Source organism: Blautia sp. HCN-1074, assembly GCF_037890165.1.
Lineage (GTDB): Bacteria > Bacillota > Clostridia > Lachnospirales > Lachnospiraceae > Blautia_A.
This window is the reverse complement of the sequence record NZ_JBBKBP010000031.1, coordinates 1-50,843: the sequence shown is the minus strand read 5'-3', so window position 1 is coordinate 50,843 and position 50,843 is coordinate 1. Positions and strand designations below refer to the sequence as shown.

General features: G+C 41.0%; 49 protein-coding genes. 36 read left to right on the top strand and 13 right to left on the bottom strand.

The features are described 5' to 3' along the window. Window positions 1-164: 164 nt before the first annotated feature. The 10 genes from WKT11_RS18140 to WKT11_RS18095 all read left to right on the top strand — a co-directional run bounded on the left by WKT11_RS18140 (window position 165) and on the right by WKT11_RS18095 (window position 9,916). Window positions 165-791, top strand: coding sequence for an alpha/beta fold hydrolase (locus WKT11_RS18140; protein ID WP_021422741.1), 627 nt, complete (start codon window positions 165-167; stop codon window positions 789-791). 349 nt (window positions 792-1,140) lie between these two features. Then, window positions 1,141-1,503 (top strand): helix-turn-helix domain-containing protein, encoded by a 363-nt coding sequence (locus WKT11_RS18135; RefSeq protein ID WP_021422740.1) that lies wholly within the window; start codon window positions 1,141-1,143, stop codon window positions 1,501-1,503. Between the two features lie 87 nt (window positions 1,504-1,590). Continuing rightward, the gene (locus WKT11_RS18130) at window positions 1,591-1,887 is read left to right on the top strand and encodes a conjugal transfer protein (protein ID WP_074073962.1); all 297 of its coding nucleotides are present in this window, start codon (window positions 1,591-1,593) and stop codon (window positions 1,885-1,887) included. Continuing rightward, a complete protein-coding gene (locus WKT11_RS18125; protein WP_118473990.1) occupies window positions 1,806-2,309 on the top strand; it encodes an antirestriction protein ArdA in 504 nt (167 codons plus the stop codon). Before WKT11_RS18130 ends, WKT11_RS18125 begins: the two co-directional genes overlap by 82 nt. A 17-nt stretch (window positions 2,310-2,326) precedes the next feature. Further along, on the top strand, window positions 2,327-2,830 hold the full coding sequence (locus WKT11_RS18120; RefSeq protein WP_002323345.1) for an antirestriction protein ArdA: 504 nt from the start codon (window positions 2,327-2,329) through the stop codon (window positions 2,828-2,830). Window positions 2,831-2,938: 108 nt separating this feature from the next. Then, window positions 2,939-3,337, top strand: a complete 399-nt coding sequence (locus WKT11_RS18115; RefSeq protein WP_004843362.1) for a conjugal transfer protein — start codon at window positions 2,939-2,941, stop codon at window positions 3,335-3,337. After that, window positions 3,315-5,765: a conjugal transfer ATPase TcpF gene (gene tcpF / locus WKT11_RS18110; RefSeq protein WP_049143644.1), complete on the top strand. Its 2,451-nt coding sequence runs from the start codon at window positions 3,315-3,317 to the stop codon at window positions 5,763-5,765. The genes WKT11_RS18115 and tcpF overlap by 23 nt, the downstream gene beginning before the upstream one ends. Further along, complete coding sequence (locus WKT11_RS18105; RefSeq protein WP_340285419.1) at window positions 5,765-7,984, top strand: CD3337/EF1877 family mobilome membrane protein; 2,220 nt, start codon at window positions 5,765-5,767, stop codon at window positions 7,982-7,984. Before tcpF ends, WKT11_RS18105 begins: the two co-directional genes overlap by 1 nt. Next, window positions 7,981-8,988, top strand: coding sequence for a bifunctional lytic transglycosylase/C40 family peptidase (locus tag WKT11_RS18100; RefSeq protein ID WP_340285416.1), 1,008 nt, complete (start codon window positions 7,981-7,983; stop codon window positions 8,986-8,988). The genes WKT11_RS18105 and WKT11_RS18100 overlap by 4 nt, the downstream gene beginning before the upstream one ends. Window positions 8,989-9,004: 16 nt before the next feature. Beyond that, window positions 9,005-9,916, top strand: a complete 912-nt coding sequence (locus WKT11_RS18095; protein WP_095890687.1) for a conjugal transfer protein — start codon at window positions 9,005-9,007, stop codon at window positions 9,914-9,916. A 55-nt stretch (window positions 9,917-9,971) separates the two neighbouring features. Here WKT11_RS18095 and WKT11_RS18090 read toward each other — a convergent pair whose 3' ends face one another. Further along, on the bottom strand, window positions 9,972-10,334 hold the full coding sequence (locus WKT11_RS18090; protein ID WP_021414781.1) for a helix-turn-helix domain-containing protein: 363 nt from the start codon (window positions 10,332-10,334) through the stop codon (window positions 9,972-9,974). Between the two features lie 149 nt (window positions 10,335-10,483). On the opposite strand from WKT11_RS18090, the gene WKT11_RS18085 reads away from it, so the two are divergent. Both WKT11_RS18085 and WKT11_RS18080 read left to right on the top strand, forming a co-directional pair. Then, on the top strand, window positions 10,484-10,708 hold the full coding sequence (locus WKT11_RS18085) for a sporulation initiation factor Spo0A C-terminal domain-containing protein (RefSeq protein ID WP_009319960.1): 225 nt from the start codon (window positions 10,484-10,486) through the stop codon (window positions 10,706-10,708). Window positions 10,709-10,727: 19 nt separating this feature from the next. Next, entirely contained in the window at window positions 10,728-11,081 is a 354-nt protein-coding gene (locus tag WKT11_RS18080) for a hypothetical protein (RefSeq protein ID WP_021414777.1), read from the top strand. A 37-nt stretch (window positions 11,082-11,118) separates the two neighbouring features. Here the strand turns inward: WKT11_RS18080 and WKT11_RS18075 are convergent, their stop codons facing one another. The 4 genes from WKT11_RS18075 to WKT11_RS18060 are packed head-to-tail and all read right to left on the bottom strand — an operon-like array spanning window position 11,119 to window position 14,476. Next, a complete protein-coding gene (locus tag WKT11_RS18075) occupies window positions 11,119-11,997 on the bottom strand; it encodes a sensor histidine kinase (RefSeq protein WP_021414776.1) in 879 nt (292 codons plus the stop codon). Between the two features lie 26 nt (window positions 11,998-12,023). Continuing rightward, window positions 12,024-12,845, bottom strand: coding sequence for an ABC transporter permease (locus WKT11_RS18070; RefSeq protein ID WP_004611593.1), 822 nt, complete (start codon window positions 12,843-12,845; stop codon window positions 12,024-12,026). Further along, window positions 12,838-13,755: an ABC transporter ATP-binding protein gene (locus WKT11_RS18065; protein WP_021414783.1), complete on the bottom strand. Its 918-nt coding sequence runs from the start codon at window positions 13,753-13,755 to the stop codon at window positions 12,838-12,840. The genes WKT11_RS18070 and WKT11_RS18065 overlap by 8 nt, the downstream gene beginning before the upstream one ends. 55 nt (window positions 13,756-13,810) lie before the next feature. Further along, a complete protein-coding gene (locus WKT11_RS18060; protein WP_004611595.1) occupies window positions 13,811-14,476 on the bottom strand; it encodes a response regulator transcription factor in 666 nt (221 codons plus the stop codon). Between the two features lie 395 nt (window positions 14,477-14,871). Between WKT11_RS18060 and WKT11_RS18055 the strand changes: the two genes are divergently transcribed. The 7 genes from WKT11_RS18055 (at window position 14,872) to WKT11_RS18025 (ending at window position 20,204) form a co-directional block, all read left to right on the top strand. Next, a complete protein-coding gene (locus WKT11_RS18055) occupies window positions 14,872-15,291 on the top strand; it encodes an RNA polymerase sigma factor (protein WP_021414782.1) in 420 nt (139 codons plus the stop codon). A gap of 1 nt (window position 15,292) precedes the next feature. Further along, entirely contained in the window at window positions 15,293-15,541 is a 249-nt protein-coding gene (locus tag WKT11_RS18050) for a helix-turn-helix domain-containing protein (RefSeq protein WP_004613734.1), read from the top strand. Between the two features lie 439 nt (window positions 15,542-15,980). Beyond that, window positions 15,981-16,175 (top strand): hypothetical protein, encoded by a 195-nt coding sequence (locus WKT11_RS18045; RefSeq protein WP_004614488.1) that lies wholly within the window; start codon window positions 15,981-15,983, stop codon window positions 16,173-16,175. 104 nt (window positions 16,176-16,279) lie between these two features. Beyond that, the gene (locus WKT11_RS18040; protein WP_021414780.1) at window positions 16,280-17,500 is read left to right on the top strand and encodes a tyrosine-type recombinase/integrase; all 1,221 of its coding nucleotides are present in this window, start codon (window positions 16,280-16,282) and stop codon (window positions 17,498-17,500) included. A gap of 316 nt (window positions 17,501-17,816) precedes the next feature. After that, on the top strand, window positions 17,817-18,284 hold the full coding sequence (locus WKT11_RS18035; RefSeq protein ID WP_008705428.1) for an Hsp20/alpha crystallin family protein: 468 nt from the start codon (window positions 17,817-17,819) through the stop codon (window positions 18,282-18,284). A 187-nt stretch (window positions 18,285-18,471) separates the two neighbouring features. Next, window positions 18,472-18,939 (top strand): Hsp20/alpha crystallin family protein, encoded by a 468-nt coding sequence (locus WKT11_RS18030; RefSeq protein ID WP_117845887.1) that lies wholly within the window; start codon window positions 18,472-18,474, stop codon window positions 18,937-18,939. Between the two features lie 125 nt (window positions 18,940-19,064). Continuing rightward, entirely contained in the window at window positions 19,065-20,204 is a 1,140-nt protein-coding gene (locus WKT11_RS18025; RefSeq protein WP_243009945.1) for a DnaJ C-terminal domain-containing protein, read from the top strand. 128 nt (window positions 20,205-20,332) lie between these two features. Here the strand turns inward: WKT11_RS18025 and nudC are convergent, their stop codons facing one another. Next, a complete protein-coding gene (gene nudC / locus WKT11_RS18020) occupies window positions 20,333-21,181 on the bottom strand; it encodes an NAD(+) diphosphatase (protein WP_118247774.1) in 849 nt (282 codons plus the stop codon). 289 nt (window positions 21,182-21,470) lie between these two features. Between nudC and WKT11_RS18015 the strand changes: the two genes are divergently transcribed. Beyond that, on the top strand, window positions 21,471-22,601 hold the full coding sequence (locus tag WKT11_RS18015; RefSeq protein ID WP_118137237.1) for an Ldh family oxidoreductase: 1,131 nt from the start codon (window positions 21,471-21,473) through the stop codon (window positions 22,599-22,601). Between the two features lie 377 nt (window positions 22,602-22,978). Here WKT11_RS18015 and WKT11_RS18010 read toward each other — a convergent pair whose 3' ends face one another. The 3 genes from WKT11_RS18010 to WKT11_RS18000 all read right to left on the bottom strand — a co-directional run bounded on the left by WKT11_RS18010 (window position 22,979) and on the right by WKT11_RS18000 (window position 25,719). Next, a complete protein-coding gene (locus tag WKT11_RS18010) occupies window positions 22,979-23,422 on the bottom strand; it encodes a phosphate-starvation-inducible PsiE family protein (protein ID WP_118591185.1) in 444 nt (147 codons plus the stop codon). A gap of 184 nt (window positions 23,423-23,606) precedes the next feature. Continuing rightward, window positions 23,607-24,587 (bottom strand): hypothetical protein, encoded by a 981-nt coding sequence (locus tag WKT11_RS18005; protein WP_242986768.1) that lies wholly within the window; start codon window positions 24,585-24,587, stop codon window positions 23,607-23,609. 220 nt (window positions 24,588-24,807) lie between these two features. Then, a complete protein-coding gene (locus WKT11_RS18000) occupies window positions 24,808-25,719 on the bottom strand; it encodes a serine hydrolase (protein ID WP_178761337.1) in 912 nt (303 codons plus the stop codon). Between the two features lie 463 nt (window positions 25,720-26,182). On the opposite strand from WKT11_RS18000, the gene WKT11_RS17995 reads away from it, so the two are divergent. The 7 genes from WKT11_RS17995 (at window position 26,183) to WKT11_RS17965 (ending at window position 34,381) form a co-directional block, all read left to right on the top strand. Continuing rightward, on the top strand, window positions 26,183-27,217 hold the full coding sequence (locus WKT11_RS17995) for a uroporphyrinogen decarboxylase family protein (protein WP_117675997.1): 1,035 nt from the start codon (window positions 26,183-26,185) through the stop codon (window positions 27,215-27,217). Window positions 27,218-27,343: 126 nt separating this feature from the next. After that, complete coding sequence (locus tag WKT11_RS17990) at window positions 27,344-28,159, top strand: methyltetrahydrofolate cobalamin methyltransferase (RefSeq protein WP_118137233.1); 816 nt, start codon at window positions 27,344-27,346, stop codon at window positions 28,157-28,159. Window positions 28,160-28,226: 67 nt separating this feature from the next. Next, window positions 28,227-28,865 (top strand): corrinoid protein, encoded by a 639-nt coding sequence (locus WKT11_RS17985; protein WP_117676001.1) that lies wholly within the window; start codon window positions 28,227-28,229, stop codon window positions 28,863-28,865. A gap of 373 nt (window positions 28,866-29,238) precedes the next feature. Further along, window positions 29,239-31,005: an ASKHA domain-containing protein gene (locus WKT11_RS17980; RefSeq protein ID WP_243098879.1), complete on the top strand. Its 1,767-nt coding sequence runs from the start codon at window positions 29,239-29,241 to the stop codon at window positions 31,003-31,005. After that, entirely contained in the window at window positions 30,999-31,538 is a 540-nt protein-coding gene (locus WKT11_RS17975; RefSeq protein ID WP_118137229.1) for a DUF2284 domain-containing protein, read from the top strand. Before WKT11_RS17980 ends, WKT11_RS17975 begins: the two co-directional genes overlap by 7 nt. 374 nt (window positions 31,539-31,912) lie before the next feature. Then, window positions 31,913-32,548, top strand: coding sequence for a cobalamin B12-binding domain-containing protein (locus tag WKT11_RS17970; RefSeq protein ID WP_117677594.1), 636 nt, complete (start codon window positions 31,913-31,915; stop codon window positions 32,546-32,548). 129 nt (window positions 32,549-32,677) lie between these two features. Beyond that, window positions 32,678-34,381: a PucR family transcriptional regulator gene (locus WKT11_RS17965; RefSeq protein ID WP_243098880.1), complete on the top strand. Its 1,704-nt coding sequence runs from the start codon at window positions 32,678-32,680 to the stop codon at window positions 34,379-34,381. Here the strand turns inward: WKT11_RS17965 and WKT11_RS17960 are convergent. Next, the gene (locus tag WKT11_RS17960) at window positions 34,330-34,542 is read right to left on the bottom strand and encodes a hypothetical protein (protein WP_117846140.1); all 213 of its coding nucleotides are present in this window, start codon (window positions 34,540-34,542) and stop codon (window positions 34,330-34,332) included. The genes WKT11_RS17965 and WKT11_RS17960 overlap by 52 nt on opposite strands. A gap of 1 nt (window position 34,543) precedes the next feature. Between WKT11_RS17960 and WKT11_RS17955 the strand changes: the two genes are divergently transcribed. Then, complete coding sequence (locus WKT11_RS17955) at window positions 34,544-34,888, top strand: hypothetical protein (RefSeq protein WP_117887204.1); 345 nt, start codon at window positions 34,544-34,546, stop codon at window positions 34,886-34,888. A gap of 85 nt (window positions 34,889-34,973) precedes the next feature. Here the strand turns inward: WKT11_RS17955 and WKT11_RS17950 are convergent, their stop codons facing one another. The 3 genes from WKT11_RS17950 to WKT11_RS17940 all read right to left on the bottom strand — a co-directional run bounded on the left by WKT11_RS17950 (window position 34,974) and on the right by WKT11_RS17940 (window position 38,599). After that, the gene (locus WKT11_RS17950) at window positions 34,974-35,567 is read right to left on the bottom strand and encodes a 50S ribosomal protein L25 (protein WP_117846139.1); all 594 of its coding nucleotides are present in this window, start codon (window positions 35,565-35,567) and stop codon (window positions 34,974-34,976) included. Window positions 35,568-36,342: 775 nt separating this feature from the next. Then, the gene (gene glgD, locus WKT11_RS17945) at window positions 36,343-37,458 is read right to left on the bottom strand and encodes a glucose-1-phosphate adenylyltransferase subunit GlgD (protein WP_117677590.1); all 1,116 of its coding nucleotides are present in this window, start codon (window positions 37,456-37,458) and stop codon (window positions 36,343-36,345) included. 1 nt (window position 37,459) lies between these two features. Then, the gene (locus tag WKT11_RS17940) at window positions 37,460-38,599 is read right to left on the bottom strand and encodes a glucose-1-phosphate adenylyltransferase (RefSeq protein ID WP_117677589.1); all 1,140 of its coding nucleotides are present in this window, start codon (window positions 38,597-38,599) and stop codon (window positions 37,460-37,462) included. 264 nt (window positions 38,600-38,863) lie between these two features. Between WKT11_RS17940 and WKT11_RS17935 the strand changes: the two genes are divergently transcribed. From WKT11_RS17935 to WKT11_RS17900, 8 genes are all read left to right on the top strand, one after another. Continuing rightward, entirely contained in the window at window positions 38,864-40,264 is a 1,401-nt protein-coding gene (locus WKT11_RS17935; RefSeq protein ID WP_178762128.1) for an exopolysaccharide biosynthesis polyprenyl glycosylphosphotransferase, read from the top strand. 2 nt (window positions 40,265-40,266) lie between these two features. Next, on the top strand, window positions 40,267-41,016 hold the full coding sequence (locus WKT11_RS17930) for a glycosyltransferase family 2 protein (protein WP_118411297.1): 750 nt from the start codon (window positions 40,267-40,269) through the stop codon (window positions 41,014-41,016). A gap of 115 nt (window positions 41,017-41,131) precedes the next feature. Further along, window positions 41,132-42,589, top strand: a complete 1,458-nt coding sequence (locus WKT11_RS17925; RefSeq protein ID WP_340285364.1) for an acyltransferase family protein — start codon at window positions 41,132-41,134, stop codon at window positions 42,587-42,589. A gap of 350 nt (window positions 42,590-42,939) precedes the next feature. After that, window positions 42,940-44,241, top strand: a complete 1,302-nt coding sequence (locus tag WKT11_RS17920) for an adenylyltransferase/cytidyltransferase family protein (RefSeq protein ID WP_340285362.1) — start codon at window positions 42,940-42,942, stop codon at window positions 44,239-44,241. A 3-nt stretch (window positions 44,242-44,244) separates the two neighbouring features. Beyond that, window positions 44,245-46,539, top strand: coding sequence for a LicD family protein (locus tag WKT11_RS17915; protein ID WP_340285359.1), 2,295 nt, complete (start codon window positions 44,245-44,247; stop codon window positions 46,537-46,539). Between the two features lie 20 nt (window positions 46,540-46,559). Then, window positions 46,560-47,720 (top strand): LicD family protein, encoded by a 1,161-nt coding sequence (locus tag WKT11_RS17910; RefSeq protein WP_340285356.1) that lies wholly within the window; start codon window positions 46,560-46,562, stop codon window positions 47,718-47,720. A gap of 11 nt (window positions 47,721-47,731) precedes the next feature. Next, window positions 47,732-49,474: a thiamine pyrophosphate-binding protein gene (locus WKT11_RS17905; RefSeq protein ID WP_117846133.1), complete on the top strand. Its 1,743-nt coding sequence runs from the start codon at window positions 47,732-47,734 to the stop codon at window positions 49,472-49,474. Between the two features lie 186 nt (window positions 49,475-49,660). Beyond that, window positions 49,661-50,398: an SDR family NAD(P)-dependent oxidoreductase gene (locus tag WKT11_RS17900; RefSeq protein ID WP_117677593.1), complete on the top strand. Its 738-nt coding sequence runs from the start codon at window positions 49,661-49,663 to the stop codon at window positions 50,396-50,398. Window positions 50,399-50,843: the final 445 nt, after the last annotated feature.

Here is a 50,843-nt window from a genome sequence, read left to right as displayed (position 1 = left end):
TTTAGGATTGACTGCTTTTTTCTTATCAAAATTTCAGATTGGAGTGATGAAATGGTGTCTGTTAGAGCTGTTCAATAAGATTATCGGTGCATAGAATTTTATTGTGGTGCTGATATGAGAATGTTATAATGTGGATATGAAACACAGTATCTAGGAGTGATGAAATGAAATATATAATGCTTCATGGTTTGGGACAATCTTCTGAAAGTTGGAGTGATACCGTAAAAGTATTCAATGATGATTTTGAAGTTTTATGCCCTAATTTATCAGATTGGCTTTCTGGGAAAACACCATGTTATGATACATTGTATCGGACATTGGAAACATACTGTGAACAGTTTGAAGAACCGCTAAATATTTGTGGACTTTCTTTAGGTGGTATTCTTGCTATGCAGTATGCGATAGAACACCCAGAAAAAATGAACTCATTAGTGTTAATAGGCACACAATATGAAATGCCAAAGTATCTGTTAAAAATGCAAAATCTGATATTCCGTATTATGCCTTGTTCAGCATTTGAAAAAATGGGCTTTCAGAAAACAGATTTTATCAATCTATGCAAATCTATGACAGAACTTAATTTTAAACATGAACTGAAAAAAATATCATGTTCGGTACTTGTTGTCTGTGGCGATAAGGATAAGATAAATAAAAAAGCTTCTTTAGAATTGCAACAACAGATAGAAAACGCAGAAATAGCTATTATTGAAAATGCAGGACATGAAGTAAATACAGATAACCCAACACTACTAGGGCAAAAGTTAAATGTATTTTTCAAACAATATGTCTGATAAACAATTTCATATCCATACACACAAAGCAGTTAGTCTTAGGATTGACTGCTTTTTTCTTACCAAAATTTCAGATTGGAGTAATGAAATAGTGTCTGTTGGAGCTGTTCAATAAGATTATCGGTACGTAAAATTTTATTGTGGTGCTGATATGAGAATGCTATAATTGGAGCATGAAAAATGAACTTATATGTGGTTAATATTTCTTTACTTTATGACAAATATTAGTGAATTATACTGATGTAATGAATGGTTGACAAATTGCCAACAAAGGTTGGTTGAAAGAAATCATCATATTTGCAATACTCATTTTGCGGTCGCAAATATAATTTATTTTAGGAGGCTACTTATGAACTTTAATGAAAAACTGATAAATTTAAGAAAGTCCAAAGGTCTTTCACAAGAAGAATTGGGAAATGAACTAAAGGTTTCCAGACAAACAATTTCAAAATGGGAGTCTTGTCAATCATACCCAGATTTTCAACGATTAGTATTATTGAGTGATTTCTTTGGATTGACATTAGATGAACTGGTAAGAGATATTGACGTGCAAGAAGTAAGAGAAAAAAATTTAAATAATGAAAAATTATCTTCCATATACGATGATATAAATGAGGGAAAAAAATTTATTAGACTATGTTATATAATTGGAACTGGAGTGCTAATATTTTTTTCACTTATCGTTCTTTATGGTGTGTTTTTCTCAAAATAAAATATAAGTTCTTATATGTTTTAAAAAGCAGTTAGTCTTAGGATTGACTGCTTTTTTCTTACCAAAATTTCAGATTGGAGTGATGAAATGAGCGATATTTTTAAGGATATGCAGGCAAAAGTCGGCTGTGATTATCTTTCCGACCTGCCCTCTTACAAGCGTAAGGTGTGGCATGAAATGAAACGGCTGAACCTTGCTGACTATGAAGAAAGACAGTTAGAAGATTTTTCAAAGTATGTGTTTGGTATGTCGTACCAGACCATAAAAGATGTGATGAAACAACAGAAAGGACGTGAGGAACAATGCAGGAAACAAGGGTGCTGGTGGAAACGAAAGGAACAACTGGCGAAGAAACAACATCATACTGGTTCGACCTGCCGATAGATGTTGCAGAGTTTGAAGAAAAGCTAGGTATCGGTGCAGAAAGTGGGGATTACCGCATTATCGAAAAGGTGTTGCCTTATGCTGATGAAGTTCACGAACATACAAGCGTGTATCAGCTTAACGAATTAGATTTTATGTACCGCCAGCTTTCAAGTGATATGCAGGAAGAATATGTATCACTACTTACGGTGTTTGAGAATTTAGAAGCACTTTATATTTGCAGGAACGTGATTACCGTTTATCCAGACTGCAAAAGCATGATAGATGTTGCAAGGCAAAAGCTGATGAACGACCCGACATTTAAACATTTGTCCGAGGACTGTCAAGAATATTACTTTGACTTTGAAGCCTACGCTTCTCACTTGCAGGAACACGGGAAATTTTTAGTAACAGAACACGGTATCTTTGAACTGCCAGAGTAAGAAATGAGGTGGTGCTTATGATTGATGATATGGCGGTTTACATTGCTAATCTTGGCAAATACAATGAGGGCTATTTAGTCGGTGCTTGGTTCACATTTCCTATTGACGAGGAAGATGTAAAAGAAAAAATCGGCTTGAATGAACAGTATGAGGAATATGCAATCCATGATACCGACAACTTCCCGATTGCGATTGGCGAGTATGTTTCCATTGAAGAACTCAATGAGATGTATGAAATGATAGAGGAACTTCCCGACTATATCGTAGAGTGTCTGGACGAATTTATCAGCCACTACGGGACGCTGGAAGAAGTCGTGGAACACAAGGACGATATTTATTATTATCCCGACTGTGAAACCATGACAGACGTTGCCTACTACTACATAGACGAATTGCAGGCACTTGGGGACATTCCACCCAGCTTACAGAACTACATTGACTATGAAGCCTACGGGCGAGATTTGGATATGGGCGGTTGCTTTATTGAAACAAGCCGAGGTATGTGCGAGATACCATACTAACGCTGGAAGATCAGCAACAAGCATTGTTGCTACTGACAGCGTATTTCTCTTTTAAGGGACAGTCTGAAAATGGCTGTCCTTTTCTATTTTGAAAGGAGCTGAAAGAACTTGAAAAAGATTAAATCTTATACAGGTATCTGGAACGTGGAAAAAGTCTTGTATGCAATCAATGACTTTAACTTACCCTTTCCCGTTACTTTTACACAGATTACATGGTTTGTGATTACGGAATTTATCATCATTCTGTTTGGGGATATTCCCCCACTTTCCATGATTGAGGGAGCATTTCTCAAATACTTCGGTATTCCCGTTGCTCTCACTTGGTTTATGTCGCAGAAAACCTTTGACGGAAAGAAGCCGTACAGCTTTTTGAAATCACAGATAACCTATGCGTTAAGACCCAAAATCACTTATGCAGGAAAAGCCGTAAAACTGCATAAGCAGACCTTGAATGAAACAATCACGGCAGTAAGGAGTGTGAACTATGTTCCCGATAAAATATATTGACAATAACCTTGTCTGGAACAAGGACAATGAGGTATTCGCCTACTATGAGCTGATACCGTATAACTATTCTTTCTTATCCGCAGAGCAGAAATTTATCGTGCATGACAGCTTTCGACAGCTAATCGCACAGTCCCGTGAGGGTAAAATTCATGCCTTGCAGATTGCCACAGAAAGCTCAATCCGAAGTCAGCAGGAACAGTCAAAGAAGCTGGTAACTGGAAAATTAAAGGAAGTTGCCTATCAGAAGATAGACGAACAGACCGAAGCGTTAGTATCTATGATTGGGGACAATCAAGTGGACTACCGCTTTTTTCTTGGCTTTAAGCTCATGGTTACGGAAGAACAGCTCAATCTGAAGAACATCAAAAAATCGGCGTGGCTGACGTTCACGGAATTTCTCCATGAAGTGAACCACACGCTGATGAATGACTTTGTTTCCATGCCGAATGATGAAATCAACCGTTACATGAAAATGGAAAAGTTACTGGAAAATAAAATCTCCCGTCGTTTTAAGGTGCGTCGCTTGGAAATCAACGATTTTGGGTATCTCATGGAACATCTTTATGGCAGGGACGGTATCGCCTATGAAGATTATGAATACCAGCTACCGAAGAAGAAATTACAGAAAGAAACGCTGATAAAATACTACGACCTTATCCGTCCGACAAGGTGTGTGATTGAGGAAAGCCAGCGGTATTTAAGATTGGAACATGAGGACAAGGAAAGTTATGTGTCCTATTTTACTGTCAATGCGATTGTCGGGGAGCTTGATTTTCCGTCAAGTGAAATCTTCTATTTCCAGCAACAGCAATTCACATTCCCTGTTGATACTTCTATGAATGTAGAAATCGTGGAAAACAGAAAGGCTCTTACCACAGTAAGAAATAAGAAAAAGGAATTGAAAGACCTTGATAATCACGCCTATCAAGCTGGAAGTGAAACCAGCTCAAATGTGGTGGACGCTTTAGACAGCGTGGACGAGCTGGAAACGGACTTAGACCAGACAAAAGAAAGTATGTATAAGCTCTCTTATGTAGTGCGTGTATCGGCTGATGATTTGGACGAATTAAAACGCCGTTGTGATGAAGTCAAAGACTTTTACGACGACCTCAATGTAAAGCTGGTGCGTCCTGTTGGGGATATGCTGGGGCTTCATTCTGAATTTTTACCAGCCAGCAAGCGATATATCAATGACTATGTGCAGTATGTAAAATCAGACTTCTTGGCAGGGCTTGGCTTTGGTGCGACACAGCAGTTAGGGGAAACTACGGGTATCTATATGGGATATTCCGTTGATACGGGAAGAAATGTGTACCTGCAACCGTCTTTAGCTTCGCAAGGCGTAAAAGGCACAGTTACAAATGCCCTTGCTTCTGCTTTTGTCGGTTCGCTTGGCGGTGGAAAGTCGTTCTGCAACAATCTACTTGTATATTATGCGGTGCTGTTTGGCGGTCAAGCACTTCTGTTAGACCCTAAAAGTGAGCGTGGCAACTGGAAAGAAACACTTCCAGAAATCGCCCATGAAATCAATATCGTAAATCTTACCAGCGACAAGGACAATGCAGGACTTCTTGACCCGTTTGTGATTATGAAGAATGTAAAAGACGCTGAAAGTCTGGCAATCGACATCTTAACATTTTTAACGGGTATTTCCTCTAGGGACGGCGAAAAATTCCCCGTGTTACGAAAAGCGGTGCGTTCCGTTACCCAGAGCGACAGTCGGGGCTTGCTCCATGTGATAGACGAGCTACGCCGTGAAGATACACCCATATCAAGAAATATCGCAGACCATATCGACAGTTTCACGGACTACGATTTTGCACACCTGCTGTTTTCAGACGGTACGGTGGAAAATGCTATCAGTCTGGATAACCAGCTCAATATCATTCAAGTAGCAGACCTTGTACTGCCAGATAAGGACACGACCTTTGAGGAATACACGACCATTGAATTATTGTCGGTGTCTATGCTGATTGTGATTAGTACCTTTGCATTAGATTTTATTCACAGCGACCGTTCTATCTTCAAAATCGTAGACCTTGACGAAGCATGGGCGTTCTTAAATGTGGCACAAGGCGAAACCCTATCAAATAAGCTGGTTCGTGCTGGACGAGCTATGCAGGCAGGCGTTTATTTCGTTACACAATCCTCTGGCGACGTGTCAAAGGAAAGTCTGAAAAACAATATCGGTTTGAAGTTTGCCTTTCGTAGTACCGACATCAACGAGATAAAGCAGACCTTAGAGTTTTTCGGTATTGACAAAGACGACGAAAACAACCAGAAACGGCTTCGTGATTTGGAGAACGGACAATGCTTATTGCAGGACTTATACGGGCGTGTCGGTGTGGTGCAGATACACCCAGTCTTTGAAGAACTGCTACACGCCTTTGATACCAGACCGCCCGTACAGAGAAATGAGGTGGAGTGATGAAAGAAAGGATAAAAGGTGCGTTCACAAAAAAGAAGATTTTCCACTTTCTCAAAATGGCTCTGTTCGTGGTGGCACTCTCCCTTATCCTGCTTTCACTTCTGGGGACGGTGGCTCATGCGACGGGGCTTGTGGACGATACCATAAATGCAGAAAATCTTTATTCAAAATATCCGCTATCGAATTACCAGCTTGATTTTTATGTAGATAATAGCTGGTCGTGGCTTCCGTGGAACTGGCTGGACGGTATCGGAAAATCGGTGCAGTACGGGCTTTACTGTATTACCAACTTTGTCTGGACGATAAGCCTTTATTTAAGCAATGCCACGGGCTATGTGGTGCAGGAAGCCTATAAACTTGATTTTATTAACGATATGGCAGACAGTATCGGAAAGAGCATACAGACCCTTGCAGGGGTTACCGAGAATGGCTTCGGGAGTACGGGATTTTATGTAGGTTCTCTATTACTGATAATTTTAATCATTGGTATTTATGTTGCTTATACGGGACTGATAAAAAGAGAAACCAGCAAAGCTGTTCAAGCGGTTATCAATTTTCTTGTGGTGTTCGTACTGTCGGCTTCTTTTATTGCCTATGCTCCCGACTACATCAAGAAGATAAATGAATTTTCATCAGACATCAGTACCGCTTCACTTGACTTGGGAACAAAAATCATGCTCCCCAACTCTGACAGCGAGGGCAAGGACAGCGTAGACTTGATACGGGACAGCTTATTTTCTATTCAAGTGGAACAGCCGTGGTTACTCTTACAATTCGGGAACAGCAACGCAGAAGAAATCGGGGCAGACCGTGTGGAAGCTCTTGTATCAGCAAGCCCAGAGGACGAGGACGGGAAAACCAGAGAAGAAGTCGTGAAAACAGAAATCGAGGACAACGACAACAACAATCTGACGATACCGCAGGTCGTGAACCGTTTAGGCATGGTGTTCTTCCTATTGTTCTTCAATTTAGGGATAACGATATTTGTATTCTTGCTTACGGGCATGATGTTGTTTAGCCAGATACTTTTTATTATCTTTTCAATGTTTTTACCTATCAGTTTTCTTCTTTCTATGATACCCAGTCAAGAAAATCTGGCAAAGCAGGCAATCGTGAGAGTGTTTAATACCATAATGACACGGGCAGGAATAACGCTCATTGTAACGGTGGCGTTCAGCATTTCCAGTATGTTTTATAACATATCCACGGACTATCCGTTCTTTATGGTGGCGTTCTTACAAATAGTGTGTTTCGCTGGTATCTACATGAAGCTGGGCGACTTAATGAGTATGTTCTCTTTGAACGCTAACGACAGTCAAAGCATGGGACGAAGAATTTTCCGCAGACCATATCTGTTTATGCAACATAGGGCTAGAAGAATGGAGCGACGCATGGCTAGAGCTGTTAGTCATGGAAGTATGGTTGGAGCTGGCACAGGTGCGGTTACGGGAGCTATGCTATCGGGTAATGGTTCTTCAAGGAGTAATCCTCAAAAAGATAAACGTACTTTTTCACGAAGCAACACTTCTTCCAGTTTTGGAAATCGTGCTGGTTCTGCTGTCGGTGCTGTCTTAGATACGAAAAATAAAGTGAAAGACAAGGCAAATGCTGTCAAAGAGAATATCAAGGATATGCCGACACAGACCGCTTATGCGGTGTATTCCGCAAAGGAAAAGGCAAAGTCCAGCGTGTCCGACTTCAAGCGTGGCATGGTGCAGGAACAGCAGTCCAGACAGTCGGGACGATTGGAAAGGCAGGAACAACATAGACAAAATATCGCTGACAAGCGTATGGAGCTTCAAAAGGCACAAGAAGCAAGGCAGGCACAGCGAAAGGCTGACGGATCAGCGACAACGGGAGCTACCCGTCCCCATGAGCGACCAGCCACAGCTTCAACTATTCCAAAGCCGAGTGCGGAAAAAATGCAGGAAGTCAAACGCCCTGCCACAGCGACCACTTCAAAAGCAAGTGAACCAGTCAAGACGAATGTTGTAAAAGAGCGTCCGTTATCTTCTGGTGCTTCTGATAGAAAAGCGACCCAGCCTACACAGATAGTACATAGGCAGAATGTAGAAAAAGTGGTATCGCAGGAAACACGCCAGAATTACACAAAAGACCGCAGGACAAAGGTTCAGCAGACCCAGAACGTCCAGAAGAACCAGCAGACCATAGAGAAAACTCGTAACCTTGTAACGAAGAAAGGACAGAAGAAAAAATGAAACTGAAACATATCGCTCTCATTGGCAGTCTGTTTCCTATCCTCTTTTCTCTGGTGCTTTTCTTTGGGGTGTTGATTAGTGCGGACAGCGACGACGAGAACAGCAATTTTTCTTCTGGCATTACGGGTATGAACTTATCCGCAGAAGTCTTGAAACATCAGCCTATGGTAGAAAAATACGCCAGAGAATACGGTATCTCCGAGTATGTCAATGTGCTACTTGCTATCATTCAAGTAGAAAGTGGCGGTACGGCAGAAGATGTTATGCAGAGTTCGGAAAGTCTTGGTTTACCGCCTAATTCCTTAGATACGGAAAATTCAATCAAGCAGGGGTGTAAGTATTTTGCGTCCCTGCTTTCTTCCTGCAAAAATCAAGGTATCGACGATTTGAATGTAGCGATACAGTCCTATAATTATGGCGGTGGCTATGTGGGATATGTGGCAGGAAAAGGAAAGAAACACACCTTTAATCTTGCAGAGAGCTTCGCCCGTGAGAAATCGGGTGGAAAGAAAGTAACCTATACCAACCCGATAGCCGTTGCGAAGAACGGGGGCTGGCGATATGGTTACGGAAATATGTTCTACGTCGAATTAGTCAATCAATATCTGACCGTGGCACACTTTGATAATGCGACGGCACAAGCGATTATGAATGAAGCGTTGAAATATCAAGGCTGGAAGTATGTGTATGGTGGCAGTAACCCGAACACTTCCTTTGATTGTAGCGGACTTGTGCAATGGTGCTATGGAAAAGCTGGTATCTCCTTGCCGAGAACAGCACAAGCACAGTATGACGCTACCCAACATCTTCCACTCTCGCAGGCAAAGGCTGGGGACTTGGTGTTTTTCCATTCTACCTATAACGCTGGTTCGTATGTAACCCACGTCGGCATTTATGTAGGAAATAACCAGATGTACCATGCAGGCGACCCGATAGGATATGCAGACCTAAGTAGTAGTTACTGGCAACAGCACTTAATCGGTGCAGGACGAGTAAAACAATAGAAAGGACTTGAAAAATATGTTTAAGAAGAATAAGAAACAGACAGAAACTATCAAAGAACCAAAAGAAAAAAAGGTGCGTACTGTCAAGGTAGGCACACATAAGAAAACCGTGATTGCGTTGTGGGTGGTGCTTATCGCAAGCGTGAGCTTTGGAGTGTATAAGAATTTTACTGCTATCGACCAGCACACCACCCATGAAAAAGAAATCATTGAACTTCGCTTGCAGGACACCAACGGGATAGAAAATTTCGTGAAGAACTTTGCGAAGTCCTATTACACATGGAATAACAGCAAAGAAACGATTGAAGCAAGGACGCAGGCAATCAGCGGTTATCTGACAAAGGAATTGCAGGACTTGAATATAGATACAATCAGAACCGATATACCGACCAGCTCCACAGTTACAGATGTGATTGTGTGGCATATCGAACAGTCGGGAACAGACACTTTATCTGCTACCTACGAAGTAGATCAGCAGATAAAAGAGGGAGAACAGACAAGCAACGTGAAAGCGACCTATACTGTAAAAGTCCATGTAGACGCTGACGGGGATATGGTAATCGTTCAGAACCCTACCCTTGCACCAGCAGTTGAAAAATCAGACTATGAGCCTAAGACGCCAGAAGCAGACGCAAGTGTAGACGCTGATACCGTCAACGACGCTACCTCTTTTCTGGAAACATTTTTTAAGCTCTATCCAACAGCCACAGAAAAAGAACTTGCCTATTATGTATCTGGAAATGTGCTTGAACCTATCGGCAGGGACTATCTGTATTCTGAATTGGTAAACCCTATCTTTACAAAGGACAGGGACAATGTAAAAGTTAAAGTAGCCGTGAAATTCCTTGATAATCAGACAAAGGCGACGCAGGTATCACAGTATGAGCTTGTACTACATAAGGATAGTAACTGGAAGATTGTAGGATAAATGATATAAAAAGACCGTAGCCTGTAATACACATTTATGTGCTTTACAGCTACGGTTATTTTTGAAATTGATTGCGTATATTCTTGTCTTTACGAAACGCTATTTTAGCAGACTTCATTAAATCTACTAAGAAACGTACTTCGTATTCATCACAGTCTGAAAAAATATCGTTTGCTTCTTTTTCAAAAACGATTTTAGAAGCAATCACATTATCGCATAAAAGAGTATCGACTGATACAGAAAGTGCATTGGCAATCGCAATCAAGGTTGGCAAACTGACTTTTGTTTTTCCTGTTTCTACATTACTCATGTGAGCTGGTGTAATGTCTATAAGGTCGGCAACGGTTTCTTGTGTTACGCCCTTTTTAATTCTTGCAATTTTAATACGCTGTCCGATTGCTTTGTAATCAACTTCCACAGTTTCCTCTCCTTTCCTGCTTTTTTATATTGTAACCATTCGCAGAGTGTAATATAATACTCTGTGTAAATGAATAATTTATACAGTATATATTCGGACTAAAAAGTTTAAAATATGGAAGAATATAAACGCAAAGGGGGTATGTTTATATGTTAAGATTTCGTAAAAAGGATAGCAAAGAGCTTATAAAAAGAATGGCTAAAACAAATGGCTGTTCGGTATCTGAAATTCGCAGAGAAATGCAGTATGCTATTGATGAAGCTAGAAATAGTGATGACCCAAACAAGCAAGCGGAATTTCAACGTTTATTTGGAAATAAGATACCCAGTCCAGAAGAATTTATTTGTGTAGTTAGCAAGAATTTAAAATTTTAGTAAATACGGAGCGTGAACAATGAAAAAAGCAGAAACGCAGGAACAGGAATTTTTGGAAGTTTGTTCTTCTTATGACTATGACCTTTTAACTGGAAAGAGAGAAATGACATTGAAAGACTATGAACGAATTACTTATTTAGTTAGTTCTCTTGGGTATAGTCAATATCTTCAATTCCTTATTGGAAAATATATGGACTTAGCACAAGCTGACGAAGAACGAGAAGAAAGAGAAAATGAAATATATTTGGAATATCCAGAGTATTATGAGGACGAGAGAATTTTGGAAGAAGAAGAAAAATGGCTGGAAGAATTTTTAAATCAACTTCCAGAGAAGAAAAGAGAATATTTTGAAAAACTTATAAAAGAGAGTTAAAGCTACTAAAAAAAGTTACTGTATTCAGATGTTCTGATCACAGTAACTTTTTATCATTATACAAGGGAAAACAAATGCTAACAGACAAAATATTTTTTTCGTAACTTACATTTTCAATTTTACCGTCAATCTTTTTCAGCAATTCCTTTACAATATACAAGCCCAGACCAGAACTTCCTTTGGTGCGTGATTTATCAACAGTATAAAACTTGTTAAATAATAAGTTTACATCAATATCATCAAGGGATTTTGTTGAATTTTTAATTGTGAACACTCCTTTTTGATTGATAGAAACTTCAATGTAATTATCTGAATAACGAAGTGCATTTACAATTAAATTTTCAATAATTCGTTTACAGATAAGGTTATTTCCGTATATCCATACAGGAGTATTTTCTGTTTGAATGGTTGGTTGGATTTCTCCAAATTCATAATACTTTTCAATTAAGCAATCTGTAACAATTCTATTTATGTCAACACGCTCACATTCAACATCAACTTGCTCATTTTCTATCACAGATAAATCATAAAACTCTTGTACTAAATCCGTGAGATAATCTGTTTTTGCCTTAATGATTTTAATGTATTGTCCTTGTTCCTGTTTATCTTCACATTCTTGCAGAAGTGTTAAATAGCCCTGTATAGATGTCAAAGGTGTTCTTAAATCGTGGCTTATATTAGATATAGACTGTTTTAACTGTTCTTCTTCCTGCTTAATTTGAACCTGTAATTTTTTATGTAGATTATCTTTTTGATTGATTGCATAAGCTAATTCTTCAATGTCCCTATTTGATAAAGATACTCGTATTTTCCGTTGTTGCTTTATTTGCTTATTTATGTTGCGAATTGTTCTGATAATAGAGAATAAGGAAAATGCTAATATGAAGATAAAGCAAATCAATAAGAAATATAACATATTCGCATTTCCCCTTTCTGTTATGATTAGCGTATTTCTTGCTTTCTTAGTATCAATGCTGAAACAAGAAATGTAATAATTACAGTTCCCACGAAATAAATCAAAATATTGATTTCTAAATTATTTATCATATTATAAGAACAGGTATTCATCCAGTAATACATAGGATTTATTTTTAAGTATGTTAGAACTCTCCATGATTGAGTTGACATATTATCCCATGTCATCATATAGATAAGCGGTCCGCTAAATGTAAACAATGACATAGCACCTACAACGATTGCCGTATGTTTGAATATTACACATAACATAAGTGTAATTCCGATAAATGCTCCCATAATCATACAATTTAGTCCTGCAATTTTCAGCATAGGAAACAGTTGTATTGGAATATTAAATTTCGCACATTCTATTATAAATGCAATCATAATAAATGAAAAGTATAGAAATATACTGGTAATCGAAATCACAATATATTTCGCAACAAAAAACTTAATTCGGCTTTGTCCGCTTGCGATTGCAATTTTAATTGTTGAATCCGTATATTCTCTTGAAAAGAAAATGACAGAAAATATAAGAACAATCAGCCAGAAAAATACAGTATAAGATGTGGCTGTCCTTATTATTTCTTCAATCAATGGGTGTGCTGTATCGCTATAAGCACGAGCAAGAAATCCAACAGTTTCTCCTATTTTCCATGTTTCGTCTAAACTTGAACTTGATGCCACAAATTGTTGCTGACCGCCTATGGAGAAAATTCCAAAGACTGCTAAAATCAAAGCAAAGGTTAAGTACAATGCCTTTGTATGAAATAACTTATAAAATTCTGCTCTTATTTGATTAAACATTTTTTCGTCCCCCTATTAGATTTTCAAAGTATGTTTCCAAATTTTCTCCTTGCACAGAAATTTCATCAATAATAACTCCGTTACTGGATAGTAATTTAGAAATCATTCTTACATTATCTAAGCACTCGAATATCCGAATAGAATTATCGGGGTAAACGGAGTAATTGTTAATATTTCCCTTTTGCTCTAATAAAAGAGTGGTTTTTTGGATATTATCTGTCCTTAAACAAATATGGCGTTTACATTCTTCGTTCAATTCTTCGGCAGAAATTTGTTTCAAAAGTTCTCCTTTATGAAGAAATCCGTAACAGGTAGCAAGCTGATGTAATTCACTTAATATATGGCTGGATATTAAAATCGTTACCTCTCGTTCTTTTACTAATTTTTTAAGAAGTTCTCTCAATTCAATAATTCCCGTTGGGTCAAGTCCGTTGACGGGTTCGTCCAAAATCAAAAATTCTGGCTCACCTAATAATGCAACACCTAAAGCAAGCCTTTGTTTCATTCCCAAAGAAAAGTTTGCCACTCTTTTTTTACCAGCATTGGATAAACCTATCAACTCTAAAGTATCGGCAATACACTCTTTGTTTGGAATACCACGCTGTATCCTTTGCACCTCTAAATTTTGTGAAGCGGTCATATCCTTGTATAATGCAGGCATTTCAATCGTGCAACCGATTTTTGTCCTTTCATATTGCAGATTATCTGTATGTCCAAACAGGATTATTTCTCCCTCACTCTTAAAATTAAGTCCCGTTAATAATCGGATTAGAGTTGTTTTTCCTGCCCCATTTTCGCCTACAAGACCGTAGATTTCTCCTTTTGGAATAGTTAAGTTCACATTCTTTAAAGCATAGAAATCTTTATATTTTTTGCTTAGATTTTTTGTTTCGCATATAAATTTTGTCATTCTAAACACTCCTTTCTATGCCACTATATCTGATAAGTCTAAAGAAAATCTAAAGTTATTTAATTTTATAACCGATTCCCCAAATGGTTTGTATATAATCTTCATTTGTAATTGCCTTGATTTTTTTACGAATATGACTGATATGGGTATTTATCGTATCATCATCATAAGCATAAGTTTCATTCCAAATGGATTCATATAAATTTTGCTTTGAAAAAATTTTTTGCGGATATTGCAATAATAGTCTTAAAATCTTTAACTCGGTTGATGTAAAAGATACTAATACCTCTTTGATATAAACTAGAGAGTTATTGATTTCAATATCTCTATATGTCAAAGTATCATTTTGGCAGGACGTATTTGAAGTCCTTTTCAAATTTGCCTCAATACGAGCAAGAAGCTCATGCAGGTCAAACGGCTTAGTCATATAATCATCAGCACCTAATTTTAATAAATCTATTTTTGTCTGTACCATTGTTTTTGCGGAAACAACAATGACAGGAGCATTTGTAAATTTACGCAATCGCTGTAATACATCATTTCCATTTAACTTCGGTAACATAATATCAAGTATTATTAAATCTGGAACAAGCGATTTACATAATTCTATTCCCTCTGCACCATTCAAGGCATAATGAACGATATATTTATTATTTTCTAAGAATTTTGCAATCATATTGCAAATGTCTATATCATCTTCAATAATAGCAATTTTATTCATGTGATTTCATCTCCTTTAATTAGACATTGTATCATAAGGTTTTTATGCTATCCACATGAAACAAAGAAGTCTATGGTACATTTAGAAATTATTTAGAAATATACTTTATGATTTTGGAAAATATTTTTGATGTGTAAATTAGGGAGTATGTTTCATGGAATGTTTTAAAGAAATTTATCGGCTATAAATGGAAAAAGCAATCAATAAAATCGTTAATTAGATATATAAATTCATTCGCTCGTGCAAACAGCCTGTTTTGTGCGGGCTTTTTTCATTCTGGAAAAATTTTGGCTTTTTTGAGTTCTCAACTTAACAAATCACACCTGCCGTTCCCTATATGGTGCGGAAAGAGGGAGAACCACTTTTCACGTCATAGCGGAAAGGGGGTGAGATTGATGAAACCGTCTGACTTCCAGAAAACAGTTCAATGCCGTTTTGAAAGTTGTTTGAAGAAAGTTGTCCGTCATGTTGTTAAGGACTACCAGCAGAAATTAAAACGACGACAAGAGAAAGAAACGCTTTTTTGCGAACTCCCAGAAATCGTTGTAGAAAATATGGCTGTCTTGGACGATTATGAAACGGACTATACGATTTTCAATGTATGCGGTCACGATATTCGTGTTTATGATGATGAATTGGCAGAAGCCTTGAAACAGTTATCCGAGCGTAACCGTGAAACTTTGCTGATGTATTACTTCTTGGAAATGAACAACGAAGAAATTGCAAAAAAGCAGAATATTTCCAGAAGCGGTGTATTCCAAAATCGACATAACTCATTGGCACTTATGAAAAAATTACTAAAGGAGAAACAGTAAAATGAAGCAAACATTTAAGAAGCCGTCCTACTATTTGCTTTCACAAGCAATGGACGGGGACGAAAAAGCGATTGAAAAGATACTGGCATTTTATGACCCGTACATATCAAAGTGCTGTCTGCGTCCACTCTATGATGAATACGGTAATGTCTATATTGTCGTAGATATGGAGTTAAAAGGACTTATCCGAGAAGCACTTATCAAAATGATTTTAGGGTTTGATATTGCCTTAGAAATCGAAGAAGAATAACAAGCAGTAACCGCAGAGCATGATTTGTTCAATCCCCCTCTTTCCTGCTCTGCACCTGCTTTTACATGAAAGCAACACGCTTTCGCCACAGCTCTTTGACAACTGAATAAAGCAGACAGATACGTTTGTGAGATAGCGAGCCACGGGGACTGTACGCCACGACCTTTTCAAAAGAAAGCGAGCGACCCACGCAGTGATCCGAGAGCGACTATTGGAAAAGTCGTTTTGCCACGACCTATTCTCACAGAATAATGATACGTCCGCATGGTGCGGTTCTGCCCACAAGAATGGGAATAGTTGAGATACTAACGGAGCTTTCCAAAGCCGTCTGTCTGCTTCTGTAACTTATAAATAGACACACAGTAAAGGGGGTGTTACATTATGTTAAATACTGATGTGTTAAATGATGTGATGTTCCAGCGAGGTAAGGTGTTGGAATATGAATAAAACGAAGATAAGAGCAACGGAACAGCCGATTGCTGTTGATATAGAGGGACTGTCTGCTATGTTATCTTGTGGTCGTGCTACCGCAAGAAAGATTGGTGAGCAGGCAGGAGCAAAAATTGTGATAGGTCGCAGGGTTCTTTATTCCATAGAAAAAGTCAAGAAATACTTGTTATATTTGGAAGAATAGAGCGATTTTCTATTTATGTTCTCTGGCGTGTGTAGTATAATAAGAAAGGACAAAGCACGCTGTGAGAACAAGAAAAGAGGCTTTTTCAGAAAGGAATGGTTCTCATGGCAATTAGTAGAAAAGACCCAAAAGGAAGAAAATTAAGAGAGGGCGAAAACTGGCGTAATGATGGAAGATACAGTTATCGTTATACAGATGTAAGAACAGGCAAGAGATTGACAGTCTATGCACAAGATTTACCAAAGCTTCGAGAAAAAGAGAAACAGATTGCAAAGGATATGGAAGATAACATACTGACAGACGGGGCAATCAAAAAAATGACGCTTAACACGTTGTTTGAGCGTTATATGGCAACTCGTGAGCTGGCTGATACTACAAGAGTTAGTTATGTTCGTGCTTGGGAAAACAGAGTAAAAGACGAGATTGGAAATATTAAAGTTGTTCAGCTTTTACCCTCACATATTAAAGCGTATTATGCGAAACTTTCCAAAGCTGGATATGCTTATTCTACAATCAAGTATATTCACAACCTGCTTTATCCTGCATTAGAAATGGCTGTTGATGATGATATTATCCGAAAGAACCCTGCAAAAAGTTCCATTAGCGATTATGGAAAACCAGCAGAGGAAAAAGAAGCCTTAACTGTTTCTCAACAAGAAAAGTTTATGGAGTTTGTAAAACAGAGCAATGTCTATAACATATATTATCCTATGTTTACCATAATGATTGGTACGGGGTTAAGGTGTGGGGAGCTTATTGGTCTTACATGGAAAGATATAAATATCAAGGCAAAAACGGTTAATGTAGACCACCAGCTCATTTATAAGAATTTAGGCGACGGTTGCAAATTCCATATCTCAACACCAAAAACGGAGTCGGGTATTCGTATTATACCTATGACACAAGAAGTTGCAAAAGCCTTTGAGGAACAAAGGAAAATCAATTTCATGCTTGCAAAGGATAAGAGCATTGAGGTGGACGGGTATTCGGGGTTTGTCTTTACAGCGAAATCGGGCAGACCGCTTATGCCGAATGGCGTAAATAGTGTTTTATATAACATTGTAGACGCATATAACAAAACCGAAGTAGAGAGAGCAAAAAAAGAGCATAGGAAAGCAGAGCTGTTACCGAAGTTTTCAGCTCATGTAATGCGTCACACAGCTTGTACCAGAATGGCAGAGTGCCGTATGGACGTAAAAGTTCTTCAATATATTATGGGACACGCTCATATAGATGTAACAATGGAAGTGTATAACCATATTGGAGAGCTGACAAGGATTGAAAATGAGATTGCAAGACTAGATAGTATGGTGTTAAATGCTTGACACCATAAAAAGAAAAATTGGTGTCAAATTGGTGTCAAAACAGAAAAATCACAATTTCAAAAGAAATAAGATACTGCAAACCACTGATTTTAAAGGGTTTGCAAAAAAATAACAAAAATATTAGCACTCAACCCTTGACAGTGCTAATAATAAGTGTTATATTACAACTAGAACAAAGGAGGGGGAACAAAAAGAGAACAAAGAAATAAGTTCTATGAGATTCCTGATAACCTAAGTTCCAAAGAAACAAGGTAAAGATGCATAACTGAGAGTCCATCATATACAGATGGACGGTATAGAAAAGGAGAGATGACTTATGTTGATGCCTAGTATTTTTGGAGAAAATTTATTTGATGACTTTTTTGGAGATTTTCCATTTTATTATGATGACAGAGCAATGAAAGATACAGAGAAGAAACTTTACGGACGCAGAGCCAGCCATATAATGAAAACCGATATCAAGGAAACTGATAAAGGCTATGAACTGGTCGTAGATCTTCCGGGATTTACCAAAGATGAAGTAAAGGCTGACCTGGAGAATGGTTATCTGACTATCAGCGCTGAGAAAGGCCTGGACAAAGATGAGCAGGAAAAAGAGACAGGACGTTATATCCGTAAGGAACGTTACGCAGGTGCCTGTAGCCGTAGCTTCTATGTAGGTAAAGAAGTTGAGAAAGAAGACATTAAAGCAGAATTCAAACATGGTATCCTCACATTATTTGTACCAAAGAAAGAAGCAAAACCAGCAGTAGAACAGAAGAAAACAATTGCCATTGAAGGCTGATGAATAAATATTCTGACTGACCCGTTGAGGGTCAGCCAGAGATTATGAACAGATATAAAAAAATAAAAGCTTACACTAAAAGATTGAAGATAAAAGGTTGAAAAAACCTGTAAAGATAGATTTGGAAAGTAAATCTGGTGAACAGATTTGACATATATAAAATATATTAGAAAAGGAGATATGACTTATGTTAATGCCTAGTATTTTTGGAGAAAATTTATTTGATGACTTTTTTGGAGATTTCCCATTCTATTATGATGACAGAGCAATGAAAGATGCAGAGAAGAAACTTTATGGACATAAAGCAAATCATGTAATGAAAACTGATATCAAGGAAATGAATAATGGATACGAACTGGTTGTAGATCTTCCGGGATTTAAGAAAGATGAAGTCCATGCAGCACTTGAAAATGGTTATCTGACTATCAGCGCAGAGAAAGGCCTGGATAAAGACGAGAAGGAAAAAGAGACAGGACGTTATATCCGCAGAGAACGTTATGCAGGTACCTGCAGTCGTAGCTTTTATGTAGGTAAAGAAGTACATCAGGATGACATCAAAGCAGAATTCAAACATGGTATCCTGACATTATTTGTTCCGAAGAAAGAAGCAAAGCCAGCAGTGGAACAGAAGCACAGCATCTCCATTGAAGGATAATAGATGTTAAGTTACAGCAACGGGAGGTCAAATCTTTTGGCTTCCCGTTGTTTGCATAATGAGGATTGCAGAAATATGAAGTCAGGAATGATTGCGTTAGAATGTGTTTATGAGGGAAGGTGATGATATTGAAAAGAGACTACTATGAAGTTCTGGGCGTGAACAAAAACGCGGATGCAGCAACGATTAAGAAAGCATACAGAAAACTGGCCAAGAAATATCATCCGGACAGTAATGAGGGAAATGCTTCGGCAGCAGAGCACTTTAAGGAAGTAAATGAAGCCTATGATGTTCTGAGTGATGAGAAGAAGCGTAAACTGTATGATCAGTTTGGCCACGCTGCTTTTGAAGAAGGTGCCGGTAATTATGGAAATGCACAGGGCAGTGGATTTGGCGGAGCACAGGGCAATCCATTTGGCAGCGGTTTCCATGGTTCGTACAGTGATGGCAATGGTTATCATGAATATCATTTTGAAAATGGCGAAGATATGGATGATATCCTGAAGAACCTTTTTGGTGGTGGATTTAAGAAGAGTAAATCATCAGGTGGTTTTGGAAGCAGCGGATTTGGAGGCAGTGGCTTTCACGGAAGTGGTTTTGGCGGTTTCGGAAGTAACGGAACTGATGGATTCGGCAGTGGCTTTGGCACAGGTGGAAGTAATTTCCGCAGTCAGGGCTTTGGCGGTTCTTACAGCAGCAAAGGTGAGGATCTTCATGCAGAGGTTACTGTCAGCTTTGATGAAGCTGCTTTTGGTGGCAAGAAGGTTATCCGCCTGCAGAGCAGTAATGGTGGCGTCCAGAACTATGAAGTCAATATTCCGGCAGGTATTGAATCCGGTAAATCTATCAGACTTAAAGGAAAGGGATATCCGGGAGTTGGCGGAGGTGAATCCGGTGATCTGCTTCTGAAAGTAAATGTTCAGGATAAGCCCGGATATAAACGGGAAGGCAGAGATGTTTACACAACAGTGAATATCCCATTTACAACAGCAGTATTTGGCGGTGAGGCGAAGGTTCACACTATTTACGGTGATGTTCTCTGTAACATTAAACCGGGTACTCAGTCCGGAACGAAGATACGTCTGAGAGGTAAAGGTATTGTTGCAATGAACAATCCGTCTGTGCACGGTGATGAATATGCAACTGTACAGATTGAAGTTCCGACCAGTCTGACACCGGAAGCAAGACGGAAACTGAAAGAATTCGAACAGGAATGTAATGGAAACCGCAGAAGCCGTGGATTTGGCAGCGGGAGTGCGGCGTGAAGAGTAATCAGAAATATTTTTGAAAGAGAAACGAAAAGGATACATGCACAGTAACATTACCGTGTATGTATCCTTTTGTCATAATAGGGAAAAATATTCTGTGAGCTTTTTCTGATATAAAATATTGTTTATCTGGGTTCCTTTCCATCACGGAAGAGCATCATCATTTCCTTGGTCAGGCTGATATTATTGCCCTGATCCGGGATTTTATCACGTTCTACCCACTGTGCCATGGAGAGTTCTTCATGGTCAACGGTCAGGGTATCATCACCGTCTACATCACAGAAGAATCCAAACAGCAGAGAGCCGCTGAAGGACCATGGCTGGCTCTTGTAGTAGCGGAGATTTTTGACTTTCAGACCTACTTCTTCCATTACTTCACGGTGTACGGTTTCTTCGATGGTTTCCCCGATTTCTGCGAAACCTGCAATCAAAGCATAGCGTTTGAAGTTGCGTCCCTCATATTTGGAGAGGATGATCTTATCTTTGTTTGTAATCCCCACAATAACAGCAGGGCACAGAACCGGATATTCGTGATTGCCACAGGAAGGGCATTCCATCATACGTTCCTTCTGGCTGTGAACCATTGGTTTTCCGCAGCAGCCACAATGCTGACGTTTGCTGTACCACTGGAACAACTGATGTCCTGTAATCCCTGCAAATGCCAGATGTTGCGGATGTGCAGTACGCAGGACACGTACATCCTGAAATTCATAGTCAGGAAGAAGTGCATTATCCAGATGTGGAATCAGATAAAAGCGCTGGTCATCAATGGAGAAGAGGTAGATATAGTTCACATAAAGATTATCGAGCCGTCCCTCTAATTCCTGGAAACGTGGAAATGTGATTGCCTCTTCACGATTCTGTCGGGGAAGAAGAATTCTGCCATTTTCATAGGTGAGGATGAAGCTGTCTTTATCCGGGGCAGATGGTTTGTATTCGTTATGGTAAATATGTGGTGCGATGTCTTGAATCATAATGTAATAGTCCTTTTCTGAAAAATATGAGGAGATAATGAGAATACCCTGAAAGGTACAGACTGTTTAACAGTCGGTTTATTATCTGCTCATAGTATATTCCTGAGCTTTTATAAAAGCAAGAGACAAAAATATCTGATTATAAAAAGATATTTCAAAAAAATAGTAAGCTCTGAAAAAAATAAAATAGCGTATTGCGCTTTGAAAAAGCAAGTGGTATAATCAACTCAGAAAATTGGTAATACCAAAAAAGAGAACGAGTAGTACTTCAAGGAGGGCTTTTACAGTTATGGGTTACGTGAAATGGAGTTATGACACATTAAATACTTTTTGCCACGATGTATTTCGAAAGTTTGGTTTCAATGAGGAACAGACCAATATTATTAAAGATGTTTTACTTACCGCAGATCTGTACGGGATTGAGAGTCACGGAATGCAGAGAATGGTAAGATATGATAAAGGAATTGAGAAAGGTACGATTCATCCGGATGCGGAACCGGAGGTTGTATTTGAGACACCTGTATCAGCAGTGATCGACGGACATGACGGAATGGGACAGTTGATCAGTCATTTTGCAATGGAGAAAGCAATTGAGAAAGCAAAAAAAACAGGCGTTGGTTTCGTTTCAGTAAGAAATTCCAATCATTTTGGTATTGCAGGATATTATGCGGAAATGGCTTCTAAACAGGGACTGCTTGGAATGGCATGCACTAACTCAGAAGCAATCATGGTACCTACCTTTGGACGTAAGGCAATGTTAGGTTCCAACCCGATCGCAGTAGCGATGCCTGCAGAGCCATATCCGTTTCTCTTTGACTGCTCTACAACAGTTGTAACCAGAGGAAAACTGGAAATGTATAATAAATCAGGTAAACAGCTTCCTGAGGGCTGGGCTCTCGGAGCAGACGGACATGAAAGTACGGATGCACCGGCTGTACTTGCAAATATTGTTGGCAAAAAAGGCGGCGGAATTATGCCACTTGGTGGAAATAAAGAAGTGAATGGAAGCCATAAAGGTTATGGATATGGAATGCTCTGTGAGATTTTCAGTTCTATTCTTTCTATGGGTGTTACTTCTGATAAATGCTGTACATTTAAAGATAAGACAGGTATCTGCCATGGATTTGCAGCAATCGATCCTGCAATCTTCGGAAATGCAGATGATATCAAGGCGCATTTCTCAGAATATCTGGAAACTCTTCGCCAGAGTCCGAAGGCCGAAGGTGCAGAGCAGATTTATACTCATGGTGAGAAAGAAATTATGGCAGAAAAAGAACGCAGGGAAAATGGCATTCCAGTAAATGACAATACTATGGTTGAACTGGCTAATCTCTGCAATTATCTGAAGATAGATTTTGGAGCTTATTTTAAAGATTATGAGCTGCCAAAAGACAGTAAATTTTTCGGTGGAAATTATTAAATACAAAACATCAACAAAAATCATTAAATAAAAATTACAAAACAAAAACTGCTAAACAGAACCCATCGTACTGATAATATTAACTATAAAATATATGAAATATACCTTTTTTTGAGACAACCGTTTATCAGTATGTGGAAATAAAAAAGAGACTGCATAGTTTCGTACTGTTTGTAAAAATTACAGATAGTATGAAACCATGCAGCCTTTTTATTATATCAATCACAGGAAATTATTCCGTAATGTTTCTATGATTGATATAATAAAGCCCTTCGGGCATAATCGCACTGCGGCGGAGAGGAATTATGTCGCTAAAACGATCCGCCGCAGGAAAGAATCCTGCAAGCAGGATTCTTTCCTGAACAAGAGAGCAAATTTTAATGTTCTTTTGTGTCTTTATTTTTGTGTGAGTTCATGTCATCGTTGTCGGTCATGAGGTATTTGCGGATGCCGAAAAGTATTGCAATACTGATAACACCGAGAAGTGTCTCATTTGGACCGAGATGTTCAACGACCATCTGACGTGCAGTGGCAAACATCAGAACTTCGACAACTGTCTGTGCGGAATGTTGGCAGAGCATTTTTACAAACTCTACGCCGACTACCAGGGACAATGCCTGAGACAGGAAACTGGTAAAGAATTCTGTGTCCATATCGGGAACAGCAGTGCCTGCAACTTCCATGATAAGACGGATTCCGGCCAATGCGATCACTACAAGGATGATGATAGACAGCACGATTTCTGTGTAGCGTGAGATATTGTAAATGATACTATTAAAATGTTTGCGAATGTTGTGGTTTATTTCTTTTTTGGGGCTCATGATAGAGAGAGTCCTTTCATTATTATATTTTTACCTGATCAGGTAGGTACCCTGCTTAAATAAGAGATCTCTACCTGACTATTGGGCAAAAGCAAAATCCATAAAAAATCGCCTTTGGCAATAAGATTTTGCTATATCTATACCCAAACACTTTGCGGAATAGCAGGCTGTTAAATGGTTGTATTTAATACAGATAATCCTTGTTTACATATCCATACAGATAAAGTTTCGGAGAGTAAACATACCAGTATTGTGCATCACTTGAATCAATAAGCTGAACGGTGTCACCGGAATATAATTGTCCGATTTCGTTAGAAGAATCGTATGCTTTGGCATTACGAAGAGCCAGATAACCTGTGGCAACACTTACAGTTTTAGTGGTGTATGCTGTTCCACCGATGAGATAATCCTTATTTACATAACCGTTCATATCATATTTTGGAGCATAGACATACCAATACTGGGAATCGCTGGTATCCAGTAGCTGAACAGTATCGCCGGAATATAACTGTCCGATTTCATTGGAGGAATCGTAAGCTTTCTGGGTGCGAAGAGCCAGATAACCGGTAGCAACACTTACTGTTCTTGATTCACCATAATAACGGGAAACACTCTGCGTACTTGCTCCGCCGCCACTGTAATATAAATAGTCTTTATTTACATATCCATAGCAGTTCAGCTTCGGAGCGTAGACATACCAATATTGTGGATCACTGCTGTCAGAAACAGATACGGTATCGCCGGAATATAACTTCCCGATTTCGTTAGAAGAATCGTATGCTTTAGCATTGCGGAGAGCCAGGTATCCTTTGCTTACACTAACTGTATAGGAAGTAGAATAAGAGTAGCCGCCTGACTGGGAATAGAGGGAAACCAGATAATCATTGTTTACATATCCCCAACAGTCATATTTCGGAGAATAAACATACCAATAGTCGCCATTGGTATATTCTGTAACTTCAACCAGATCGCCGGAATATAGTTCTCCGATTTCATTGGAAGAATCATATGCCATGGAAGAGCGGAGAGCCAGATAACCTTTACTTACACTTACTTCATAGGTATTGGAGGATGCCTCAACATCCTGAGAACTACAAGGTATGGACGCAGCGGCAACTGCGGCTACGAGCATCATAGGAATTATAACATTTTTTCTTTTCTTCATAAGTAGATCCTCCTTCTGGTTATTACCATATGGTGTAGAGCCACGTAGCGGAAGCGGATTGCGAATATCCGATTGATTACATCGTTGCTGAAATAACTATTGTACCGACAAGTTGATTCTATACTCTATACCACTATGTGTTTGCATATTTGTTCGAACAGATAAAAAATCTCAATAATAAAGCTTTTGCTCTTGAAATCTGACATATTAAGTTATGATGTTAGTTATTGTAGTAGTCATAGATAGTTCTGCTCAGTGATGCAATCGTATTCTGGGCGTTCCCGGCACTGGAGAGATTCTGTGACATAAATACGATAACGAGATCGTTTGCGGCATCGTAGATAATTCCGGCATCATTCTCTACATTATCAAGTTCGCCTGTTTTATTTGCCGTCTTCACTCCATCCGGAAGCATGGCTGGAATTTTGTTCTGACGTGTCTGTGCTTTAAGCAGGGCATACATATCAGAAGCATGGGCGTAACTGGACTCTTCTTCTTTGTAAACTTCAATGAGAAAATGTCCACAGTCATTTACGGATGTATAATTGTCATCCTGATCGTTGCTTGCCAGAAGCATACGTCCCATATGAGTCTGGGTATAACCATGTTCCTGACAGAAACTGTTGACAGCCTGCATACCTGCACTGGAGTTCCCGCCACCCAGATAGGTTGTCAATGTATTGGCAGCATCGTTATCGCTGACTGTGATCATGGAGTGCAGATTAGAATCTACGGAATCTTTGCCGTATTGTCCAATGATCTGGTCATAATTTTCATAAATTGCTCCCATAATATAAAGCTTAATCAGGCTGGCTGCCTGCATAGTCTGGTCATTGATGCTTCCTTCTGTTTCATTTATAAGATCAGAAACAAAAACAGACCAGCTGCCGTTATCTGCAGGGAGCTGTCCCTGAATTTGATTTAAGAGTGTCTGAAGTGCTTCATCTGTGACTGGCTCGTCTGAAGCTGATGTTCTGCCAAATACGCTGTCAGAATTTTCAGAAGAGGGGGAGAGTGTACCCTGCTCCGTTTCTGCTACTGCTACGTTTGTTTCTGCTGCGTAGCCGGTGGATACAGGAGCTGCAAGGAGACTCACTGATAGCAGGGGAAGCAAAAGCTTTTTTAAATTCATTGTGTTCACCGCCTGTTAAATAAATATTTGTAGATATTAAAATTATAGCGTGTATGGGGAGAAGTTACAAGTATAATTGAGTGGATAATAACGATATTAGTTACTGTTCACTCCGTTCTCAGTAACACGCTTCGCGATGCACAGAATTTATGCTATTCGCATAAATTCGCGCGGTATGTCTCGGGATTTTGGCATTCTCATGCCAAAACACCTCGCGGGATAGTGGCGTGTGAACAGTAACTGATATTATTACAGTTTTTATTACTGTTCACACGCTAAAAAACAGATTATTCATACAAATTGTAGGAATACAGAGGCGGAAATTCCGCATATCTGCTTATATATTTTGAAGTATACAAATGATACAATAAAATCATCGAAAACGAGATAAAGAGCGACAATTTAACTAAATAAATATGGGAATGTGGGGGCGTTTCCTGAATTATATGAGGAGGTAGATCGTATGTTAACACCAAAACAGAATATGCTTGAAGTAATAAAAGGCGGTAATCCTGACAGATTTGTCAATCAGTATGAAGCAGTGCAGCTTCTGTTTCATCCATTTATGTTTGCTAACCCGCTTCTTGAGCCGGGACAGGAAAATGTGGTAAATGCATGGGGCGTAACAAATACTTTCCCGAAAGGAGTTCCGGGTTCTTTCCCTGTACATACTCCTGATAAGATCGTAGTAAAGGATATCGAAGACTGGCAAGATTATGTTCATGCACCGTCTCTGAAATTTACTCAGGATCAGTGGGATATGGTGAAAGCCCAGTATGATGCAGTTGATGGTGAGCAGGCTTTTAAAGCAGCTTTCGTAGCACCGGGATTATTTGAGCAGACGCATCATCTCTGTGAGATCAGCAATGCGCTGGTTTACTATATTACCAATCCGGATGAAATGCATGATCTGATTAAGTATCTGACAGAATGGGAGCTGGAGCTGGCAGAAGGTATCTGTTCTAATCTTCATCCAGATGCAATTTTCCATCATGATGACTGGGGTGGACTGGACAGCACATTTATGAGTCCGGCAATGTTTGATGAATTTTTACTTGAGCCATATAAAGAAATTTATGGATATTATCATAGTCATGGAGTTGAACTGGTTATCCATCATTCTGACAGCTATGCTGCAACACTGGTTCCGTCTATGATCGAGATGGGAATTGATGTATGGCAGGGATGTATGGAGACAAATAATCTTCCGGAACTGATTAAGAAATATGGTGGCAAGATCAGTTTCATGGGCGGTATTGAGAATCGCGCAGTAGACTTCGAAGGCTGGACAGATGAGAACTGTGATGCAGTTGTACGTCGTGTATGTGAGGAATGCGGTAATAAATACTTTATTCCTTGTATTGCGCAGGGTGGTCCTGGTTCTGTTTATCCGGGAGTTTACAAATCCCTTTGCGATTCTATTGATAAGCTGAATGAAGAGAAGTTTGGTATTAAGGCTTCTGAGTCTACAAGACTTCCATGGCAGATTATGTTTTAACTGAATCAAGCAAGTCCCCCTGCTTCAATTGCGAGGTGCAATAAGCAGCGGGTGGGGACTATTAAATAAATGGACTGATTTTTAGTCTGGCAAGAGTTGAAAGAGACAGCTGGAGGTGTTTGCAAAATGATTATTATTGGTGAGAAAATTAATGGTTCTATTCCGTCAGTAGCAGAAGCAATCGCGAAAAGGGACGCAGAGTTTATCAAAGCGAGAGCAAAACTTCAGGCGGATAGTGGAGCTACATATATTGACTGTTGTGCTTCTGTTCCGGAGGCAGAGGAAGTGGAAATCCTGAAATGGATGATCGATTGTATTCAGGAGGTTACAGATCTTCCGATTTCTATCGACAGTCCAAGTCCGGATGTTCTGGCACAGGCATATAAATTCTGTAAGAAACCTGGAATTTTTAACTCTGTATCAGGAGAGGGACATAAGATTGATACGATTTTCCCGATTATGGCGGAGCCTGGAAATGAAGGCTGGCAGGTAATTGCATTGCTTAGTGATAATACAGGAATTCCGAAATGTGCAGCAGATCGTCTGAAAGTTTTTGACAAGATTATGGCGAAAGCAAAAGAATATGGAATTGCGCCGAACAGAATTCATATTGATCCGCTGGTTGAAATGCTCTGTACTTCAGAGGATGGAATTGCTACAAATATTGAGACGATCACAAGTGTACGCGAACAGTATCCGACCATTCATATCACAGCTGCTATCAGTAATATTTCTTTCAATCTGCCGGTCCGTAAACTGATCAATTATGGTTTCCTGGTGCTGGCAATGAATGCAGGACTGGACAGTGGAATTATGGATCCGACCAACAGAGATATGCTGGGACTGGTTTATGCGACAGAGGCTTTACTGGGACTGGATGATTATTGCATGGAATATATCGGAGCGTACAGAGAAGGTCTGATCGGACCGGTAAAGAAGTGATAGTTTATTAAAACTGAAGCAAAAAATGGTTACGTTTTTAGAGAAAGATAACAGGGAGGTTTTGATTATGTCTAAAATAAATGAAGTTGCGGAATTAGTTGAAAAAGGAAAAGCGAAATTAGTAGGACCGGCTGTTCAGGAAGCAATTGATGAGGGTGATGATCCGGTTGCGATTCTGAATGATGGTATGATCAGTGCAATGTCTATTGTTGGTGATAAATTTAAAAATGGTGAGATTTTTGTTCCGGAGATGCTTGTTGCAGCACGTGCGATGAAGAAAGGTGTTGAGGTTCTGAAACCACATCTGGCATCTGGTTCTACAGGTGCACTTGGTAAGGTTATCATTGCTACTGTTTCCGGTGACCTTCATGATATTGGTAAGAATCTGGTTGCTATGATGATCGAGAGTGCCGGTTTTGAAGTGATCGATCTGGGTGTTGATGTTCCGGCGGCTAAGATTATCGAGTGCTATAAGGAGAATCCGGATGTTAAGATCATTGCACTTTCTGCTCTGCTGACAACTACAATGCCGGCACTGAAAGAGACTGTTGAGGCTTTGAATGCGGCAGATTTCAGAGGTAATATCAAGGTTATGGTTGGCGGTGCGCCGATTACTGAAGAGTTTGCTGAAGAGATTGGGGCTGACGGATATTCTGATGATGCGGCCAGCGCAGCATCACTGGCTAAGAAGCTGGCTGCGGCTTAAGCTGATCGAGAGGGTCTGAGACAGATCCTGGATAAGTGGGTTAAAAGCATAACATGAAAAGGGGGACTGCTCTGTGATGGGGTGGTCCCTTTGATGTTTTTAGTGATATAATGTACTTGTACTTGAAGGGACGCTCAGCAAAATATTTCATTTTGAGTGCGGTTTCGGGAGCTAAGATATTCTAAGTCTGAAAAAATCTGCTAAAGGCATGAGCCGCCCTGTCAAACTCGCTCCGTTGCAAACTTCGCTCAGACACGTGAGGCGAGCGACTTATAACGCAGATTTTTTCGGACTAAGAATATCTAAGTTCCCTGCAAATGCACTTAAAATGAAATATTTTGCTGAGCTGGTTACTGGGCATAGGAGGTTTTTTATGGCTTGGGTGAGGTTTGTCAGAGAAGGTAAATGTATAGAGGTGGAAGATGGCAGTTCTGTTCTGGAGGCGGAGATTCGGGCTGGGTTGAGACCGGATGCACCTTGTGGGGGACAGGGGAAATGTGGTAAGTGCTTGGTGAAGTTGAATGGGAAGATTATTAAAGCTTGTCAGGTGAAGTTGAATGTTGATGTGAAAGCTGAAGCTGGGAAGGAATATCTGGTGGAGACATTGGATAGGAGTGAGGCTGCGAAGATTCTGACGGATGGTTTTAACAGAGAAGTTGTGTTTGCACCAGGACTTCGGATGATGCGGGTTTTGCTGGAGAAGGCGAAACCTGGGGAGAAGAGGTCGGACTGGCAGAGATTGTTGGATGAGTTGGAGAGTGTGGATGGTGAAGTTCGGGCTGATGAGATGGAAGTGGATTTGAAACTGGCGGGGGAGTTATATGAGAAGCGTCGGGAGTCGGATGCGTGGTATGTGATTTACAGCAGACGTCGAATATTAGAATTGAGAAAAGAAATTGGCAGGAGGTGTCTGGCAGCGTTTGATATTGGGACGACTACGATTGCGGGGTATCTTCTGGATGGTGTAGATGGCAGGACTCTGGCAGTGGAGAGCAAGATGAATCCTCAGGCACAGTATGGTGCGGATGTGATTATGCGGGCGAATTATGCGTTGGAGCATGGAACAGAGGCGCTGAGTCTGTGTATTCGGGAAGTTGTTAATGAGATGATTGGAAGCCTGGCTGAGAAGGCAGGGATTGGCAGGAGTGATATTTTCCAGATTTGTGTTGTGGGAAATACCTGTATGCATCATTTGTTTCTTGGGATTTCTCCGGCTTCGTTGGTGCATGCGCCTTATACACCGGCGGTGAGTGAACGGCTTGTGTCAGATGCCGGGGATTATGGCCTGAATGTTCAGAAACGGGCGGAGTTGATTTTATTGCCGGATATTGCCGGATATGTGGGGGCGGATACCTGTGGATGTCTGCTGGCAGTACGGCAGGATATGAAAGAGGAAATTTCGCTGATGATTGATATTGGTACGAATGGTGAGATGGTTCTTGGGAATAGGGAGAGACTGGTGACTTGTTCTACCGCGGCTGGTCCGGCTTTTGAAGGGGCTAAGATTGAATGTGGAATGCGTGGAGCGAAAGGGGCTGTGGATCATGTAAGGTTTGAGAATGGAGAATGGAGTTATACAACTGTGGGAAGTAAACCAGCAGCCGGGTTGTGTGGTTCGGGACTTATTGATCTGGTTGCCGGGCTTCTGGATGCGGGATTGCTGGATGAGAATGGTGTGCTGAACAGTGGACAGGAGAACCGTAGTGCATTTATGCTTGTGCCGCCAAATGAGGCAGGGAATGAAAAGGGTGTTTATCTTACACAGAAGGACGTCGGGGAGGTTCAGCTTGCGAAGGCTGCTATTGCGGCGGGGATTCAGATGCTTATGGAGCGGCTGGAGATTACGGAAAAGGAAATCCAGACGGTATATATTGCGGGGGCTTTTGGCAATTATATGAATCCGGTGAGTGCCGGGAAGATTGGTTTGCTGCCGGCATCGTTGGTTGAAAAAGTGAAGCCGGTCGGAAATGCCGCAGGGGAAGGTGCGAAGATTGCTCTTGTGAATGAGAAGGAAATGCTGGATATGGACGAACTGGTGAGGAAGATTGAGTTCGTGGAACTGGCGGCTTCACCGGAATTTCAAGATTGTTTTATTGATGAACTGGGGTTTCCTGAGAGAGAGGAGGAACCGAAATGTTAGATATAAAGAAGTTAGAACAGATGGGAATGGAACAGGGGTTTTCGCATGTAGCGTTATTGGATTGTGATACGATTGAGCTGAAGCCGGAGGTGCGGCAGATGTGTGCTTCAGATACATGTCATAAGTATAATAAGTGCTGGAGCTGCCCGCCAGGGTGTGGCTCTCTTGAGGAGTGTGAAAAGAGAGTTCGAAATTATAAGTATGGAATCATTGTTCAGACAGTGGGGGAATTGGAAGATGCCCTTGATGGAGAGAGCATGATGGAGACGGAGGCCAGACATAAGGAGTATTTTGTGGAGTTTGAGAAGAAACTGAGAGAGATTTATCCGGATATGCTTGCAATTGGCGCAGGGTGTTGTACGAAATGTAAGGTTTGTACTTATCCCGATGCTCCGTGCAGATTTCCGAAGCAGGCTTTTTCTTCGATGGAGGCTTACGGAATGTTGGTGACTCAGGTCTGTCAGGCAAATGGGTTGAAGTATTATTATGGAGACTGTACGATTGCTTATACGAGCTGTTATTTATTAGAGTAGATAGTATTTCTGTTTATATAAGAGAATTCAGCTTTTTCATAAAATGTGTTGATGACTGTTGGATGTACTGGTGTATAGCGAATAATAATTGTTACGGTTCGGTTATGAGCAAGTAGCGAAAGCGGATTGCGAATATCCGATTGACTCTCATTACTAATAGCCAGAATGGAATCAGAGAGAATGAGTTACTGAGAACGGAGCGAACAGTAACCGAGAATGAGAACAGAATATAAAATGCCGGTATTTTTCGTTGTAAATAATCTGGTGCTATGATAAAATAAATACATTGAAAAAGCAGTGATGAAAGTAAAAGTCCTTCGCCGTAAGGCGGGGGATTTTTTTGTAGAAGAATGGTTAAGGGCGGGCTTGATGATATGACAGTACTTGAGCAGTTACAAAAAGCAATTGAAGACGGACATCCGGGGGATACGGAGAAGCTGGTGAGAGAAGCATTGAAGCAGCATATTTCTTCCGCGCGGATTGTGGAAGAAGCAATGACTCCTGCGATGAGAACAGTGGGAGAGAATTATAAATCTAATGGTGCGGATATTATCAGGATTCTGGCGGCGGCCCGGAGCGTGCGTAAAGGATTTGAGCTGTTGGAGGAGCAGGATACACAGTTTGGCAGAAGAAATATTGGAACTGTGATTCTGGGAACTGTGGAGGGAGATCTTCATGATGTGGGTAAGAATCTGGTTGCAGTTATGTTCCGTAGTGCGGGATTTAAGGTTATCGACCTTGGCGTGGATATTTCGGAGAAGCAGTTTCTACGTGCTGTGAAACAGAATCCGGATGTGTCAATCGTTTGTATTTCCTCTCTTCTTAGCACTTCTATTCCGGAGATGGAGCAGGTGGTGAAGTCGCTGAAGCGAAGCAGCAGTAAGCATAAATTTAAGATTATGGTTGGCGGTGGTGCAGTGACAAAACAGCTGGCGAAAGATATGGGGGCAGATGCGTATACAGAAAATTGCATTGAGGCTGTGGAAGTTGCCAAGACGTTTATTGTATAATGCGTGTGAATTAGTGGTAAAGAGGAGCCAATGAAAGAATCTGAATAACAGCCAGAATGAAGAAGGTTGCTAATTAGCGTGAGCCATATCAGAATCAGCTTATGAATTATGTGACGGGAGGAACGGGACTTGCGGTTGTCATCTGTTTATTTATATGAAAAGATAAAAGAGAAATATGAAATTCTGAAAAAGGGAAATTTGTCCGGTAATGATGGGTATCTGCGCCCTTTTTTGCGTTGTGGAATTAACAGAGATGACAGGAAGAAAGAAGATAGATTCCGCAGTGGGCATGTATATGTGATTCAGGTGCGTGATGATGAAGAATGGGAACGTGTAGTGCCGGTAATGAAAGACATTTTCTGGATTTTTTGTAAAAAATCGGATTCAGAAAAGCAAAATGATAATATGATCGTTGGAGCTGGAACCGGAATTGGAACAGGAACTGAAGTTGAGGCTGGAGCTCCTGAAAGTTTTGAAACAGATATAAACCGAAATGAGGTTGAGGTAGCTGTGAGCAGCTGCGATGACTCAGATTTTGGAAACATCCCTTATATTCAGGTGGCACTTGAGAATCTGGAAGAAATTGCGGAATTTATGAATGATATGCAGGAGATTTTTGATACTGCGGATGGATGGGAAAGGAAAATCCATGACCTGATGCTGGAGCATGCGGGAATGGAGCGGCTTTTACAGGTGACATCTGAATTTCTGCAGAATCCGCTGACTGTAATCGGACTGGATTTTACTTTCGTTGCAGAGGCCGGAAGCAAATATCTGCCGCCGCGGGCTCGTTTATATACAGATGAGGGACTGAATGTAGAATATGTAAATGCACTTCTTCAGAATGAAACTTATCGTGAGATGGCAGATACGCATGAAACGGTGATGTTTCCGGCTTATATCAGTGGATGTCGTTCTATGAATCGAAATTTATTTGTGGATGAGAAGGCAACTCACAGGCTGATTTTGACGGAATGCAGAGTGGAAATTACGCAGGGAGTTATCTGCGTGCTGGATATTTTATCAGAGAAATTGGAATTCCTGCTTACACATGAAGAAGAGGAGACAGATCCGGACCGGGATATAGAACAGATATTTGTGCGTGTTTTATCGGACAGAACAGCGGATTATATGCAGATCAGCAGGGAACTCAGCGAATTGGGATGGGGAGGAAATCATGAATATATGTGTCTGATTTTGCAGATTACATATCTGAACCAGCAGAATCTTTCTACGAAGGCAATCAGCAGATATATTAAGAAGAAACTCGGGGATTCCGTAAGTTTTCTTTATCAGGATGAGATCGTGGTGTTTTTTGACCTTACGAGGTTGGGAATGAATCAGGAAGAGGTAGCCGGGAAGCTTGTGTATTTTATCAGAGATACCTATCTGAAAGCCGGGTACAGCAGAGTAATGACGGGACACATGAACCTGCGCAGACAGTATGTACAGGCGAAAACAGCGCTAGATGTCGGAAGCCGTAAGAAACCGTATCTGTGGATTCATTATTTCAGCCAGGTGGCAATGACATATATTCTGGAGCAGGCGACCAAGAGACTGCCGGGAACTATGATTTGTCATGAGGGATTGTTGGAATTAAAGAAACATGATGAGGAAAATCAGACGCAGTATATGGAGACTTTGAGAGTATATCTTGAACAGCATTTAAGCGCGACACAGGCTGCGCGTGAGTTGTTTATACATAGAAGTACATTTCTCTACCGACTCGACAGAATCAGAGAAATCCTTCAGTCAGATCTGGATGATCCGGAGGAGATTTTTTACCTGGAACTATCGTTCAGACTGCTGGAGCAGGAAGAAGAGAAGGAATAATAAAAATCTTCGCAGTGTGGACAGCGTGTAGCTTTAATGTCGATTTTGCTCATGCAGAAAGGACATTTCTTAGTAGTCGGAGCGGCTGGCTCTTCTTTTTTGGCACCGAAGGATGTTACTTTGTTCACTGCCTTCAGCAGGCAGAACAGGATGAATGCCATAATGATGAAGTTAACTACTGAAGAAATGAAAGAGGATGCTACGGATACAAACCGAATTCATCCGGCAGTGGCATTGGGAGGATGTATTATTTCTGTTATGATCCTGCTCCTTCTGATCGTACCAGGGTCTCCGGCATTTATGGCACCACAGTCTTTTGCAGCACTGATCGTGTGGGTACTTATGGGAGTTACTTTCTATTTTGTTTCTAAGAAAAACTTTGCAAAGATTTCCAAGAGAGAAATGGATTATCTGATTCTTGGAAATGTGCAGGTAGTCAGAGGGATGAGAAAAGGAAAGGATCAGGGAAGCGTTGTGCAGGGAAATGTTGTACAGCCTAAAATATAAATGATGTTAGGGGTAAAAATGAAAAACAGCGGAGCGGATATAAAAATTCGCTTCGCTGTTTTAATGAAATAAAAATTTTTAAAATTTATTTAGCTTCTTCTTCAGCAGCTTCCTCTTCAGCTTCCAGAGCCGGATCTACATGAACTGCGGCTACGGATACGACTGCGGCTTCAAGGTCTGTCTTTAAGTCTACATCTTTATCTTTGGCAATGTCGAGGTCTTTTACTTTGATTACATCGCCGACTTTCATATCGCCGACATCAACCATAACTTTGTCAACCAGTGCGGATGGGAGAGCGCGGAAGGAAATCTCTTCCAGATGCTGCTGTAATACACCAGCTGCGAGTTTATCATGGTTTACAAGTACGATCTCGGCTACGGAATGTACTTTCTCGTTGCTTACCAGTGCCTGGAAATCTATTTCATCCACCTGTCCTTTTAACGGATTGAACTGGATCTCTTTGATCAGTACATCATAAGACTGACCATCTACATCCAGCATAATCTGGCTACCTTTGTTGCTTGTTTTGAGAAGTTTCTCTACTGCGGATTTCTCCATTTTGACAGGCATGGAACCTTCCATCTCTCTGCCAAATACGTTACCTGTAACGTAACCTTCTCTTCTTAATCTTTTGGCCTTTGTGTCCATTGTTCTTTTTTCAGCTTTTAAAGTATTCATTTGACTTTTCCTCCATTATTACAGCTGAGGTGACACGCTTGACACTATCTTGATTCAGGAGCATTTCTGCAATGCTTCAGGTGGTGTTAAGTATTTTTAAGTATTCAGTTGTTTGCTTGTTTCTTATCTTTGTTACAACTGTATTATAACGCACAATAATAGAAATGCAAGACCTGAAATGTGAAGAGTTTGTGAATTCTTAACAAGTATCAGAAAAGAGATTGTATATATTTAACAAAACTTGCATGCTTCGAGGTTTGGTATATTCATGCCAAAACACCTTGCGGAATAGTAGCGTGTGAACAGTAACACCGCCTGAAAAGTAATGCTAAAGAATGCTAAAGAACGTGGAAGGTGCATGTTGATTTTGAAAATAGTATATGTTATAATTATAAAGGATAAGAAGAAATAATATTGTCATAAGAACACAAACAAAGAATCCCCAGAAGTGCCAGCTTCTGGGGATTCACTCTATTTACGGTTGAGTTTCCGCTTATTCCTTGTTGTCACGCTTATGTTCTGTCAGCTTATTATATATGTAAGTACTAATGATGCCAGCTAAAACAGAAGAAATAAAAGGAATAAGATATCTAATAAAGATATGAAACAATATGGTCATAAGAAACACCTCCCTCCTGTTGCCGGTGTGGGGATGTGACAACATGTCAAGTATATCATATGTTAATACAAAAAAGGAACATAATGTACCAATAAACAAAACCCCCGATACACCGTAATAAGTGTACCGGGGGTTTGCATTACTTAATTATAAAAATTACAGAGTATCGTTTCTCTTAATGTAACCAGGCTGATCAGCCGGGGAAATGATTTCTTTCTTATGGATCAGTTTCGCCCATTTATCTACTACTTCATTCTCTACGTGAACGTCTTCACCTACAGTAACCTCAGCAAGAACAACACTGTTTCTGACAACAGCACCTTTCTTGATGACACATCCACGTCCGATTACGGAATTCTCAACAGTACCCTCGATCTGGCAGCCGTTGGAGATTACGGAATTCTTAACTTCTGCTGTATCGAAATACTGAGTCGGGCAGGAGTCGTTCGTACGGGTATAAATTGGCCAGTTCTCATGGAACAGTTCCTGAGCTGCTTTGTAGTCAAGAAGATCCATGTTTGCTGCATAGTAGCTTGGGAAGTCTGTGATACTTGCAAAGAATCCCTTATGTGCTACGCCACGGATATCAAGAGTTTCGCATTTATCGTTCAGGATATCTGCCAGAGTATACATGGAGGAAAGCTTCTTAGCTTCTCTAACCAGGCTGATGAAAAGCTCTGTTTTCATAACGCAGGTATCCATGTAAATGTTCTGGTTCTTCTTATTACCATGGTTAGGTCCGATGGCTTCAACACCTTTCTGACGGTTCAGATTCAGAACATTACAGGTAAGATATGCTTCTTTTGCATTATCAACAGAATGATAAAGCAGAGTAACATCTGCACCGGAGTCAATATGTGTATGTATAAACTGGTCAAAATCAATAGAATAAACCATATAGCTAGGAGCGATAACAACATATGGATGAGACATTCTGCTCAGAGATTCCATGTTTTCCAGGTAGCAGGAGATATCTGTATTGTAAATATCATTGTCATTATTATGCTCTGAGAAGAGAAGCTGAAGCTTACCGCTCTTGGAGTTGATGTTGTAATGACGTCCTGTTCCAACGTGTTCTACAACGGAACGAGGTTTGTTATTGATATAAACCTGGATACAGTCAATATTGCTGTTAGTCATGTTGGAGATAGGGAAGTCAATGACTCTGTATCTGCCAAGGAAGGAAAACGCGCCGATCGGGCGATAATCCTGCATACCATCTACATAAATATTTCTCCCGGAAGATTTTACGATTCCAAATGCCTTATACATATTATTCTGCCCCCTTTACACGTTTCGCTACAAGCTCGATGTGCTCGCTGTCTGGATCGCCTACAACAGCACCCTTGCCGATACGGATACCATCAGCTACAAGTGAACGCTGAACAACAGCACCCTCTTCTACAACAGCACCCGGCATCAGTACACTGTCAATGATCCTGGCACCGGCACCGATCTTAACACCTGTAAAGAGAACGGAATGCTTAACTTCACCCTGAACTACACAGCCCTGAGTGATATATGCATCTTTGACATCTGCTTCTGCACTGATGTACTGAGGAAGTGCAGTGACATCTTCTGTATAAATTTTCCAGGAAGGATCACCAAGGTCAAGCTCGTTCTTGGAGCTTAACAGATCCATGTTAGCTTCCCAGAGAGAGTCAATAGTTCCGACATCTTTCCAGTAACCTTTGAATTTGTACGCATAAAGAGTCTTGTTATCGTTAAGCATAGTAGGGATGATATCTTTACCAAAGTCATGGTTGGAATCCGGATTCTTGATATCAGCCAGAAGCATCTTGCGGAGAAGTTTCCATGTGAAGATATAGATACCCATGGATGCAAGATTGCTCTTCGGATGTTCCGGTTTCTCTTCAAATTCTACGATACGTCCGCTTTCATCTGTATTCATGATACCGAAACGGCTTGCTTCTTTCATTGGAACTTCGATAACTGCGATGGTTGCATCTGCATTAGCCTTCTTATGAGCTGCGAGCATTTCGTCATAGTTCATCTTGTAAATATGGTCGCCGGAAAGGACGAGGACATATTCCGGATCAAATTTATCGATAAAGTCGATATTCTGGGAAATTGCATCTGCAGTTCCGCGGTATACGTTCAGATTCTCATCTGCTTTCTCACGTGGAGGAAGAACGTAAACGCCGCTGTCTTTGGCATCAAGTCCCCAGCGTCCGCCGGCTGCTACATAGCTGTTAAGCTGGATAGACTCATACTGTGTAAGAACACCAACAACATCTACACCACTGTTGGCACAGTTACTTAAAGGAAAGTCTACGATACGATATTTACCGCCGTATGAAACGGCTGGCTTTGCCACTTTATTGGTTAAGTCATGCAGACGGCTGCCACGACCGCCGGCTAAGATCATAGCCAACATACTATTTTGTTTCATAATAGTGAACCCTCGCTTTCATTTATTACATAATATTATACAATTTTTTTTGTCATTTTTCCATAGGTTTCTGAAAAAAATATGTAAATTTTTCGCTAGAAACAGATAAAATTCGAGAAAAAATTATACATTATACACAAATTTGCAGTAAAAAATGGTAAAGTACAGGTTTGTAAATATACACAAATTTAAGGAAAACGGGTGGACGTATAATAGTTCTTACGTTATAATAGGTAAGAATTTAAAAGAAACAGAGGTTATCACGTGAGTAAGAGAGAAGATTACAAACGACTTATCGTGTTCTGTCTGGCGAGTCTGGTAGTACTGGCACAGATGGCAGTCTTTGCCTATGTATGGTATACAGTCTACAGAGGTCAGATTGATGAACCATTCTGGCGGAAAGGTAACTGGGTGCTGATCGCAATTTACGGTCTGCTGTTTGCCATGTTTGCCAAGCTGTATGGAGGACTAAAGGTCGGATACCTTAAAAGAATAGACGTATTTTATTCCCTGACGTTAGCGCTTTTATGTACCAACGTAGTGGAATATCTGGAGATCACTTTGATCAACAGGTGGTTTCTGAGTGTGGGGCCGATGATCGAGATGACAATGGTACAACTGGTACTGATTGTTATCTGGATTTTTGGATCCAGACATATTTATTCCAGATTATATCGTGCGCGTAGATTGTTGGTCATTTACGGTGACCGCGATCCGGGGGATGATCTGATCCATAAGATGAATTCCCGAAAGGATAAATATGATATCAGCGATAAAGTGCATGTCAGCCTTGGAGAAACAGAAATTCACAAGATGATGCGTAATTATGACGGGGTGATCATATGGGATCTGCCGTCAATGGAGAGAAACCGATATCTGAAGTTCTGCTTCGCTCATTCCATCCGATGCTATATCAGTCCGAAGATTTCGGATATCATTCTTATGGGAAGCGAGAGAATTCATCTTTTCGATACACCGCTTCTGATGTCGCGAAATATGGGACTTGCGGTAGATCAGAGAGTTGCGAAGAGAATTATGGATATTCTGGTTTCCGGAATCGGCATTGTCATTACATCACCGATTATGTTGCTCATAGCTATTGCGGTAAAAGCATACGACTGGGGACCGGTATTTTACTTCCAGGACCGTCTTACAATTGGCGGTAAGCCATTTAAAATCTGCAAATTCCGCAGTATGTGTGTGGATTCTGAGAAAAACGGTGCCAGACTGGCTTCCAAACATGATTCCCGTATCACTCCGGTAGGGCATGTGTTGAGAAATCTTCATCTGGACGAGCTGCCGCAGCTATTCAATGTGTTCAAAGGAGATATGTCTCTGGTAGGTCCACGTCCGGAACGTAAGACAATCATGCAGGAGTATGAGAAGGAACTTCCGGAGTTCTATTATCGCCTGAAGGTAAAGGCAGGACTGACCGGATATGCGCAGGTTTATGGCAAATATAACACCACCCCTTATGACAAATTAAAGCTGGATTTGTTCTATATTGAGAACTATTCTTTTCTGCTGGATGTTAAGCTGATCTTTATGACAGTCAAGATCTTTTTCCAGAAGGAAGTGTCTGAGGGAGTAGATGATAAACAGGTAAATGCTCTGAAAGATTCCGGAAGAAACACCGGGGCATCAGAGGATAAAACGGAGGAATGACCATGAATAAACCGCTGGTATCTGTGATCATGCCGGTTTACAACGGAGAGAAATATATTAAACAGGCTGTAGATTCTGTCTATGAGCAGGGAGTTTCGCTGGAGCTTCTGGTAATTGATGACGGATCTACAGATCATACAAAGGAAGTCCTGTCTGCCTATGAGGGCAGAGAGGGCTTTCAGTATATTAAGAACAAACAGAATATGGGTGCGGCAGGCTCCAGAAACAGAGGAGTGAAGCTTGCTAAGGGAGATTACATTGCTTTTCTTGATGCGGATGACTGGTGGGAAAAAGGCAAATTGAAAGAGCAGCTTAAATGTCTCGAAGAGACGGGATACGTGTTGTGTTCTACCGGCCGTGAGCTGATAAGATCCGATGGAAGCAGCACCGGCCGTACGATTCCGGTGAAAGAGAAGATTACTTACAGAGAGCTTCTGAAGCATAACAGCATTAACTGTTCTTCCGTAGTGATCAGAACAGACGTGGCGCGGGAGTTTCCAATGGAGCATGATGACAGCCATGAAGACTATATCACCTGGCTGAAAGTTCTGCGAAAATACGGTTATGCGGTCGGAATCGATAAGCCATACCTGAAATACCGCCTCAGTGAGGGCGGCAAGTCCAGAAATAAGCTGAAGTCAGCAGTGATGACTTATAATGTTTACAGATATGCGGGGTATGGACGGATAAAGAGTTGTATTTTCTTTTGCTCTTATGCACTGCATGGAATATGGAAGTATTGCCATAGATAAAAATGAATGTATGGAAATAGTTTCATAAACAAATTATTAACTTTCTATTCCATAAATCATAAAAATATGTTATCCTTTGGATAATAATTATGAATGATTAAAGGATAATATTAAGATGAAATTAAAGAAAGAGAGGCCTGCTGTGCCTTATACCTACCTGATCGATAACTTCAAGGTCCTGCTTATCTTTCTGGTAGTATTTAACCATATTATTGCATTCAATCTTGTAAAAGTGGACACAGTGGTGAGATACGTGTGGTATGCGATCACGATCTTCCATATGCCCGCATTTATTTTTGTTTCGGGGTATTTGTCAAAGAAACCTCAGAATGTATTAAAGAATTTTAAGAATCTTCTGATTCCGTATATTCTGGGATACAGTCTTACCTGGTACTCCCAGATATGGCTGGGACGTTCGGTGGATTACGAGATTCTGCGTCCTACCGGAACAGTTATGTGGTATATTCTGGCGCTGTTTATCTACCGTCTTACCATTGAAGCACTGGGTAAGATCAGATTTATTGTTCCGCTCAGCATCATTATTGCACTGTGGGCAGGAACAAGACCGGAGTTTACAACGTTTTTATCAGCATCAAGAATTGTGGTATTTTTCCCGTTCTTTGTTGCAGGATATCTCTGGAAAAGTGAATATATCACCGCAGTTCGCAAATTTAAAGGAAAATGGGTGTTAGTGCCTATTTCGGGAGTACTGCTTTGGGCAATACCAAACTATATGATTTCCAATGAAATGGGAGTCGCTATTTTCCGTGGTAATCACGGATATAAACTCTGTGGTCTGACAGATCCGGAAGGTATCGTTATCAGATTGCTGATGTATCTGGTATCATTTATTCTGATCTATACATTTCTTGCATTACTGCCGGATATCAAGCTTCCAATTACTTATGTGGGCCGCCACACAATGGGAATTTACTTCTTCCATTACCCGATCATGATCATTATGAACGGGCTGTATCTGCTGCAGATTCCTGAGATGAACAACGTGTGGGTTTTGCTGGGCGTATCCCTGGTGTTTGTCCTTGTTCTGGGAAGTCTGCCGGTGGATCTTCTTTATACAGGTGTGCTGAATCTGGTTGCATTTATTCTGATCAAGAAGGATAAGACAGTCAGAGATGAGGGACTGGAAGAGGAATATGACAGCGAGGACCATGAATATGAACTTCTCAGACGAAAGAAAGCCATTGAGGAGCTGGCCGCTACTCTGGATTCCGAGAGCGAGCAGGACGGCCATATGGAGAAAATAAACCTGGATGATGATTCTCTCGCTCAGGAGAGTGTGCTGGATAAACCGGAAGGATTCAGCAATGTAGCGGGTATGGAACTGGATATCGAAGAAGATAATCTGGATGATATACCGGATGAGATCATTCAGGAGGAAGAAGAACTTTCACTCGAAGATCTGATCCAGGAGCTGGAAGCAGCTACGAAGAATATAGGAAAAGCTGATCCGAAAGACGATACGGCGCAGACAGTAATAGCGGAGAATGTTTCCCGAACTGTAGTCGAAGCAGGGCATTCAGATGAGACAGGAAACATTTTGAATAAACAGTAAAAAACAGGGAATCGTAAAAAGTAGTGTACCGACAAGATTATTTAAGAAATCAACTTGTTGACACGGTAATAACAAGAAATAGCAGAAGAAAATAATAAAAAACGAAAGAGGGCTTTGAGATACATGGGGTGTATTTCGGAGTCCTTTTGTTTTAACTGTATTATTTTCCGTCTGGCCGGACTAAAAAATGATATAAATTAACGTGAATTTAACATTTTTGTAACGAAGAGGTGACGGAAGTTGGAAATTATGATATAATCAAATCATCTATAGTGTGAAGCAGGGGTAACTGTCCGTCAGGTACGGAACAGTTACGGGCAGGAATATTTATCGGGAGTTATAAAGAGAAGATGAAGAGAGTGATCACATATGGCACTTTTGATCTGTTTCATAAGGGCCACTACAATATTATAAAAAGGGCAAAGGCGCTTGGCGATTATCTGATCGTTGGCGTTACAAGTGAGAGCTTTGATATTGAACGAGGCAAGCTTAATGTAAGAGACAGCCTTATTAAGAGAATAGAGAATGTGCGGCGTACCGGACTGGCAGATGAGATTATTATTGAAGAGTACCAGGGACAGAAAGTCAGCGATATCATCAAATATGACATAGATGTTCTGGTAGTTGGTTCAGACTGGCGGGGCAAATTTGATTATCTTAAGAACTACTGCGATGTCGTTTATCTGGAACGTACCAAGAATATTTCCAGTACAAAGCTTCGCAGTGAGGGTATTATCTTTAATATGGGAATTGTGACAGACGATATTAAAGATAATGATTTTGTACAGGAATCCAAATATGTCAGCGGTATTCACGTAGAACGGGTATTCAGCGAGAATCCGGAGACTGCGCAGGAATTCTGCGATAAATTTGAACTTGGATCCTGTTGGAGCGACTATGACCAGTTCCTGTCAGATGTGGATATCGTTTATATTAAAACTTCGCTGAGCAAACGGGCGGAGTATATCGAATGCGCACTGAAACAGGGCAAATATGTGATAAGTGATTCTCCGTTAACGCTTTCTTCAGAGAAACTGCGCTATCTCTTTGAAGTTGCGAGGGAGAACAATGTAGTCCTGATCGAGAGGATGACGCTGGTTTATCTGCGTGCTTTTAACCAGCTGGTATGGCTGGTGCACAGCAACCTGGTAGGAGATCTGGTCAGCGTTAAATGTGCGATTTCCCAGGATGATTTTGAAGGTGGCAGGACTTTTAATGAGACAGTCTGCACAGCAATCTGCGCGGTACTTAAACTGCTTGGCAGAAAGTGCCAGGATATCAATACAAATGCAGTCCGCGATCAGGAAGGGAAATTTGTATATGACATGATCACCATGAAGTATGCCAATGCACTGGCGACCATTGAGATCGGAACAACCGTAGATATCGAGAATGAACTTGTGATCATCGGAAGCAACGGAAGGGTTACGATCCCGAATGACTGGTGGAACACAGGATATTTCGAGGCAAACATTTCCGGAAAGGAATTCCTGAAGAGATACAGCTTTAATTTCGAGGGAAATGGTTTCCGCTATCTGTTGCAGGAGCTGATGATCATGATCAGAGACAAGCGTACAGAATGTACCCGGCTTTTCTATGATGAGTCGTTAAAAATAATAGAAATTTTGGAAACAATTAATCAGAAAGGATAACTCATGACGGAAAAACAGAAATACCTCCTGAAGCTTTTCAGGGAGGTTGATGAAATCTGCAGAGAACATAACCTGAGATATGTACTGGCCGGGGGCTCCCTTATCGGAGCCCTCAGGCATGAGGGATTTGTTCCCTGGGATGATGACGTGGATCTTTATATGCCACGCTCAGACTGGGAGAAATTTATAGAGATCTGCAAGACAGAACTGCCACCGAACAGAGAGATACAGTGTTCGGAGGTGGACAGAAATTATACAAACTCATTTCCACGCTATGCATCTACCGATACCTGTGCGATTCATAAAAGCCAGATCATCGGCAAGGACTGTGGCGGAGAGATCATAGACATTCTTACACTGGATCCTATTCCGGCAGACGATAAAGAATACGAGAAATATAGAACGCATATGATGATTTACTCGGACCTTATCAATATTTCTGTAGGCTACAGTGACCGCTGGGAGATACCTGCATCCATGTATCTGAAGTATCTTCTTTCTTATATTTTTCTTGGCAAAAAAAGAACGCTGGAGAAACTCGAGAAGATAATGTTTTCCTACAATGAGGAAGAGTGCGACCGCTATGCCATGCGCTGGGGTGGTTGCCCGTTTCTTTTTGACAAAGATATGATGTTCCCTGTCAAAGAGGGGATTTTCGAGGGACAAAAGGCGATGATCCCGAATAAATGCAGCGATTATCTGATCTGGCATTACGGTGATGAGTGGTCTTATATGCCGCCGCATGACAGCAGAGAGGGACATGTGGCTGTCTGCGTAGACGAACTTCCTTATCAGGAACTTCGTGAGGAATATATGCCGAACATTCATAAAGGCAGACTGCGCCGGGACTCTGTATTCCGTAAGTTCTACAATATGCTTATTGCTAAAAAGAACCATAAAGTCCGCCAGGAAGGACTTGCAATGAAAGCGCGCGCAGTAGCACTGGATCTGCAGGGCGCGATCAGCGAGTCGGGATTAAAAATCAGCGAACTGGTTGAAGCCAGATCTTTTCACAGGCTGAATGCATTATTTGGATCTTATTATAAAAGTCAGTTGAGTGCCGATTTTATCGGAAGGGAAGACTACACAAATATTTATGCGTTTTATCATCCGATTCTTGTGGAGGTTCCTGATGAAGTATTCTATGCGGCGATGCTGACACTTTTCTATACAGAGCGTGTGTCAAAGGCATATCGAATGCTGCAGATTCGCCAGCAGTCAGATCATATCACTCCTGAGATGGAGAAACTGAAAGAGGATATCGAGCTTTTCAGAAAAGCGGCTGATCATTATGAATTTCACCGTATGGAGGAAGCACAGCAGATTATTGAGGATCTTTTGAACAGATATCCGGGACATCTGGGATTTATGAAATTCCGGTGCCGCTTCCTGATGGAGAATGCGGGAGAGAACCGTATTGAGGCAGAACGATTTATCGATAAAGCACTCAAGAAATTTCCGGAAGATGGATATTTCCTGAAATATAAGGCTGATATCTTCTGGATGAACGGCGAGGTACAAAAGGCAGCAGAACTTTATCTTCAGGTGAAGAGTAAGACCACGAATGGAGTTGTCTGGCTGGAGATGGACAGATTTTTCAGAGGATATAAGGCAGAGATTCTGAAAAACTGCGAAGAGCTTCTGGCAGCCCGCAGAAAGAAAGAGGTACTTTCCCTCATGGAACTGTGGAATCAGCTGATTCCGGAGGATGACGATATCCAGGGCGCGTTCTATCTGGCAAAAGTAGCCTGCGCACGCACCCAGAGTGAGATTGAGCAGGAAATTAATGAGATCCGCAGAGTGATCGAGATACCAATGCTTACACCGGTGAAGGAGAAAACAAATAAAAATAAGAAATCTGAAGAACACCAGATGTATAAAAAAGCACTTACGAGAGCATGGAAACGTCTTGGCTATTCCAAAGAATTAGCAGCCCTGCGCACACAGATCATCTGTACCGGTGAGGAGAGTGAGCTGGAATGGCTTGCCGAGCAGGTGAGAAACCGACAGTTCCGCAAAGAGGAGAAGGCCTGCGTTTATAAACTGGTAGGAGATGTCCGCATGAAACAGGGACAGACCAGAGAAGCTTTTGCCAATTATAAGAAAGCACTGGAATATGAAATGTCATCCTACGTAAAGACCGAACTGTACCGTATTTTTATCAATGATCTGAACGATGGAAGCAGACAGGCGAAGAGCTTTGCAAAGAAGGCAGACATCACAGTTGTGCTTGATAACTGGCTGGATAAATACGGAAGTATTGAAGATGTGAAGCGAATTGTACAGTCAGTAATGTGAATTAGAAATGGAGTAAAGAGTTGAATAAAAAACAAAAGGTAATTTTATCATTATTACAGGAAATAGATGAAATATGCCAGCAGAATCAAATTGAATATTACCTCTCTCCACGACTGACTCTCTGTGCTGTGGAGGGAAAATCTTTCCCACAGAATCCCATGTTTGGAATCGTTCTGATGAAAGTAGCAGACATGGAGCGTTTCCGTAAGGCAGTAGATGAAGATCCGAGAGAGAGACGCGCGCTGGAATCGCTGAAGAGCCATAAATGGTTTTCGGGATTGTATCTGCGCTATACAAACACAGATACTCTGTGCCTGAATATGGATAACACCAGGGATTACGCATTTCCGGGAATCGGAGTCAGTATTTTCCCCCTCAGATCGGAAGCTGAGTCAGCATCGGCCGGACGCAGGTTCTCAAGAGATGAGAATGCTTGGATGGAACTTTGCCATATTAATTATGCTGACAGAAGTCTGAAAAACAGGCTCAACCGTACCTGGATGCGGCTGCGTTGTCTGGTCAATGGACGTCAGAGACAGGCTTCCCGTTTATATGACCGATTCCTCAGATTGTATCAGAAGCCGGAGACAGGTCAATATACCCTTAAGAGAAAAAAACAGACCACCGTTTATCCTGCCGGCATTTTTGCGAAGAGTAAGCGTGTCGAGATGGAGGGAGTTAAGCTTCAGGTTCCGGCAAAAACCGAAGAATATCTGACCATAAGTTATGGAAAGAATTATAAGGATGTCACAGAGCCGCGTTATGTCACTCCGATTGCGCTGGCAGTCAGCGCCAGAGTAAGCTACACACAATTCTGGAAAGAAGCAGGAGATTTCGACAAATACTGCAAAGAACGTATGAAAAATGCCCGCAGGCTTGCAAAGAGCAGGCGGCATAAGGACTACTTTAACGAATGCTGGGATTATGTGGAATTCTGCGGAGAGCGGATGAACCTGGGCGTATCTTATGAGAAACAGAAGGACTATATCAAGAACCTGTATAAGAATGAAGATTATATGACACTTGAGAAGGCATTTCGTCCATACTTCAAAATGATGCAGAAGAGTCTGCAAAAAGGCGAACTCTTTGCGGAGGACGAAGAGATTCTTGATATTTATATAGACGTACTGGAAAAAACAGGAAAAACAGTACAGAGAGAGAAGATCGGTGCACTGATCTGACGGGAGGAAAAATGAAACTTTCAGATTATATTGTTACGTTTTTACAGAAAAAAGGTATCTGCCATTTCTTTGGATATCAGGGAACGATGATCGCACATGTGGTAGATTCTATTGAACGAAATCCGGAGACGGAAAATCACTCCAGCTATAATGAACAGGGAGCGGCTTTTGCAGCATGTGGTTATGCGCAGGCGAAACAGGAATGTGCATGCGCCTATGCGACCAGCGGACCGGGAGCAGTCAATCTTTTAAGCGGCGTGGCAGATGCCTACTATGATTCCCTGCCTGTGGTCTTTCTCACAGGACAGTTAAATACTTATGAATATTCCGGTATCGAGGGACTGCGCCAGCAGGGATTTCAGGAGACAGACATCGTGGCAATGGCGAAACCGATCACGAAGTATGCTGTCCAGATCCGTAATCCTGAGGATATCGTCGAAGAATTAAATAAGGCTTATCACATCGCAACGACAGGACGAAGAGGCCCGGTACTTATCGACCTGCCTATGAATATTCAGAGAAGTGAAGTAGAGAATCCTGTTTATGACATGAAATTCGAGGATAAACATACAGATGAGGCCACAGCGCAGAAGGCAGCCGACACAATTCTGGAAGCGCTGAAACAGGCGAAGCGCCCTGTGATTATGCTCGGACATGGAGTAGACAGCGAGGTAAGCCAGCAGGAGCTGATTCATTTCGCACAGAAAAGACAGATTCCGATTATCACAAGTGTCCTTGCAAAATCCGTGCTGGGCTATGACCATCCGCTGAACTTCGGCTGTATCGGAGGTGCGTATGGACACCGCTATGCGAACATGATTGCAAATGCAAAGAGCGATTTGCTTCTCTGTTTCGGTATTTCCCTCTGCACCAGACAGATTGGAACAAAAGTACATGAATTTGCCAAAGGAGCAAAGATCATCCGTGTGGACATCGACCAGTATAATCTTCAGAGAGATATCCATGAAAACGGAGAGAATGAAGTGAAACTTCAGGCTGAGACCAGTGCAGTGATCAATTGTCTGGCAAGAGCACATTGTCCGGAAATGGATGGCTTAAGCGACTGGCTGAATGTCTGCACAGAGATCAAAGAGAATCTCCAGGCAGTGGATGATAACACGCCGGAGAGATATCCGAACCGCATGATTGCTGATCTCAGTGATATGCTTGAGGATACGTCTGCGGTCGCAGTAGATGTCGGACAGCATATGGTATGGAGCTACCAGTCATTTAAGAACCGGGAAGGTCAGAAGCTTCTTTTCTCAGGCGGACACGGTGCTATGGGATATGGACTTCCGGCGGCGATCGGTGCATATTATGCGACAGGAAAACCAACCGCATGTATCTGCGGAGACGGTGCACTTCAGATGAATATCCAGGAACTGGAGTGGGTGAAGAGAGAGAATCTTCCTATTAAAATAATGGTAATGAACAATGAAGCGCTGGGTATGATCCGTCATCTGCAGAGAGATTATTTCGACTGCCTCTTTGCCGGAACTACGGACGGCTGTGGATTCGCTTCCTGTGACTTCGCTGAGGTGGCTAAAGCTTACGGTATTCCGGCATTAAGAATGCACTGCGATGCGGTAAGAGAACAGGCACCGGAATTTCTGGAAGGTGAAGGACCGAAGCTTCTGGAAGTCATGCTTGAGCACGGAACTTTCGCATATCCGAAAACCTGCCTGGGCGAACCGATCCACAACCAGCAGCCATACGCGCCGAAGAATGTTTATGACAGACTGATGGAATTATAAAACAATTGCCATAGAGTAATGTTAAGATGTTAGGGGCAAAAGGCATTTTGCCCCTAACATGATATCTACGAATTGCTCCGCTGCAAAGCAGCTCCCGCAATTCTCATGTTAAGCAGCGAAAGCGTATCGGGATTATCCATTCAACTGATAGATAAAGATGAATATAACAAAGAGGTAGCAGAAAAAATGAGCAGAGTAACAGTAATCACAGGCGGTACTTCCGGAATCGGCCGTGGCATTGTGGAGAAGATCCTGGCAAATTCAGAACAGGACGATCTGATCTTTGCCACCTACGCACACAATGCGTATAAGGCAAACGACTTCTGGGACAGTCTGAAACCGGAAGACCAGGAGAAGCTTATCATAATGAAAGCGGATATGTCTTCCTATGACGATATGATGAATTTCGTCAAAGAAGTGAAAGAAAAAGCAGGACATGTGGACTGGCTGATCAGCAATGCCGGAATCAGCACCTATGATAAATTTCAGGATTACACATTTGAAGAATGGAATAACATCGTAAACACCAACCTTTCCATCCCGGTATTTATGATCAAGGAATTCATGCCGGTCATGACGGAAGGCGGCAGAGTTCTCTTTATGGGATCTTATGCAGGACAGCAGGCATATTCTTCTTCACTCGTATACGGAGTGACTAAGGCGGCGATCCATTTCCTTACCAAATCCCTGGTAAAGGAATTTGAGCCAAAAGGCATTACAGTTAATGCCATAGCTCCGGGATTTATCCAGACCCCGTGGCACGAGAACCGCACCCCTGAAAGCTACGAACGCATCAACCGCAAGATCGCCCTCCACAGATTCGGAGAGATCAAGGATGTGGCGGATATGGCGTACAGTATTCTCACGAACAACTATATGAATGGAAGCATCGTGGATATCCATGGAGGATATGACTACTTCTAAAAGAACCTGACCAATCAGGTGACTAACCGAATCAAGTAAGTCCCCTGCTTCAATTGCAAATATCCGATTGACTTAAACCAAGTGACGAAAGTGGATTGCAAATATCCGCTTGAATTCCCGACAGATAAAATGGAGAAGCTTCTTCAGAAACTGTCGGGAATTTTTTTTGCATTCCCGGATTTTTTTTGTACATTTTAACAACCGTAGCAAGAATTCCCTCACCTTTATAGGTGATGGGATGAATTGCACATTCGAGCATGTCTGCTCAAATTTATAAAAAATCACAAAACACTTGTTCTGACATAATAAATATATTATAATAGAAAAAAGAACAATATGCTCTTGAAATTTGGACGGTCGAAATAAGCAATAAGTGAGTATACGTAATGAGTTTAGATAATAATTCTCATTCAGTGTTTTTGTTTGATTCTGGTTATGAAATATG

Bases quoted from the DNA above. Each gene is read 5' to 3' on its own strand.
- WKT11_RS18140 (WP_021422741.1), top strand. From the start codon at position 165: ATGAAATATATAATGCTTCATGGTTTGGGACAATCTTCTGAAAGTTGG.
- WKT11_RS18135 (WP_021422740.1), top strand. From the start codon at position 1,141: ATGAACTTTAATGAAAAACTGATAAATTTAAGAAAGTCCAAAGGTCTT.
- WKT11_RS18130 (WP_074073962.1), top strand. From the start codon at position 1,591: ATGAGCGATATTTTTAAGGATATGCAGGCAAAAGTCGGCTGTGATTAT.
- WKT11_RS18125 (WP_118473990.1), top strand. From the start codon at position 1,806: ATGCAGGAAACAAGGGTGCTGGTGGAAACGAAAGGAACAACTGGCGAA.
- WKT11_RS18120 (WP_002323345.1), top strand. From the start codon at position 2,327: ATGATTGATGATATGGCGGTTTACATTGCTAATCTTGGCAAATACAAT.
- tcpF (WP_049143644.1), top strand. From the start codon at position 3,315: ATGTTCCCGATAAAATATATTGACAATAACCTTGTCTGGAACAAGGAC.
- WKT11_RS18105 (WP_340285419.1), top strand. From the start codon at position 5,765: ATGAAAGAAAGGATAAAAGGTGCGTTCACAAAAAAGAAGATTTTCCAC.
- WKT11_RS18100 (WP_340285416.1), top strand. From the start codon at position 7,981: ATGAAACTGAAACATATCGCTCTCATTGGCAGTCTGTTTCCTATCCTC.
- WKT11_RS18095 (WP_095890687.1), top strand. From the start codon at position 9,005: ATGTTTAAGAAGAATAAGAAACAGACAGAAACTATCAAAGAACCAAAA.
- WKT11_RS18085 (WP_009319960.1), top strand. From the start codon at position 10,484: ATGTTAAGATTTCGTAAAAAGGATAGCAAAGAGCTTATAAAAAGAATG.
- WKT11_RS18080 (WP_021414777.1), top strand. From the start codon at position 10,728: ATGAAAAAAGCAGAAACGCAGGAACAGGAATTTTTGGAAGTTTGTTCT.
- WKT11_RS18075 (WP_021414776.1), bottom strand. From the start codon at position 11,997: ATGTTATATTTCTTATTGATTTGCTTTATCTTCATATTAGCATTTTCC.
- WKT11_RS18070 (WP_004611593.1), bottom strand. From the start codon at position 12,845: ATGTTTAATCAAATAAGAGCAGAATTTTATAAGTTATTTCATACAAAG.
- WKT11_RS18065 (WP_021414783.1), bottom strand. From the start codon at position 13,755: ATGACAAAATTTATATGCGAAACAAAAAATCTAAGCAAAAAATATAAA.
- WKT11_RS18060 (WP_004611595.1), bottom strand. From the start codon at position 14,476: ATGAATAAAATTGCTATTATTGAAGATGATATAGACATTTGCAATATG.
- WKT11_RS18055 (WP_021414782.1), top strand. From the start codon at position 14,872: ATGAAACCGTCTGACTTCCAGAAAACAGTTCAATGCCGTTTTGAAAGT.
- WKT11_RS18050 (WP_004613734.1), top strand. From the start codon at position 15,293: ATGAAGCAAACATTTAAGAAGCCGTCCTACTATTTGCTTTCACAAGCA.
- WKT11_RS18045 (WP_004614488.1), top strand. From the start codon at position 15,981: ATGAATAAAACGAAGATAAGAGCAACGGAACAGCCGATTGCTGTTGAT.
- WKT11_RS18040 (WP_021414780.1), top strand. From the start codon at position 16,280: ATGGCAATTAGTAGAAAAGACCCAAAAGGAAGAAAATTAAGAGAGGGC.
- WKT11_RS18035 (WP_008705428.1), top strand. From the start codon at position 17,817: ATGTTGATGCCTAGTATTTTTGGAGAAAATTTATTTGATGACTTTTTT.
- WKT11_RS18030 (WP_117845887.1), top strand. From the start codon at position 18,472: ATGTTAATGCCTAGTATTTTTGGAGAAAATTTATTTGATGACTTTTTT.
- nudC (WP_118247774.1), bottom strand. From the start codon at position 21,181: ATGATTCAAGACATCGCACCACATATTTACCATAACGAATACAAACCA.
- WKT11_RS18015 (WP_118137237.1), top strand. From the start codon at position 21,471: ATGGGTTACGTGAAATGGAGTTATGACACATTAAATACTTTTTGCCAC.
- WKT11_RS18010 (WP_118591185.1), bottom strand. From the start codon at position 23,422: ATGAGCCCCAAAAAAGAAATAAACCACAACATTCGCAAACATTTTAAT.
- WKT11_RS18005 (WP_242986768.1), bottom strand. From the start codon at position 24,587: ATGAAGAAAAGAAAAAATGTTATAATTCCTATGATGCTCGTAGCCGCA.
- WKT11_RS18000 (WP_178761337.1), bottom strand. From the start codon at position 25,719: ATGAATTTAAAAAAGCTTTTGCTTCCCCTGCTATCAGTGAGTCTCCTT.
- WKT11_RS17995 (WP_117675997.1), top strand. From the start codon at position 26,183: ATGTTAACACCAAAACAGAATATGCTTGAAGTAATAAAAGGCGGTAAT.
- WKT11_RS17990 (WP_118137233.1), top strand. From the start codon at position 27,344: ATGATTATTATTGGTGAGAAAATTAATGGTTCTATTCCGTCAGTAGCA.
- WKT11_RS17985 (WP_117676001.1), top strand. From the start codon at position 28,227: ATGTCTAAAATAAATGAAGTTGCGGAATTAGTTGAAAAAGGAAAAGCG.
- WKT11_RS17980 (WP_243098879.1), top strand. From the start codon at position 29,239: ATGGCTTGGGTGAGGTTTGTCAGAGAAGGTAAATGTATAGAGGTGGAA.
- WKT11_RS17975 (WP_118137229.1), top strand. From the start codon at position 30,999: ATGTTAGATATAAAGAAGTTAGAACAGATGGGAATGGAACAGGGGTTT.
- WKT11_RS17970 (WP_117677594.1), top strand. From the start codon at position 31,913: ATGACAGTACTTGAGCAGTTACAAAAAGCAATTGAAGACGGACATCCG.
- WKT11_RS17960 (WP_117846140.1), bottom strand. From the start codon at position 34,542: ATGGCATTCATCCTGTTCTGCCTGCTGAAGGCAGTGAACAAAGTAACA.
- WKT11_RS17955 (WP_117887204.1), top strand. From the start codon at position 34,544: ATGATGAAGTTAACTACTGAAGAAATGAAAGAGGATGCTACGGATACA.
- WKT11_RS17950 (WP_117846139.1), bottom strand. From the start codon at position 35,567: ATGAATACTTTAAAAGCTGAAAAAAGAACAATGGACACAAAGGCCAAA.
- glgD (WP_117677590.1), bottom strand. From the start codon at position 37,458: ATGTATAAGGCATTTGGAATCGTAAAATCTTCCGGGAGAAATATTTAT.
- WKT11_RS17940 (WP_117677589.1), bottom strand. From the start codon at position 38,599: ATGAAACAAAATAGTATGTTGGCTATGATCTTAGCCGGCGGTCGTGGC.
- WKT11_RS17930 (WP_118411297.1), top strand. From the start codon at position 40,267: ATGAATAAACCGCTGGTATCTGTGATCATGCCGGTTTACAACGGAGAG.
- WKT11_RS17925 (WP_340285364.1), top strand. From the start codon at position 41,132: ATGAAATTAAAGAAAGAGAGGCCTGCTGTGCCTTATACCTACCTGATC.
- WKT11_RS17920 (WP_340285362.1), top strand. From the start codon at position 42,940: ATGAAGAGAGTGATCACATATGGCACTTTTGATCTGTTTCATAAGGGC.
- WKT11_RS17915 (WP_340285359.1), top strand. From the start codon at position 44,245: ATGACGGAAAAACAGAAATACCTCCTGAAGCTTTTCAGGGAGGTTGAT.
- WKT11_RS17905 (WP_117846133.1), top strand. From the start codon at position 47,732: ATGAAACTTTCAGATTATATTGTTACGTTTTTACAGAAAAAAGGTATC.
- WKT11_RS17900 (WP_117677593.1), top strand. From the start codon at position 49,661: ATGAGCAGAGTAACAGTAATCACAGGCGGTACTTCCGGAATCGGCCGT.